At 55.9% G+C, this 56425-nt stretch carries 50 protein-coding genes and 5 pseudogenes (2 of these 55 running past the window's edge); 39 read left to right on the top strand and 16 right to left on the bottom strand.

Annotation, left to right across the window (positions count from 1 at the left end; genetic code table 11):
* Both oadA and OZ656_RS12420 read left to right on the top strand, forming a co-directional pair.
* Window positions 1-1255: the 3' portion of a sodium-extruding oxaloacetate decarboxylase subunit alpha gene (gene oadA / locus OZ656_RS12425; RefSeq protein ID WP_183581307.1), read on the top strand. 533 nt of this gene lie to the left of the window's left edge; the window shows 1255 of its 1788 coding nt (coding positions 534-1788); its start codon lies beyond the left edge, outside the window; its stop codon occupies window positions 1253-1255.
* Between the two features lie 13 nt (window positions 1256-1268).
* On the top strand, window positions 1269-2603 hold the full coding sequence (locus OZ656_RS12420) for a sodium ion-translocating decarboxylase subunit beta (RefSeq protein WP_031209652.1): 1335 nt from the start codon (window positions 1269-1271) through the stop codon (window positions 2601-2603).
* A gap of 56 nt (window positions 2604-2659) precedes the next feature.
* On the opposite strand, the gene OZ656_RS12415 is transcribed toward OZ656_RS12420, so the two are convergent.
* Genes OZ656_RS12415 through imuA form a run of 3 tightly spaced genes read right to left on the bottom strand, consistent with a single transcriptional unit; the run spans window position 2660 to window position 7896 of the window.
* Entirely contained in the window at window positions 2660-5779 is a 3120-nt protein-coding gene (locus OZ656_RS12415; protein ID WP_379944540.1) for an error-prone DNA polymerase, read from the bottom strand.
* Entirely contained in the window at window positions 5779-7200 is a 1422-nt protein-coding gene (locus OZ656_RS12410) for a DNA polymerase Y family protein (protein ID WP_023007869.1), read from the bottom strand. The genes OZ656_RS12415 and OZ656_RS12410 overlap by 1 nt, the downstream gene beginning before the upstream one ends.
* A gap of 3 nt (window positions 7201-7203) precedes the next feature.
* Window positions 7204-7896 (bottom strand): translesion DNA synthesis-associated protein ImuA, encoded by a 693-nt coding sequence (imuA, locus tag OZ656_RS12405; protein ID WP_011784491.1) that lies wholly within the window; start codon window positions 7894-7896, stop codon window positions 7204-7206.
* Window positions 7897-8023: 127 nt separating this feature from the next.
* On the opposite strand from imuA, the gene OZ656_RS12400 reads away from it, so the two are divergent.
* Together OZ656_RS12400 and OZ656_RS12395 are read left to right on the top strand one after the other, a co-directional pair.
* Window positions 8024-8362: a 4a-hydroxytetrahydrobiopterin dehydratase gene (locus OZ656_RS12400; protein WP_219194519.1), complete on the top strand. Its 339-nt coding sequence runs from the start codon at window positions 8024-8026 to the stop codon at window positions 8360-8362.
* 32 nt (window positions 8363-8394) lie between these two features.
* Window positions 8395-8670 (top strand): YrhK family protein, encoded by a 276-nt coding sequence (locus OZ656_RS12395; protein WP_022991732.1) that lies wholly within the window; start codon window positions 8395-8397, stop codon window positions 8668-8670.
* On the opposite strand, the gene OZ656_RS12390 is transcribed toward OZ656_RS12395, so the two are convergent.
* Window positions 8621-8785 (bottom strand): tyrosine-type recombinase/integrase, encoded by a 165-nt coding sequence (locus OZ656_RS12390; RefSeq protein ID WP_341456418.1) that lies wholly within the window; start codon window positions 8783-8785, stop codon window positions 8621-8623. The genes OZ656_RS12395 and OZ656_RS12390 overlap by 50 nt on opposite strands.
* 31 nt (window positions 8786-8816) lie before the next feature.
* Window positions 8817-9002, bottom strand: a complete 186-nt coding sequence (locus tag OZ656_RS12385; RefSeq protein WP_228285454.1) for a phage integrase N-terminal SAM-like domain-containing protein — start codon at window positions 9000-9002, stop codon at window positions 8817-8819.
* A gap of 463 nt (window positions 9003-9465) precedes the next feature.
* Between OZ656_RS12385 and OZ656_RS12380 the strand changes: the two genes are divergently transcribed.
* The 5 genes from OZ656_RS12380 to OZ656_RS12360 all read left to right on the top strand — a co-directional run bounded on the left by OZ656_RS12380 (window position 9466) and on the right by OZ656_RS12360 (window position 16097).
* Complete coding sequence (locus OZ656_RS12380) at window positions 9466-10317, top strand: site-specific integrase (RefSeq protein ID WP_153739832.1); 852 nt, start codon at window positions 9466-9468, stop codon at window positions 10315-10317.
* Window positions 10317-11441, top strand: a complete 1125-nt coding sequence (locus tag OZ656_RS12375; RefSeq protein WP_153739831.1) for an IS91 family transposase — start codon at window positions 10317-10319, stop codon at window positions 11439-11441. The genes OZ656_RS12380 and OZ656_RS12375 overlap by 1 nt, the downstream gene beginning before the upstream one ends.
* Before the next feature lie 330 nt (window positions 11442-11771).
* The gene (locus OZ656_RS12370) at window positions 11772-12785 is read left to right on the top strand and encodes a DUF3800 domain-containing protein (protein WP_199451773.1); all 1014 of its coding nucleotides are present in this window, start codon (window positions 11772-11774) and stop codon (window positions 12783-12785) included.
* A 283-nt stretch (window positions 12786-13068) separates the two neighbouring features.
* On the top strand, window positions 13069-15705 hold the full coding sequence (locus OZ656_RS12365; protein ID WP_199451774.1) for an AAA family ATPase: 2637 nt from the start codon (window positions 13069-13071) through the stop codon (window positions 15703-15705).
* Between the two features lie 107 nt (window positions 15706-15812).
* Entirely contained in the window at window positions 15813-16097 is a 285-nt protein-coding gene (locus OZ656_RS12360) for a hypothetical protein (protein ID WP_199451775.1), read from the top strand.
* A gap of 362 nt (window positions 16098-16459) precedes the next feature.
* Here OZ656_RS12360 and OZ656_RS12355 read toward each other — a convergent pair whose 3' ends face one another.
* Complete coding sequence (locus OZ656_RS12355) at window positions 16460-17485, bottom strand: IS110 family transposase (RefSeq protein WP_199451776.1); 1026 nt, start codon at window positions 17483-17485, stop codon at window positions 16460-16462.
* Between the two features lie 108 nt (window positions 17486-17593).
* On the opposite strand from OZ656_RS12355, the gene OZ656_RS12350 reads away from it, so the two are divergent.
* The 14 genes and pseudogenes from OZ656_RS12350 to OZ656_RS12285 all read left to right on the top strand — a co-directional run bounded on the left by OZ656_RS12350 (window position 17594) and on the right by OZ656_RS12285 (window position 29564).
* Window positions 17594-17917, top strand: a complete 324-nt coding sequence (locus OZ656_RS12350; RefSeq protein WP_023009701.1) for a low molecular weight protein tyrosine phosphatase family protein — start codon at window positions 17594-17596, stop codon at window positions 17915-17917.
* A 160-nt stretch (window positions 17918-18077) separates the two neighbouring features.
* A pseudogene (locus tag OZ656_RS12345) lies at window positions 18078-18470 on the top strand (transposase); the annotation flags it as partial.
* A gap of 254 nt (window positions 18471-18724) precedes the next feature.
* Window positions 18725-20248 (top strand): IS21 family transposase, encoded by a 1524-nt coding sequence (gene istA, locus OZ656_RS12340; protein WP_375172572.1) that lies wholly within the window; start codon window positions 18725-18727, stop codon window positions 20246-20248.
* Window positions 20249-20262: 14 nt separating this feature from the next.
* The gene (gene istB / locus OZ656_RS12335; RefSeq protein WP_375172571.1) at window positions 20263-21018 is read left to right on the top strand and encodes an IS21-like element helper ATPase IstB; all 756 of its coding nucleotides are present in this window, start codon (window positions 20263-20265) and stop codon (window positions 21016-21018) included.
* A 64-nt stretch (window positions 21019-21082) separates the two neighbouring features.
* Complete coding sequence (locus OZ656_RS12330) at window positions 21083-22294, top strand: transposase (RefSeq protein WP_379944538.1); 1212 nt, start codon at window positions 21083-21085, stop codon at window positions 22292-22294.
* Window positions 22295-22497: 203 nt separating this feature from the next.
* Window positions 22498-22899 (top strand): hypothetical protein, encoded by a 402-nt coding sequence (locus OZ656_RS12325; protein ID WP_379944537.1) that lies wholly within the window; start codon window positions 22498-22500, stop codon window positions 22897-22899.
* Window positions 22900-22966: 67 nt separating this feature from the next.
* A complete protein-coding gene (locus OZ656_RS12320; protein ID WP_379944536.1) occupies window positions 22967-23713 on the top strand; it encodes a hypothetical protein in 747 nt (248 codons plus the stop codon).
* The gene (locus OZ656_RS12315; protein WP_379944535.1) at window positions 23604-24857 is read left to right on the top strand and encodes an IS256 family transposase; all 1254 of its coding nucleotides are present in this window, start codon (window positions 23604-23606) and stop codon (window positions 24855-24857) included. Before OZ656_RS12320 ends, OZ656_RS12315 begins: the two co-directional genes overlap by 110 nt.
* A 337-nt stretch (window positions 24858-25194) precedes the next feature.
* Window positions 25195-25506 (top strand): IS66 family insertion sequence element accessory protein TnpA, encoded by a 312-nt coding sequence (gene tnpA, locus OZ656_RS12310; RefSeq protein WP_114435617.1) that lies wholly within the window; start codon window positions 25195-25197, stop codon window positions 25504-25506.
* On the top strand, window positions 25506-25874 hold the full coding sequence (tnpB, locus tag OZ656_RS12305; protein WP_114435616.1) for an IS66 family insertion sequence element accessory protein TnpB: 369 nt from the start codon (window positions 25506-25508) through the stop codon (window positions 25872-25874). Before tnpA ends, tnpB begins: the two co-directional genes overlap by 1 nt.
* Before the next feature lie 57 nt (window positions 25875-25931).
* Window positions 25932-27533, top strand: a complete 1602-nt coding sequence (gene tnpC / locus OZ656_RS12300; protein WP_114435615.1) for an IS66 family transposase — start codon at window positions 25932-25934, stop codon at window positions 27531-27533.
* 387 nt (window positions 27534-27920) lie between these two features.
* Window positions 27921-28316, top strand: a complete 396-nt coding sequence (locus tag OZ656_RS12295) for a hypothetical protein (protein WP_199451779.1) — start codon at window positions 27921-27923, stop codon at window positions 28314-28316.
* 72 nt (window positions 28317-28388) lie between these two features.
* Window positions 28389-28844, top strand: coding sequence for a hypothetical protein (locus tag OZ656_RS12290; RefSeq protein ID WP_199451780.1), 456 nt, complete (start codon window positions 28389-28391; stop codon window positions 28842-28844).
* Window positions 28845-28952: 108 nt separating this feature from the next.
* Window positions 28953-29564 carry an aspartate/glutamate racemase family protein gene (locus OZ656_RS12285; protein ID WP_379944534.1) on the top strand — a complete coding sequence of 204 codons (612 nt, stop codon included), beginning with the start codon at window positions 28953-28955 and terminating at the stop codon, window positions 29562-29564.
* A 12-nt stretch (window positions 29565-29576) separates the two neighbouring features.
* Here OZ656_RS12285 and OZ656_RS12280 read toward each other — a convergent pair.
* Window positions 29577-29990 (bottom strand): annotated as a pseudogene (locus OZ656_RS12280) (transposase); the annotation flags it as partial.
* Between the two features lie 137 nt (window positions 29991-30127).
* Here OZ656_RS12280 and istA (OZ656_RS12275) point away from each other — a divergent pair.
* Both istA (OZ656_RS12275) and istB (OZ656_RS12270) read left to right on the top strand, forming a co-directional pair.
* A pseudogene (istA, locus tag OZ656_RS12275) lies at window positions 30128-31605 on the top strand (IS21 family transposase).
* Window positions 31592-32332: an IS21-like element helper ATPase IstB gene (gene istB / locus OZ656_RS12270; RefSeq protein WP_011783606.1), complete on the top strand. Its 741-nt coding sequence runs from the start codon at window positions 31592-31594 to the stop codon at window positions 32330-32332. Before istA (OZ656_RS12275) ends, istB (OZ656_RS12270) begins: the two are co-directional and overlap by 14 nt.
* A gap of 63 nt (window positions 32333-32395) precedes the next feature.
* Here istB (OZ656_RS12270) and OZ656_RS12265 read toward each other — a convergent pair.
* Window positions 32396-33199: pseudogene (locus OZ656_RS12265) on the bottom strand (IS256 family transposase); the annotation flags it as partial.
* A 284-nt stretch (window positions 33200-33483) separates the two neighbouring features.
* Between OZ656_RS12265 and OZ656_RS12260 the strand changes: the two are divergent.
* The 5 genes and pseudogenes from OZ656_RS12260 to OZ656_RS12240 all read left to right on the top strand — a co-directional run.
* Window positions 33484-33594, top strand: a pseudogene (locus tag OZ656_RS12260) (CPCC family cysteine-rich protein); the annotation flags it as partial.
* A 30-nt stretch (window positions 33595-33624) separates the two neighbouring features.
* Window positions 33625-33795 (top strand): hypothetical protein, encoded by a 171-nt coding sequence (locus OZ656_RS12255; RefSeq protein WP_379945226.1) that lies wholly within the window; start codon window positions 33625-33627, stop codon window positions 33793-33795.
* 98 nt (window positions 33796-33893) lie between these two features.
* Window positions 33894-34436 (top strand): DinB family protein, encoded by a 543-nt coding sequence (locus OZ656_RS12250; RefSeq protein WP_199451783.1) that lies wholly within the window; start codon window positions 33894-33896, stop codon window positions 34434-34436.
* 87 nt (window positions 34437-34523) lie between these two features.
* The gene (locus tag OZ656_RS12245; RefSeq protein WP_199451784.1) at window positions 34524-34910 is read left to right on the top strand and encodes a tautomerase family protein; all 387 of its coding nucleotides are present in this window, start codon (window positions 34524-34526) and stop codon (window positions 34908-34910) included.
* A 167-nt stretch (window positions 34911-35077) separates the two neighbouring features.
* Window positions 35078-35296, top strand: coding sequence for a GNAT family N-acetyltransferase (locus tag OZ656_RS12240; protein WP_379945215.1), 219 nt, complete (start codon window positions 35078-35080; stop codon window positions 35294-35296).
* A 138-nt stretch (window positions 35297-35434) separates the two neighbouring features.
* Here OZ656_RS12240 and OZ656_RS12235 read toward each other — a convergent pair whose 3' ends face one another.
* Window positions 35435-36379 carry an IS5 family transposase gene (locus OZ656_RS12235; protein WP_153741791.1) on the bottom strand — a complete coding sequence of 315 codons (945 nt, stop codon included), beginning with the start codon at window positions 36377-36379 and terminating at the stop codon, window positions 35435-35437.
* 83 nt (window positions 36380-36462) lie between these two features.
* On the opposite strand from OZ656_RS12235, the gene OZ656_RS12230 reads away from it, so the two are divergent.
* Window positions 36463-36708, top strand: coding sequence for a GNAT family N-acetyltransferase (locus OZ656_RS12230; RefSeq protein WP_379945214.1), 246 nt, complete (start codon window positions 36463-36465; stop codon window positions 36706-36708).
* 933 nt (window positions 36709-37641) lie between these two features.
* Here OZ656_RS12230 and OZ656_RS12225 read toward each other — a convergent pair.
* Window positions 37642-38601, bottom strand: a complete 960-nt coding sequence (locus tag OZ656_RS12225) for a cupin domain-containing protein (protein WP_379944533.1) — start codon at window positions 38599-38601, stop codon at window positions 37642-37644.
* A gap of 139 nt (window positions 38602-38740) precedes the next feature.
* On the opposite strand from OZ656_RS12225, the gene OZ656_RS12220 reads away from it, so the two are divergent.
* From OZ656_RS12220 to OZ656_RS12200, 5 genes are all read left to right on the top strand, one after another.
* Entirely contained in the window at window positions 38741-39559 is an 819-nt protein-coding gene (locus OZ656_RS12220) for an NAD(P)H-binding protein (protein ID WP_379944532.1), read from the top strand.
* A 151-nt stretch (window positions 39560-39710) separates the two neighbouring features.
* On the top strand, window positions 39711-40412 hold the full coding sequence (locus tag OZ656_RS12215; protein ID WP_014421837.1) for a response regulator transcription factor: 702 nt from the start codon (window positions 39711-39713) through the stop codon (window positions 40410-40412).
* Window positions 40413-40414: 2 nt separating this feature from the next.
* Window positions 40415-41881: an ATP-binding protein gene (locus OZ656_RS12210; RefSeq protein ID WP_379944531.1), complete on the top strand. Its 1467-nt coding sequence runs from the start codon at window positions 40415-40417 to the stop codon at window positions 41879-41881.
* A gap of 96 nt (window positions 41882-41977) precedes the next feature.
* Window positions 41978-43171 carry a peptide-methionine (R)-S-oxide reductase MsrB gene (gene msrB, locus OZ656_RS12205; protein ID WP_286896954.1) on the top strand — a complete coding sequence of 398 codons (1194 nt, stop codon included), beginning with the start codon at window positions 41978-41980 and terminating at the stop codon, window positions 43169-43171.
* A gap of 151 nt (window positions 43172-43322) precedes the next feature.
* Window positions 43323-44009, top strand: coding sequence for a PEP-CTERM sorting domain-containing protein (locus tag OZ656_RS12200; protein ID WP_011784521.1), 687 nt, complete (start codon window positions 43323-43325; stop codon window positions 44007-44009).
* A 61-nt stretch (window positions 44010-44070) separates the two neighbouring features.
* Here OZ656_RS12200 and OZ656_RS12195 read toward each other — a convergent pair whose 3' ends face one another.
* The 3 genes from OZ656_RS12195 to OZ656_RS12185 are packed head-to-tail and all read right to left on the bottom strand — an operon-like array spanning window position 44071 to window position 48424.
* Entirely contained in the window at window positions 44071-45279 is a 1209-nt protein-coding gene (locus tag OZ656_RS12195) for an efflux RND transporter periplasmic adaptor subunit (RefSeq protein WP_011784522.1), read from the bottom strand.
* 27 nt (window positions 45280-45306) lie between these two features.
* Window positions 45307-47682: an ABC transporter permease gene (locus tag OZ656_RS12190; RefSeq protein WP_011784523.1), complete on the bottom strand. Its 2376-nt coding sequence runs from the start codon at window positions 47680-47682 to the stop codon at window positions 45307-45309.
* Between the two features lie 4 nt (window positions 47683-47686).
* Window positions 47687-48424, bottom strand: coding sequence for an ABC transporter ATP-binding protein (locus OZ656_RS12185; RefSeq protein ID WP_011784524.1), 738 nt, complete (start codon window positions 48422-48424; stop codon window positions 47687-47689).
* 146 nt (window positions 48425-48570) lie between these two features.
* On the opposite strand from OZ656_RS12185, the gene yghU reads away from it, so the two are divergent.
* The 3 genes from yghU to OZ656_RS12170 are packed head-to-tail and all read left to right on the top strand — an operon-like array spanning window position 48571 to window position 52715.
* Entirely contained in the window at window positions 48571-49443 is an 873-nt protein-coding gene (yghU, locus tag OZ656_RS12180) for a glutathione-dependent disulfide-bond oxidoreductase (protein WP_011784525.1), read from the top strand.
* Window positions 49444-49459: 16 nt separating this feature from the next.
* Window positions 49460-51865: a Lon protease family protein gene (locus OZ656_RS12175; RefSeq protein ID WP_041656229.1), complete on the top strand. Its 2406-nt coding sequence runs from the start codon at window positions 49460-49462 to the stop codon at window positions 51863-51865.
* Window positions 51840-52715, top strand: coding sequence for a universal stress protein (locus OZ656_RS12170; protein ID WP_236078964.1), 876 nt, complete (start codon window positions 51840-51842; stop codon window positions 52713-52715). Before OZ656_RS12175 ends, OZ656_RS12170 begins: the two co-directional genes overlap by 26 nt.
* Before the next feature lie 27 nt (window positions 52716-52742).
* Here OZ656_RS12170 and ftsH read toward each other — a convergent pair whose 3' ends face one another.
* The 3 genes in view from ftsH to ggt are tightly spaced (at most 44 nt apart) and all read right to left on the bottom strand, a layout consistent with a single transcriptional unit that may run on beyond the window.
* On the bottom strand, window positions 52743-54644 hold the full coding sequence (gene ftsH, locus OZ656_RS12165) for an ATP-dependent zinc metalloprotease FtsH (protein ID WP_011784527.1): 1902 nt from the start codon (window positions 54642-54644) through the stop codon (window positions 52743-52745).
* Complete coding sequence (locus OZ656_RS12160) at window positions 54641-54889, bottom strand: YkoF family thiamine/hydroxymethylpyrimidine-binding protein (RefSeq protein ID WP_011784528.1); 249 nt, start codon at window positions 54887-54889, stop codon at window positions 54641-54643. The genes ftsH and OZ656_RS12160 overlap by 4 nt, the downstream gene beginning before the upstream one ends.
* A 44-nt stretch (window positions 54890-54933) precedes the next feature.
* A protein-coding gene (gene ggt / locus OZ656_RS12155) for a gamma-glutamyltransferase (RefSeq protein WP_199451789.1) crosses the window boundary here: on the bottom strand, window positions 54934-56425 show its 3' portion. It continues 269 nt past the right edge of the window; 1492 of the gene's 1761 nt are visible here — the last part of the coding sequence; the start codon falls outside the window, past its right edge; the stop codon is at window positions 54934-54936.

Genomic DNA, 56425 nt, shown 5'->3' with positions numbered 1-56425 from the left:
GGACATGGCCGGTATTCTCAAGCCGTATGTGGCCTATGATCTGGTCAGCCGCCTGAAGAAAGAGCTGGATATCCCTATCCACATGCAGTGCCACGCCACCACCGGCATGTCGACCGCTACCGCCATCAAGGCTGCGGAAGCCGGTATCGATAACGTGGATACTGCTATTTCCTCCATGAGCATGACCTATGGTCACTCGCCCACCGAGGCTGTTGTTGCCATCCTGGAAGGTACCGATCGTGACACCGGTCTTGATCTGAACCTCCTGGAAGAAATTGCCGCCTATTTCCGCCAGGTGCGCAAGAAGTATGCGAAGTTTGAGGGCAGCCTGCGCGGCACTGATTCCCGCATCCTGATTGCTCAGGTACCGGGCGGCATGCTGACTAACATGGAAAACCAGCTGCGTGAGCAGAACGCAAGCGACAAGTTTGACCAGGTGCTGGAAGAAATTCCCAAGGTTCGTGAAGACCTGGGCTTCATTCCGCTGGTGACCCCGACCTCGCAGATTGTCGGCACCCAGGCGGTACTGAATGTTCTGACCGGCGAGCGTTACAAGTCCATCTCCAAGGAAACCTCCGCCATTCTGAAGGGTGAGTACGGCGCAGCGCCAGCCCCTATGAATAAAGAGCTTCAGGAGCGTGTGCTGGATGGCAAGGAAGTCATGACCTGTCGTCCTGCAGATGTGCTTGAGCCAGAAATGGACAAGCTGACCGACGAACTGAAGAAGCTGGCGGACGAGAAGGGCATCAAGCTGGCCGACAATCTTGAAGACGACGTGCTGACCTACGCGCTGTTCCCACAGATCGGCCTGAAGTTCCTGGAGAACCGCAACAACCCGGATGCGTTCGAGCCGGTACCGACCGCAGAAGACGCCGCACCGGCCAAGAAAGCCGCAGGCCCGGAGACTTACACCGTTGAAGTTAACGGCAAGAAGTTTGTGGTGGCGGTTTCCGAAGGTGGCGAGATTACCCAGATCCAGGGTGACGGTGGCGCCGCGTCTGCTCCGGCCGCTTCCTCCGCACCCGCTCCGGCGGCAGGCGAAGGCGAGCCTCTGGTGGCACCGCTGGGTGGTAACATCTTCAAGGTTCTGGTTTCTCCGGGTGACACCGTTGAGGAAGGTGACGTGCTGATTATCCTCGAAGCCATGAAGATGGAAACCGAGGTTCGCGCACCGAAAGCCGGTACTATCGGCGAAGTCTTCATCAAGGTCGGTGATGCCGTCTCCCCTGATGATGAAATGCTGACAATCGCATAAGGGCCAGCATTCCATGGATAAATTAATGACACTGTGGACAGGCAGTGGCCTGTTCAACATCGAGCTGGGCCAGGTGATCATGATCGCTATTGGCCTGTTGCTTCTCTATCTTGCGATCAACAAGAAGTTTGAGCCGTTGCTGCTGGTGCCCATCGGGTTTGGTGGCATTCTGGCGAATATTCCGGAGGCAGGGCTTGCCCTGACTGCGGCTGAAAACGCTATTCACTTTGCTTTGCAGGGTGGCAACTCCAAGGTTCTGGCTGCACTGGCGGCGCCGCTGGATGTGGCCTATCAGGTCGGACAGGCGATTACGCCTGAGCTGAAAGAAGCCTTCAAAGTAGCGGTGAAAGAAGCCAGTTATTCCGAAATGGCGATGGCCAACTCCATTGCGCAGGATTACGGCTACGGCAATGGCATGCTGTATAACTTCTACTCTGTGATTATCGGCAGTACCGTTGGTCCTCTGCTGATTTTCATGGGTGTAGGGGCGATGACCGATTTCGGCCCTTTGCTTGCTAACCCCAAAACCCTGCTTCTGGGTGCGGCTGCGCAGTTCGGTATTTTCGGTACCGTTATTGGCGCGGCGTTGCTGGACTGGACGGGAATACTGGAGTTCAATATCCTCGAGGCCGCTGCAATCGGCATCATTGGTGGCGCCGACGGCCCCACCTCCATCTACGTATCCAGCGTACTGGCCCCGCATCTTCTGGGTGCGATTGCCGTCTCTGCTTATGCGTACATGGCGCTGGTGCCGATGATCCAGCCGCCGATCATGAAGGCGCTGACCAGCGAGAAAGAGCGTGCCATCAAGATGTCGCAGCTGCGCCCGGTGAGCAAGAAAGAGAAGATTGTCTTCCCTCTGGTTGTTCTGATTGCCGTGGTTCTGTTCCTGCCCGATGCGGCTCCGCTGCTGGGTATGTTCTGCTTCGGTAACCTGATGCGTGAGTGTGGCGTGGTAGAGCGTCTGAGCGATACCGCACAGAACGCGCTGATCAACATCGTAACCATCTTCCTGGGTCTGTCTGTTGGCTCCAAGCTGATGGCCGACAAGTTCCTGGATGGCCAGACGCTGGGTATCCTGGGCCTGGGTATTGTGGCTTTCGGTGTAGGCACGGCTTCCGGTGTACTGATGGCGAAACTGATGAACAAGTTCACCAAGGAAGCGATCAACCCGTTGATTGGCTCCGCAGGTGTATCCGCGGTGCCGATGGCGGCGCGGGTCTCCAACAAGGTGGGCCTGGAAGCCAACCCGCAGAACTTCCTGCTGATGCACGCAATGGGTCCGAACGTGGCCGGTGTTATTGGCTCTGCGGTTGCAGCGGGGGTAATGATCAAGCTGCTCGGCTGATCCTTACCGACACTGCCCTGAAAACCCCGCCTTTGGCGGGGTTTTTGCGTTTGTGGTCAGTGGAAATCCCGGGAGCTGACCGGTAGCGAGTTGATCAGATGGCTCAAGTCAGACAGCTTGCCGGCCATGACATGAACGATATCCCCCTCTTTCTCGATGACTCCTTTGACGTGTAACAACCGGGCGGTGAGCAACGGTTTGCGCTGGCGGCGGGCGGTGTCTAGCCAGACGACGACGTTGACGATGCCGGTTTCGTCTTCAAGGGTGACGAAGGTGACGCCGGAAGCGGTGCCGGGCCGTTGGCGACCGGTGACCAGGCCGGCTACTTGTACGGGGATGCCGGGACGGGTGGCTTTGAGTTGGTCGGCGGTGAGGCAATGGCGCAGGTGGCCTTGTTCGCGGAGCAGGGCAAGGGGATGCCTTTGTAGTGTTAAACCCTGGCTGCTGTAGTCGGCCAGTACGTTTTGCCCTTCGGTGGGCTCCGGGAGCAGGTGGCAGGGTTCCGGTGTGTATTTGGTCATGGCTTCGTTAGCGAAGAGTTCGGCGGGCTCTTCGTGTTCGAGCAGTTGCCAGTAAGCCTGGTGGCGGTTGCGGGTGAAGCCGGGCATGGCGTTGGCGCCGGCGAGAAGTTCCATGTCGCTCTGGTTGAGGCCAGCTCGGGTGCGCAGTTCGGCGGCGCTTTGGTAACCGTTTGCCGGGCGGTTCTGGTGGACGCGCTCGGCGCCACTGCGAGACAGGCCTTGAATGATTCTAAGGCCAAGGCGCAGGTGCTGCTCCTGACCTTGCAGGGTGTGCTGCCACTGGCTGTGGTTGACGTCTGGTGGCAGCACGGAAACGTTGTGGCGCCGGGCATCCTGAACCAGTTGGCTGGGCGAGTAAAAGCCCATTGGCTGGCTGTTGAGCAGAGCGCAATAGAACGCTGCCGGGTGGTGGCGTTTGATCCAGGCGGAGACGTACACCAGCAAGGCAAAGCTGGCGGCATGGGATTCCGGAAATCCATAGCCACCAAAGCCGCAGATCTGTTTGTACAGGCGCTCGGCGAAGTCGGCATCGTGGCCCCGCTCCAGCATGCCCTGAATCAGTTTGTCGCGGAAAGGTGTCAGATCGCCATGGGATTTCCAGGCCGCCATGGCGCGGCGAAGTTTATCGGCCTCGCCCGCACTGAAACCGGCGGCAACCATGGCCAGTTTGATGACCTGTTCCTGGAAGATCGGCACCCCGAGGGTGCGCTCCAGCACCTGGCGTACGGCATCGTTGGGGTATTCCACCGCTTCCATGCCGTGTTTTCGGCGCAGGTAGGGGTGCACCATGTCGCCTTGTATGGGGCCCGGGCGAACGATGGCGACTTCGATCACAAGGTCGTACCAGGTTTCCGGTTTCAGCCGCGGGAGCATGTTGATCTGGGCGCGGGACTCCACCTGAAAGACACCGATACTGTCGCCTTTTTGCAGCATGGCGTAGGTGTCAGGGTCTTCCTGAGGGACATCCTGAATGGTAAACGGCGTGTCTTTCTCTTCACTGATCAGCGCCAGTGCTTTGCGAATGGCGGTGAGCATGCCCAGGGCCAGGACATCCACCTTCATCAGCCCCAGACTTTCCAGGTCGTCTTTGTCCCACTGGATAACCGTGCGCCCTTCCATGGCGGCATTCTCGACAGGCACCAGTTCTGAAAGCGGGCCGGCGCTGATCACGAAACCGCCCACGTGCTGGGACAGGTGGCGTGGAAAGCCCAGCAAGGTGTTCACCAGCGTGAAGAACTGATCCGCGACTTTGGGGCTGCGGGTCAGGCCCTTGTCCAGAATCTGCTGGCGCCAGCCGGTGGTCTTGTCACGCCAGTCGATGCCATCCAGCAGCTTCTCCACCAGTGTGGCATCAAAGCCCAGCGCCTTGCCCACATCCCGGATGGCGCTGCGGGGGCGATAACGAATCACGGTGGCGGCCAGGGCGGCCCGCTCACGGCCGTAGCGCTGGTAAATGTACTGAATAACCTCTTCACGCCGTTCGTGCTCGAAATCCACATCGATGTCGGGGGGCTCATCCCGGTCTTTGGAGATGAACCGTTCAAACAGCAGTTCCACATTGGCCGGGTTCACCTCGGTGATGCCCAGGCAGTAACAGACTGCGGAATTGGCTGCGGATCCCCGGCCCTGGCAAAGAATGCCCTGACGCCGGGCAAAGTCGACGATGTCGTGGATGGTGAGAAAATAGTGTTCGTAGCGCAGTTCGGCAATCAGCTCCAGCTCTTTGCGAATCAGTGCCTGCACCTTCATGGGTGTGCCCGATGGGTAACGCCGCCGTTCACCCTCCCGGGTGAGTCGCGCCAGAAACGATGTGGGTGTTTCGTGTTCCGGCACTAAATCGGGAGGGTATTCATAACGCAGGCTGCCAGGCTCAAAGCTGCAGGCTTCGGCGATTGCCACGGTCTCCCGAACCCAGGGCTCGGGGAATAGTCGCCGGATAACCGGTATCGGGCGCAAATAACGCTCGGCATTCTGAAACAGGCAGTGTCCGGCCTGTTCCAGCGTGGTGTGGTGGCGCAGAGCTGTCAGCACGTCCTGTAATGGCTGGCGTTCGCGGCGATGCATATGCACCTGGCCGGTTGCCACCACTGCGCAGCGCATTTGCTCAGCTAACCACCGTACGCGGACCAGTTGCTGTTCCTCGCCGGCTTCCAGTGTACGGGTCGCTGCAAGGCGTAGCCTGTGCTCGAAAATCCGTTGCAGCCATTCGCCGGTGATCAATGCCTGGTGCGCGTTGGTTTGTGATACCAGCGGTGGCAGCCACAGGCAGAGGCAGTGGTCCAGCGAATGGGTTTCGATGTCCCGGGTAAATAACCGGTATTGCCCTTTCTCAGCGCGTCGCCGCCCGGTGGTGATCAATTGGCAAAGCTGACCGTAGCCCTCGCGGGTTCGAGCCAGCAGTATGAACCGGGGTGGGGCAGTGGCGCCCTCGGGAGTATCGCTCAGTTCGAACCAGCTCCCGGTAATCAGCTTTACCGGGCTGTCTTTAAGGGCTGCCCAGGCTCTGGGGATGCCTGCCACCGAACAGGCATCGGTGATGGCAATTGCCCGATAGCCAAGCTCCGCGGCTTGCTCAGCCAGTTCATGGGGATGGGAGGCGCCGGTCAGGAAGGTGAAGTTGCTGAAGCAGAACAGCTCGGCGTAATCAGAATCCATCAGCCAAACCACCCGTGTATGTACCAGCCATCGCGAATATCCCGGAACACCCACGCCAACTGACCGCTGGACAACTGGGCAATATAGTAGTCACGGTGCACCCGCTGGCCGTCCCACCAGCCAGCACTGATGCGTTCCGGCCCCGAGAACCATCTGGCCGGAGGTTCTGCCAGTGGGTGCGGCGTGGATAACAGCCATAAAGGGCGCGCAGGCAGGCCAGAGACCTCTGGTGTTTCGCTGTGCCTGCTGGCCGGTTTTATGGCGGAGGCTGTCCAGGCAAACTCCGGGCGGTGGTCTGCCCGCGGTGCAAGCTGTTGCAATGCCTCAGTACCAAGGCGGGCCTGTAAACGACTGGCCAGCGTATGCCAGGCTTCATTCAGGTCCTGACCATCGCCCAGGAGGTCCTGGCCAACCGGGGCTTCCCGGCCCAGAAACCGCTTTACCGACAGGGACAGACTGATCACCGGTGCCCGCAGCGGGTGCTGATCCAGTTTCAGGCGCAGCAGTTTCAGAAAGCTCTCTGCCCGATGCTCCGGGCCAGTCGTTCGCAACGTTAACCGGGTGGCTTCTTCGTGCCGGTGTTGGAGTAAAAGATGCAGGGTGTCGGTGTCCTGTTGGCGCCAGCACAGGTCTTCTTCCAGCTCGGTCAGAATCCGCTGCAGCGCGAACAAAAGCCCCTGGGCATGCTCCACTTCCTGAATAAAATCGGCCCGCTGGCGGAATCGGTGCGGGGGGTGCCAGGGCGATTTGGGGTCTGGCCTGGTGCCCTGGGCTTTTTGTATACGTGCCAGCAGCTCCGGGGATAGCCTCCGTGCCAGTTCCCGGGCTGGCAGATTGAAGACTTCAGCCAGCGTATTCAGTCCCAGGCGATGCAGGCGGGTACAGGATTTTTCATCAAAACCCGCAGCCACCAGAGGCAGTTTGCCCAGGGCCGTCAGAATGTGGCCTTTGTCTGCGGTGCACTCGCCTTTGCCTGCTTGCGCAAGGAGCTGAGCCGCCAGTGGCGTATGCCCAAGAGCCAGCCAGGCAGTGAGTTGCCGCTCTGCCAGAGCCTGCTCGACCGTTTGCCAAACGGCGGGAAGCCCGCCATATAGCCGCTGGAGGCTGCTGACTTCAGCCCACAGACCGTGCGGCGGCGACAGGGTAATGTGGGCCGCGTAACGGTATAGCCAGCGGGCCTGCTCTTCCAGCAGATTGGCTTCCTGTTGAGAATCGAGATGCAGAATCACCAGGTCTGGTGCCAGGCCCAGTGCGGTCTTGAGGCGCATGCCCGGCCGAATACCCAGGTGATCGGCTTCTGGGCAAACCTGCAGAATAGCCTGCCCGGCAAGATCGACCACCGCAAGTGCGCCCTGAGTTTGCTGGCTGCGGCGAACATGATCCAGCAGCAGGTGAGGGAAGTGCAGATACAGCCACAACATGAATCAGGTGGCTCCATCCTGTGACCATGGTCCCTGAATAACACCAGTGGGGTCGCTGGCCTGAATGCCCGCGCGATGCCCAAGGGCAAGAGTGCAGCGCTGTCCTGGCCAGCTACCACGGCGTTTCAGAATGTTGATCTTGAGATCCTGGTGTTCTCCGGGAATCAGCTCCAGCCGAAGTGCGGCCGGTGAATGCTGCTCTGCCTGCCGACGTTCCCGAAACAGAATGCAGACATTGTTACCCGCTTCGGAAGCCAGTTGCAGCCGGCGGATATCCCGGGTGGCCAACTTCCCCGGCCAGGCCATCACCAGGCCTGTGACAGGGGAGCGCAGGCAGTTTTCCAGTGTCCACAGAAAGTCAGCGGAATCGTGAGTTTGAACCAGCACCAGTTGATCGGTATTTACGCCAGCCCTGGCCAGCGCCGGGGCATAAGGTGTGTGGGGCGGGTTCAGCCAGAAAATGGTTTTTCCCTGCCTGGCGACCTTCTGCATAAGCGGAAGTACCAGGTGCAGCTCGCCAATGCCACAGCTGTCCAGCAGGCATTCACTCAAGGCACCCTTGGGCCAGCCGAGCCCACCAAGTTGGTTATCCAGAACCTGATACCCCGTGTGCTCCGCCGGAGAGGCGTGTTTCTGGGGCTTATGACCCTGCCAGATACGGGCGTCCTGAAGCAGGTGGTTGAGTGATTTGCTCATGCTTATTTCTCGAGTACTGTTTATATATACAGTATTCGGAAAGAGGGTCGATTTCAACTGCCGGGTTGATAAACGACGGGCGGGCACCCACGATGTGGTTGAAGCCACAAATATAGTGGAGGACGCTATGTCGAATCTTGGCCAGCAAGGCTGCAGCGCCTGCAGTGCCGATGCACCCCAGGTCACGGATGCTGAAAAGCAGACCCTGTTGAAAGACGTGCCTGAATGGCAGTTGATCGTTCAGGATGGGGAAGAGCAGTTACAGCGGGTGTTTACCTTCAAAAACTTTGTCCAGGCCCAGGCCTTTACCAACAAAGTGGCGGACCTGGCGGAAGAAGAAGGCCACCACCCCGCGATACTGTTGGAATGGGGGAAAGCCACCGTACGCTGGTGGACCCATAAAATCGGAGGCCTGCACAAAAACGATTTCATCATGGCCGCCAGAACCGACGAACTTTACCCATAATCGCTTCAAACAGACCGGAAACAGGAAGTGCCATGGACGAACAATCAATGGACAACCCGCTTACCCTGAAACTTGGCCACGAAGAGCTGATCATCCGGCGCCGCTACGAGATGATCAGCATCATCAATGATTTCTTCATCGCCATCTGGTTTCTGGTGGGGAGCATACTCTTCCTGTTTCCGAAGCATGAGACCGCCGCAATCTGGCTGTTTATTATCGGCAGCTTCCAGTTCCTGGTAAGGCCCACCATCCGCCTGATCAGCCACATTCATATCCGCCGAATACCACAGAGTAACTGGGAATCCTAAACGGCCTGGTCAATTTCCCTTCGCGAACGATCAACTGCTGCATGCCGAAATCGACGTCTTTGACACGTAATCGAAGAGCTTCGTTAATCCTCAGGCCGGCACCGTAGATCAGCATGGCCACCAGTTTGAATTCGCCCTTCAGATTGTCAATTACCCGCCTGGCCTCGTCCGGGCTGAACACAACCGGAAGCCTCGAAACTCCCGACAAAGCACTTGATCCAGAACACATAGGTTTTCTCGGTTTGGTAAGCGAGACCGCGAAGTCGGATAAAATTTCTGAGCCGATCCAGAAAGCGTGTGGATTGCGGAGAAATCGGGCAGCGGATGTCCATATCCTGGCTCCTTAATGATTATGTATAAATATACAGTATTTAATTTTCCGGAATTGTCAATCAAGTATCCAGAAGCGGAGTTATACGAACGCGTTCGCAAAACTCCGGGAAACCAGGGCGAAATGTTGCTAACCTTCTGATAAGTTTGAAAAGGAGTATCGGGGCGTGCGGAGTTATACGCCCCTAATCTGGAGCAGGGGTGGCTCGAACACGGGCGTATAACTCCGGCGGTAGCCGTGGTGGATTCAGGTAATTTTCTGATTTTATTGGTGAAGCTGGGGTTTCTGAGAGTCGCGTTTTTTGGAGTTATACGAATGCGTGTTATACGAACGCGTTCGTATAATTAGCTGTTGAACTAAACCGCTCCGCGGTAGCGGTGATACTGAGAATCTCCCCGGAATGGAGGTGATTGGAGGATACTTTTGAATGGCCCAAGTGGGCTTTTCAAAGAGGAGATGCCGCCATGACCCCCTTACGTCAGGCTATGATCCAGACCATGCGTCAGCATGGTTTTTCCCCGCAGACCCAAAAAAGTTATCTCTATGTAGTCGCGGATCTGGCTCGATATTATCGTCGATCCCCGGACCAGTTGGAGGTCGGGGATCTGCAGACCTACTTTAATTACCTCGTCCAGGAACGTTCCCTGGCGCCGGCCAGTTGTCGGCTTTACCTGCATGGCATTCGGTTTTTGTATCTGCAGGTGCTGCATTGGGCAGACTTCGACGTGAACCTGGTGCTGCCCAAGCGACCACAGCGCATTCCTGAGTTACTGACTCGTCAGGACGTTGCAAGGATAGTGGGAGCCACCAAGAACCCCAAGCATCGGGCCTTGCTGTTGATCACGTATGGCTGCGGCTTGCGAGTGAGTGAAGCCGTGGCATTGCAAGTGAAGAACATCGACGGGGAGCGCCACCTGCTTCACATCCATCAGGGCAAGGGCGGTAAGGATCGCATGGTGCCCCTGACTGACGTGCTACTCGATGTATTACGAGCGTATTGGTGCCTTGGCCGCCCCGTACTCTGGCTGTTTCCGAGTGAAGTACTGGTTGGTCAGCACCTGACCGCCACCACGGCCCAGAAGGTTTATCGTCACTCCAAGCGACTCAGCGGCGTGCAAAGACGCGGAGGGATACACGCACTGCGCCACGCCTATGCGACCCATCAGCTGGAACATGGTGTACCGCTCAACGAGTTACAGAAATATCTTGGGCACAGTGATCTGCGCACCACGGAGCGCTACCTGCACTGGTTGCCGGGAATATCCTCACAAAACCGTTCGCCTGCGGACTTGATCGCGGATCTGGGAGGTGCGTGATGGCCGGTTCAGTTACGGTCCAGTCGGCACTGACCCAGTTCCTCTCGACCGACTCATTGGACCGCCACCGTCGCAAGGTGTGCAGCCGACTGATGGATTGCCGCACAGCCCGGATGGGCGGTATGGAAATGCGTTGTGATCACTGCAAAGCACGAACCGTGCATTACTACGGTTGCCGGGACCGGCATTGTCCGCAATGCCAGAGTCGGGCTAGCCAACAGTGGTGTGAGCGCCAGCGTCGATCGCTACTGCCGGTACCCTACTTCCACCTGGTGTTCACCGTGCCCCACGCCCTGAATGGCTGGGTTCAGGTGCACCCGGAAGTGGTTTACCGTCGCCTGTTTGAGTCAGTTTGGAATACGCTCAGTCAGTTTGGCCATAAAACCAAACACTTGCAGGGTGAGTTGGGCATGACAGCCGTGCTCCATACCTGGGGGCAGAATCTGAGTCGCCACGTTCACGTGCATTGCCTGATTCCGGGCGGGGTGCTCACAGAGGCCGGAGAATGGCATGAGGCTAAACATCAATATCTGTTCCCCGTCAGGGCCTTGTCCCGCCGCTTTCGCGGCCGCATGGTATCGTCCCTCAGACGATCGGTCAGAACCGGCGAATTGCACAGACTCACGGAGCCTCAAGCCATCGACGACGTACTCAAAAAAGTGATGCAGCAGGATTGGGTGGTTTACGCCCGCCCTTGTCTGAATCAGGCGGAGACGGTGGTGGATTACCTGGCTCGCTACACCCACCGCATTGCTATCAGTAACGGTCGTTTGTTGTCGCAGGACGGCGGCAGAATCATGATCCGCTATGTGGACTACCGGGAAGGAGGGCGCCAGAAGAGCCTGCAACTGGAAGGGGCGGAATTTGTTCGACGGTTCCTCATGCATATCCTGCCCAAGGGCTTTATGCGGATTCGTCACTTTGGTTATCTGAGTAACCGAACCCGACGTCGCAAGCTGACGGCCATTCGTCAGGCCCTTCAAAAGCCACCCGAGGTCGATGTTGAAGTCAAGAATGGCTCGGAGTCCCAACGCAGCTGGCCGTGCCCTCGATGCGAGGACGGTGTGGTTCATATGGTTCGGCAGATTCCCCGGTTTAAAACCGTGGGTAGAGTGACGGGTTAGCCGCTTTCCCTGGCGGCTTCCCGTGGGCGCTACAGTTCCTGAGGAGCTGGGTTGTGACTCGGGCTGAGGCTGGCAATGAAAGAAACAGAGGGGTAGGCTGATCCAAATCACCCAGGGATGAGGCATTTTATGGGGACCATCAGGACGATACGCACTTCCGCAGAGTACCTTTGCGGGCCTGAACCGCCATCCCGGTATCCGTTCAAAATTTACTTTACCCTTATACATTGTGTGCTGGCATTAGTGGCAGCGGCTTAGTCCAACCCACATTTAAAGGCCATGCTGCGCACGACCATTAAATGCTTCAGTGTTAGCTCAGGGGAGTAGTGTGTGGAAATCTTTATCGATGAGTCGGGCAGTTTCGTTTGCTCGAAGAATCCAGATTCTTGGTGCGTAGTTGCTGCGTATGTAATATCTGGAAATCAGAAAAATGCCATGCAAAAATTGCTCACTCAATTGAAAATTAAGAGCGGTAAGAAATACAACGACGAAATAAAACTAAAAAATGTCAAAGAAAAAGATCTAAAGTGGTTCATTTCAGAGTTAAGCAAGCTAGACGGAAGCTTGTACTTTGTGGCTGTTAACGCTTCTGAATTATCTGAAGAGATAGTTGGCCTCCATAAGGAAGAGCAAGCTGATAAGATTGTTGAGCACAAGGATAAGATGCAGCACCAGGAAATGCGGACTGCTTTAGAAGAGCTTTCGGAAGACATTAAGGGTCTTTCGTCACAGTTGTATTTGCAGCTTATATGTCAAACGGTCCTGATTAACGATATTTTAAAGAGGGCTATTTTGTATTACGTTCAATTTAAGCCGTCAATGTTAAGTAAGTTTAGGTGGCGAATTGACCAAAAAAACACCACAAAAATAATATATGAAGAGTCTTTTGAAAAAGTTTGCCCGCCAATCCTTCAATCTATGTCTATATCAGACCCCCATATAGCAATAAAAGGGGCAAACTATAATTTCATGGAAAAGTACATATATAAGGATGGTGAGGAGCCCGGATACCTTAAAGAGACTTACGGTATTGATGTTCAGGAGGAAGGCTCCCTGAAAGCCGGAAAAATATTACGGGATGATCTGCATTTTGAAGATTCAAAAGGTTGTCCTGGGGTTCAAGTAGCTGATTTATTGGCATCTAGTTGTCGACGAGCATTGCGGAATGGTTTTGATGATAACACTGGGATATCGCGCCTCATTGGCTCTCTCATGGTCTCAAACAGAAAGGGCCAAGAATCAATGAATCTGATTTCCCTGGTAGATGGGCATGTGTCTAATAAAGCTACCGGACTTGCGATTCAGTCAATGACCAAAAGTGCAAAGCCACTAATTCTAAGCTAACAATCGTCTGCACGGCGACCGATTTTCCGCCGCTTCGCGGCTTCAAACCGGCGCGTGAGCCGGGCGTTATATGCCAAAGCCTGAAAAATTGAGCACCCAGAAAGTGATCAAAGAACCTTTCCCGTAGGGCAAAATATGACCCATTTCCGATCCAAGATACTCAAATAAGATCAACACGAAATACATATTTAGCTAGTATCTAAAAGCCCCTAGAGAGCACCATCGGCCTTTGCTAACAGGTGCCAAAAGTGAAGGAATTTAATCTAAAATCTAAGGAAGTATTATGATTGAGTCTGAGTATCTACGATTTTTGCGAACTCTGGATTCAGACGAAGTTCTTCCGGGAGTGCGCAAGCTAGCGAACCTTGTCCTGGCAAACCTTGATGAGCTTGCTTCTCTCGGAACCTATCAAGGCCAGCGGGTTAAGAAAATGGTTGCCTTGGCCCAGGGTAACTGGGATGCCTTAAGCATAGATATTCAGTCTTTACCCGAGATGACCGCCGAGAAAACTTCCCCTATTACTCAGATAAAAAGTATGGCAGTGGGGCCGTTTCGTGGTTTCTCCAGGCAAGAGATTTTTGATTTAGAAAGCCGTTTAGTCCTCATATACGGACCGAACGGCACTGGCAAATCTAGCTTCTGCGAAGCTCTTGAATACAGCCTTCTGGGTAACGTAGCTGAAGCGGAAAGCAAGCGTTTTCGAGATCAGGGTGATTACCTGAAAAACGCACATGTTAATCGTTTTGCGACGCCAGTTGTTATAGGCTTAAACGAGCAAGGCGATGAGGTTGAAGTTGAAGCAAATGAGGAACTATTTAGATTTTGTTTCGTTGAAAAAAATCGTATCGATAACTTTTCTAGAATTGCCGCTCAGTCGCCCGCCAAGCAAACTGAGCTTATATCAACGTTATTTGGCTTAGACTCTTTCAACGAGTTTGTACGTAATTTTACTTCTGAGTTTGACCAAAGATATATTGATCTTACTGGTGTTAAAGCAGCTCAGTTAGCGCAAAAAAGGCAGGCACTTTCTGGTTATCAGCAGCAGATAGAGACTAGCAATGCAGAGTTACAAAGGCTAAATGTTGAGGAGCAAACACTAGCCAACCAGTACCGTGACGGAGCAACCTTTAGCCAATTGGTCTTTGAGCTAAACGGTGATGATGAAAATGCAGGAGCAATCCAGCGACTAGAAACCGATTTGCGACAGCCCCAAGCAAGTAAAACCAACTTAACAATTAGCGCATTGCAGACACTTGGTAGCTCCATTAGCAGCGGCCTCAGCGAGCTGAAGTTGAAGCAAAAAGACCTGGAAAATGCAAGTCAGGAGGTATCATTCAAGAATCTATACGACGCAGTTGTTCAGCTACAATCGAGTAGTCCAGAGCATTGTCCAGCGTGTAAAACGCCGCTCACCCAAGTATCCGTAAACCCTTACGGTAACGCTAATGAAGAACTTCAAAAGCTGCAATACTTGGCAGAGCTTCAGAAAACGGCACAACAGCTTCAACAAAATGTTAGTAGATGGTTGCTGGACCTCTCGCAAATATTGAATATTTGTTTGACGTTTCTGCCACAAAACAATGCTATCCGAGATTTTCATATTTCACCTGGCTCACAAATCGATATCGGGTGGTGGTACTCCTTGCAGCAACAGTTAGCGGATGGTTTTACGCCATGGCAGCACCTGGAAGCTCAGGTAAAGTATCTCGAGGAAGCCGACAAAAAGACTGATCAGGACGCTCAAATACGTTCAACCAAGCAAGCTGAGCTAAATCGTTTGCGCTGGTTTAAAGAGCAAATCACTGTCTTAGAAACACGCAGACAAACAGCTAAACAAGCAATTATTGCTGCGCAACAGGCAATCACTAGTTTTGATGCGGAGAATGCTCAACTTATAGCTGATGTGAATGCTGAGCATGCCAAAGTGCAAAGAAATCAAGAGATTGCAGCTTCTTATAAGAGCTTTGTTGAAAGATTGAATGCATATAAGAATCGATTGCCGAGCCAGTTGGTTGCTGACCTCGGCGACCTAGTTGTGAGACTTTACAATGCTTTTAATCGTTACGATTCAGAAGCAGCTAAATTAGCTTCTGTTCAACTTCCGTTATCTCAAAATCAACGATTGGGCATTACATTTTTGAAAGACCCTTCTGCCTTATTTGATGCTCTGCATATTCTGAGTGAGGGTCATATCCGTTGCCTCGGTCTAGCAATCTTGCTTGCTAAGAACGTAAAAGAGCGTTGTCCGGTGCTTATTTTTGATGATCCAGTGAACGCAATTGATGATGAGCATCGTCGTGCGATCAGGGAAACGCTATTTGTTGATGATTTTTTCAAGGGTTGTCAGATCATTTTGGCAGTGCATGGTGAGGAGTTCTTTAATAACACACATCAACTGCTAGGTAAGAGTCAGTCACTTGCGTCTCAGTCATATATTTTCCTATCAAGCGCTGGTGAAGACCATATTCAAGTTGACTCATTAAGGCGACCCAAAAATTATGTATTAGCTGCACGCGAACTATATGCACAAGGGGAGTATCGCGACGCGTTGATGTCGGCAAGAAGAGCGCTAGAGAACCTATGTGAAAAAACTTGGTTTCATTACGGAAAGCATAGTGATAAGAAGGACAGCCTAATTAGTGTCTCTCGTCGTTCTCCTTCGGCACCATGGGATCTAAGGGCATTAGCTGAAAATCTAAGATCTAAGCTGAATCGTTCCCAGTCAAGTATACCTAATAAAGAGCTGATAGTGTCTGCACTCACTGCTGTGCTAGGTCAAGATGGAAGAAACGCATATTGGTCGTACTTAAACAAAGGTACACATGACGAGACTGACTTGCCTGAGTTCGATCAGCATACTGTCAACGAGGTGATTTCTGCTTTAGAAAGCTTGGACGCTGCCCTAAGTGAGACGAACTAAATTGGCGGTTCCGGCATATAACAAGTTGCTGCACGCGGATAAATTACTCGCTGCACTCGCAATTTACCGGTGAGCAAAGCGTTATACGCAAATAGATCCGAGACGAAGTGCATAAAGATCGAAAGGCAATTGCAGCATTCATCCTGGCCAGTTCAGCTGGTCTGGCTCTGTTTGGTTTGTTTAGCGAACAGGCCGAGATGTTTTATCTTGCCGGCTTTGCGGGGCTTATTTTGTTTTCGGGCATTTGGCCGTGGGCAAGCAGCCAGGGCGGGAAACAAAATCTGGATTCTGGAAGCTCGGTTGTAGATCTTCCGACAGGGGATTGCCGGTCACGCATTAATAGAGGTCCATCCGGTTTGTCCAACGATGGCACAGGTATCGAGATTGAGTAACGTATAACCAGTGCGTCAAATACGTTCCGGGCCTGACGGCCCTCCACCGGACAGCTTTTTCTCCGCTTCGCTGCGCAAAAGCCGCCGTTTACGCAGGCTACATGGACTCCCCCTGCGGTCAAGCAACGCCATTTAAATCCGAAGCGGTTTGAGACTGCAGCTCTACATTCGGCCTCTGTGTGGGCGTTACTGCCCGGGCCAGGATGATGATGCGTGTGAGTAAGGGTCTCATTCGTTAGTCGGCCTTTAAGGGCCGTCAGCATAAACAGACTCTCTCACTCTCGGTCTGACCGTTCCGTCATCGCTTGCCGTTGCAAGACTCGGCTGGCAGGCGTGTTCTGCCTGTCGTTGGTACTCGGTTATCAGCCTTCCACGGGCTGCGTTTTAAATTCTGTCTGGTTCATGAGTAGTGCCCATACGATTCGGGCGTTCTTGGCTGCCATTGCCACGGCGGCCCGTTTGTATCCCCGGCGCTCTTTGAGCTCTTTCGCCCAGGCGCTGAGTCGATCTTCTTTCGTATCGATCGTTGCAATCACCGCCCGGGTGCCGTGGATTAACAACGTTCGCAGGTATTTGTCGCCATGCTTGGTGATTCTGCCCAGTCGGGGCTTCCCTCCGGTCGAGTATTGTCTGGGCACCAATCCGAGCCAGGCAGCAAAGTGCCGACCGCTTTTGAATTGCCTGGGATCAGGTGCACTGGCTAACAAGGCGGTGGCAGTTTGAGGCCCAATGCCGGGTATGGCCATCAGACGCTTTGCCTGTTCGTCACGCCGTGCCATGGCTTCGATTTCCCGATCATAAGCGAGGATTTCCTCATCCAGCTGAAGGATGCGCTGGTTAATGTTGTTGAGTAGGCGACGGGCCAGCATGGGCAGGCCGTTTTCGGCGTCCTCAAGGATCTCCGGAACCCGGCGGCGTGCGGCGTAACGTCCCTGGGGAATGATCAATCCGAACTCGGCCAGCAAGCCTCGAATCTGATTGATTTGGGCGGTGCGCTCTTTGGTGAGCCCTCGACGAATCCGATGCAGGCTGAGTGTCGCTTGCTGATCCTCGGTCTTAATTGGAACGAAGCGCATATTGGGTCGGCTGACCGCTTCACAGATAGCTTCGGCATCGTTGTCGTCGTTCTTGCTGCTCTTGCGATAAGGTGCCACGAACCGGGGAGCGATGATTCGGGCATCGTGGCCGAGCTTGGTCATTTCACGCGCCCAGTAGTGCGCGCCGGAGCAAGCTTCCATGCCAATCAGACAAGGTGGCAGTTGGGCAAAGAATGCCAACAATTTGGGGCGATTCAGCCGTTTGCGAACCACGACCTTGCCGTGTTGATCGGTGCCATGAATACTGAACACAGTTTTCGCCAGATCGATGCCGATGGTTGTAACATTCATGATGACTCCTCCTGCTTTCGCTTGAAGACTTCGACACCTTCAATGTGGCACATCGATGCCGAGGGAGCAGGGGGAGTCCATATCATTCGTTAAGTGTCATCAGGAACAATGACTAGAATCCTTTTTGTTTGCAGTCAGAACAAGCTTCGCTCCCCGACAGCTGAGGCTGTTTTCAGCGAAGAACCAAATGTCGAAGTCAGGTCAGCAGGCTTGAATAATGATGCAGAGGTGCCTCTAGGAGCTGAAGACATAGAATGGGCTGAGGTTATTTTCGTTATGGAAAACGCCCATAAACGTAAATTGCGAACGAGATTCAGAGAACATCTAAAAAATCAAAAATTGATCTGTTTGGGCATCCCAGATAATTATGAGTACATGGCCCCAGAGTTGGTTGATATTTTTAGGTCAAGAATCCCGCAATTTCTGCGGTAAACACTTAACAAGGCAGTCAACCGGACGCCAAAAGCGTGCCGCTTTTGGTTCCCTACGCTGGCGCTCCGGCGCCGGTTACCATCAGCGTTGAGGCTGTAGAAAAACCCCGAAATCCCCCTCGGTTTTGGTAGCATCAGGCAAACGGACAAGGAGTGGTCAGATGCCCCGCTTCAAGCATTACAACTACGACCAGGATGCCATGGTCGTCATCAATTACCAGGAACAGCTCCAACCCGGCACCTTTGAACACGCGGTGCACTACCTGATCGAGCACAAGCTGGACCTGTCGGTGTTTCATCCCAAGTACCGCAATGAAGACACCGGTCGGCTGGCCTACGATCCGGCCATTCTCCTGAAGATCATCCTGTTCGCTTATTCCAAGGGCATCACCTCCAGCCGCGAGATGCAGTGGTGCTGCGAGACCAACATCATCTTCAAGGCCCTGTCCTGCGATACGGTTCCACATTTCACCACCCTGGCCAAGTTCGTCAGCAGTCACTCGGATGAAATCGAAGAGCTGTTCGAGCAGGTGCTGCTGGTGTGCCACGACCAGGTGCGTATTCCGGCCCATCGTGACCACCCATTCCGTTTGAACGTGACCGCCTGTTCCGGGCGATCGTGACCACTGATTCCGTTTTATCGTGACCGATTTCGGGTGCTTTTCCGGAATCGCCGGTCACGATGCCGGAATCACCGGTCACGTTCCTCCGGAATCACTGCCAACACGCTGGAATTCTTCAACTTTATCCGGCATACCTGTTTCTTTTTCATCACGAGGAAGGGCGGATGCCGGCAGCGAGGATTTCCATGCGACAGATCATCGAGGTCTTGCGCCTCAAGTACGAAGCGGGCCTAAGCCATGAGCGCATTGCCCGTGCCTGCGGGCTCTCCAAGGGCGTGGTCGGCAAGTATGTCAGCCTGGCCACTGCGCAGGGCATCACCTGGCCGTTGCCGGAAGGCACGGATGAAGTACGGTTAGAGGCCCTGCTGTTCCCGGCCAAGACACCCCCATCTCGATTTGCTGAACCCGACTACTTCCAGGTCCATCAGGAGCTGAAGACCAAGGGCGTCACCCTGCAACTGCTCTGGGCCGAATATGTGGAGCGCCACGGCGACAAGGCCCGCCGGTACAGCCAGTTCTGCCATCACTACCGGCTCTGGCGCGGCCGGCAGAGGCGCAGCATGCGCCAGGTCCACCGGGCCGGTGAGAAGATCTTTATCGACTACTGCGGTCCCACCGTGCCAGTGGTGGACCGCAGCACCGGTGAGATGCGCAAGGCCCAGGTCTTTGTGGCCGTGCTGGGCGCGTCCAGCTACACCTTCGCCGAGGCCACCTGGAGCCAGAGCCTGCCGGACTGGATCGCCTCCCACCAGCGGATGCTGGCGTTCTACGGCGGGGTAGCTGAGCTGTTGGTGCCCGACAATCTCAAGGCAGCGGTTACCAAGGCAGACCGATACACGCCTCAGATCAACGAGACCTACGCCGAACTGGCCGCCCACTACCAGACCGCCGTATTGCCAGCACGCCCTTACAAACCCAAGGATAAAGCGAAGGCCGAAGCCGCCGTGTTGCTGGTCGAGCGCTGGATACTGGCCCGGTTACGGCACCGGATGTTCTTCTCCCTGGCCGAACTGAATACGGCCATTGCGGATCTGTTACCGGCCCTGAATCAGCGCCCGTTCCAGGGACGCTCCGAGAGCCGCCAGAGCCTGTTCGAGGCACTGGATCGTCCAGCACTGAGGCCTCTGCCTGCAACACCTTACGTCTATGCCGAGTGGCGCAAGGCGCGACCCGGCATCGACTACCACATCGAGATCGACAAACGCCTGTACAGCGTGCCTCACGCCCTAGTGGGGGTGAAGCTAGATGTTCGGGTTACCGATACGTCCGTTGAGGTCATGCACAAAGGCCAGCGGGTGGCCCTGCACCCTCGGCATGGCAAGGGCCGCTTCGTCACCCTGACCGAGCACATGCCTAAGTCCCATCAGGCCCATCAGAACTGGTCGCCCGGGCGGTTCCTGAACTGGGCCACTGACATCGGTCCCGCCACGCTCGACGTGGTACAGCGACAGCTCAAGGATCGTCCGCATCCCGAGCATGGCTACCGGGCCTGCCTGGGGCTGTTGAACCTGAGTCGACGCTACAGCCGTGACCGCTTGGAGCAGGCCTGTAGCCGAGCACTGGCCATCAACTCGGCAAGCTACCAGAGCATCAGCTCGATCCTGAAGCAGGGTCTGGATCAGCTGCCTCTGCCACTGAACGAGGAAGAACCGGAACTGGCCGATCTGCCCGTTCACACCAACGTTCGCGGGTCCCGCTACTACCACTGATACCGGAGAAACTGATGTTGACTCAAAACACCCTCGACACCCTGCGCCAGCTCAAGTTGACAGGCATGTGCGATGCCTTGGAACAACAACGGGCACAGCCCGACACCCACGACCTGGCGTTCGAGGAACGCCTGGCCTTACTGATCGACCGGGAGGTGCTGCACCGGGAAAACCGCCGATTAGAGCGGCTGCTGAAGGCAGCCCGGTTGCGAGTGCCTGCCTGCGTGGAAGACATCGATTACCGCCATCCACGGGGGCTGGAACGCTCCCGCATGGCGGGCCTGGCCAGCTGTGACTGGATCCGCCAATCCCTGAACCTGTGCATCACCGGCCCGACCGGTTGTGGCAAGACCTGGCTGGCGTGCGCCCTGGGCAACCAGGCCTGCCGGCAGGGGCTCTCGGTTCGCTACTTGCGAGTGCCGCGCCTGTTCGATCAGGTGCGCATCGCCCACGGCGATGGCAGCTACGCGCGGCTGATGAACCAGTTGCTGAAGACCGACCTGCTGATCCTGGACGACTGGGGCATGCAGAAGGTAACCGCGCAACAACGACAGGATCTGATGGAAGTGATTGAAGACCGGCACGGGCGAGGCTCAACGCTCATCGCCAGCCAGTTACCAACCGAACACTGGCACGACTACATCGGCTCCGCCACGCTCGCCGACGCCATTCTGGACAGGCTCCTGCACGGCGCTCACCGACTCAATCTGAAGGGGGAATCACTGCGAAAAGCGAAAGCACAAAACACGGAATCGGTTGACCCATCGTGACCGCTCAGAGTACAAAACTAGCTCCAGCGTGATGGCCGTGTGCGAATCGGTCACGATCCCCGGAATGACCGGTCACGTTCGCCGGAATACGCACCAGGGCCTGCTGGGTAACGAACTCTTCGCCATCGACGGCTGCAAGATGCCGTCGAACGCGGCCAAGGAATGGTCTGGCACCTTCGAAGAGCTGGAAGAGAAACGCACCAAGCTGCGACGCCTGGTTCGCCATCACCTCAAGGCCCATTACGAGCGGGATGAGGCAGAGACTGAAGCTGAACTGGACCGGGATATCCGACGAGCGAAAACCATCCTGTCCCTGGATGAGGCCGCGAAGAAAGTCGACCGCTTCCTAAAGACGAACCGCCCAAGGATGGGCCGGGGGAAACGGAACAAGGAAGTGAAGAGCAACCTCACCGATAACGAAAGCGCCAAAATGACCACCAGCAAGGGCACGATCCAGGGCTATAACGGCGTGGCCACGGTGGACAAGAAACACCAGGTCATCATCGACGCCCAGGCCTTTGGCGAAGGCCAGGAACACCACACCCTGCAACCGGTGCTGGAGAGTGTCGAAGCTCGGTTCAGGAAGCTGGGTATCGCCGACAACATTTACCAGCAAGGCACCGTCGTTACGGCCGACACCGGCTTCGCCAATGAAGCCAACATGAAGTACCTGCACGAACGGCAGATCAACGGCTACGTGCCCGATAACAAATTCCGCAGTCGCGACCCGAAGTTCCAGAACCAGAAAGACAAATACGGCAAACGCCATCAGAACCAGCCAACCACGGGCCGGAAAGACATCATCCCAGCCCGTGAATTCCAGTTCGATCCGGTGAATCTGACGTGCATCTGCCCGGCAGGCAATGCCATTAGCTACCAAGGCAAACGCAAAGCCGAGAATGGCAAAATCCGGGTGCATTTCGAAGGTCGTTTGCTGCAATGCCGGCACTGCACGAAGAAGCGCCAGTGCATGCAGAATCCGGCGTCCGCCAATCATCGCAAAGGTTCAGGAAGGCAGGTCTCGTTCACCATAGAGAACAAGCGCCTGCCCAACTACACCGACTGGATGAAGCACCGGGTAGACAGTCCGCAAGGCAAAGAGATCTACAGTCACCGGATGTCGGTGGTGGAACCAGTGTTCGGCAACATCGGCACGAACAAGGGCCTGAATCGCTTCAGTTTGCGGGGCAAAAAGAAGGTGCAGGGCCAGTGGCAGCTATACTGCCTGGTGCACAATATTGAGAAGCTGGCGAATTACGGGCGGATGGTGGCGTAATGCCGAGAGTGGAAGTCCCGGACGAGCATCTGCTGGACACCAGCAATACCGGATCCAGGAGCCCCAAAAGGCCGAAGCGGATGGCCGAACATCGAAATCACGGGAATCGGCCAGTTGATGGCCGCGATAAAAATTACAGGAACCAGGCCTTTGGAATGACTCGGAATCGGGTTTTTCTACAGCCTCGTTAAGTTGCAATAATTATGAATCAGTTCGATGGACCAAACTGGCGAATCAATTTGCTGCCCGGGTGGCTAGGAGAGCATGAAGAAGGTTGCTCAATCGTTTTTCATCCGGAAGGCGTCGGAGCACTCGAGATCAGTAGCTATTCCAAAGAAGGAATGGTCACGGAAGAAGACTTAAGAGGGCTGGCGCAAGAGCACATAGAGGCCGGTGCCAAACTGACGGAAACCTCCGCTGGCGACTTCAAAGGGTTCACTTTAGCATTTGGTTCGGACAATGAATTTTGGCAGCTATGGTATGTGGCCAGTGGGCCAAAGGCTCTGTTCATCACATACAACTGCCAGGCAGTCGACCGTGACGCTGAGATCGAATCGATCAAAAGCATGGTCTCAAGCTTGGCTGCAATTTATACCAGTAGGTGAGGCCGACCGGTACTCCGCTACGCTCTGTCCTGTCAGCTTACCCAAGGCGTTAAGAGGCGAGCAGTAAATGCAACAATTGCAGACAATCGAAGACCAGGTTATTTCGGCAGTACAAGACTTTGCAAACTCAATTCGTTCAGGAAGCAAAGTCGTTGCTGATATGTCTGCACTGATTGATGTAACCGATAATTTGCCTCTTTCCAGCTTTGACTACTGGGAGCGTTTGATTCGCTCTGAGTTTTCTTCGGCGTTAAGAGAGTCCAGCACTCCGAAATGGAAGGTTTGGTCAAAGCCCAAGGAATTTATAACCTGGCTTGACCTGATTAGCTGGGATGGTTACAGGCGAGAAAAAGCTCTACGAGCCCTGTCAGGGGCCGCGCCGAATGCATTCTTTTTTTCTCTAGCAGTTCGCAGGCTTAATGATTGGGTGCCTCAAGTTCGCAAGGCTGCAAGAGAAAAACTACCAGAGATAGCAGGATCTACAGATCCTGATTATGTCGTTGAGGCGCTAAGCATTGCGCTTTCCAATTGGAACTCTTGGGGCAGGATCGAAGAAGGAGATAAAGAAGTTCTTCTTCAAATTATCTGTGAAGAGAAAATTGCAAAGGAGTTATGGTCATTTCTGGTGTACGGGGAGATAGAAGGATGGCGTATCCTGTTGATTGATTCCGGCAAGAATCACAACCAACAGAGAATGATACGCCATGACCCAGTCTACCCTGAGAGCGCTTTCACAACCAGAAGAACAGGTAACAGATCCGCTGACCGAGTTGTTACGCAGCGGTGCACGCGAGTTGATCGCACAAGCCGTTGAGGCCGAGCTCCAAGTGCTACTGGAGCAGCATGCTGAGCATCGGCTGCCGGATGGTCGCAAGGCCGTGGTGCGCAATGGCTATTTGCCCGAGCGTACCGTCCAGACCGGCATCGGCAATGTCGAGATCAAGGTCCCCAAGGTCAGGGATCGCAGCGGCTCCGGCGTCCGCTTCAACAGTGCTTTGTTGCCGCCATACCTGAAGCGGGCTCGAAGTGTCGAGGAGCTGCTGCCCTGGCTGTATCTGAAGGGTGTGAGTACCGGCGATTACCAGGATGCACTGGCTGCATTGCTGGGCGATCAGGCCAAGGGGCTGTCCGCCAACACCATCAGCCGGTTGAAGCAGCATTGGATTGACGATCACCGGCGCTGGTGTCAGCGTGATCTGAGCCAGAAGCGCTACGTGTACTGGTGGGCTGACGGCGTATACAGCAACGTGCGCATGGATGACCGCCTCTGCCTGCTGGTGATCATCGGCGTGACGGAGCATGGGCGCAAGGAGCTGGTTGCGGTTGAGGACGGCTACCGAGAGTCGGAGGCCAGCTGGTCAGAACTGCTGTCGGGACTGCGGGCCCGGGGCCTGACGACCAGCCCGAAGCTGGCGATCGGTGACGGTGCCCTGGGCTTCTGGAAAGCACTGGCCAAGTGCTATCCGGACACCCGCCATCAGCGCTGCTGGGTGCACAAGACGGCGAACATCCTGTCCGCGCTGCCAAAGTCGGTGCAACCGAAAGTCAAGGCGGCGCTGCATGAGATCTGGATGGCCGAGACGCGGGCTGACGCACACAAGGCCTTTGACCGGACTCTGGTTCGCTTCGAGTCGAAGTATCCCGGCGCCATGGAACGGCTGCGCAAGGATCGTGAGGAGCTGCTGGCCTTCTACGACTTCCCGGCAGAACACTGGATCCATATCCGGACGACCAATCCGATCGAATCGACGTTTTCGACGGTGCGCCTGAGAAGCAAGAGAGCGCGGAACTGCGGCTCCCGAGAGACCACGCTGGCGATGGTCTACAAGCTACTGGAAACCGCGCAGAAGCGCTGGAAACGGATCAAGGGATTTGATCTGCTGGCCCTCGTGGTCAACAACGTGAAGTTCAAGGACGGCGAGCAAGTACAGGATCAATCAGACAGGAACGCGGCTTGATGCCCATACACCAGATTTGACAATAACTCATTGCAAAGTCTCTTCGTTCTAAGTTGATTTCATCGGCTTCTGGGCCTATGCCATCGCTCTTTTCTCAACTTGGCCGGACACCGATTCTTGACGAAAAAATGGAAGAAATAGCTAGTTTTGCGATTCAGCCGTCGGTTCGAGCTAAAGCATACCGCAGCCTATTTGAAGGGCGGATTGTATGGATGGAAGGCCGGAAATGGGAGTGGACCGATATACGTTATTGTGTAAGCGCCAATAAATCCGCACCTGTAGCTGACGCCCGAGTTTCGCCACACTGATTCCTGCTTTCACATTAAGGAGGAATCTGATGACTACCCCTGATTTACACCAGTTCTGGCAACAGACGCTGTCGGACTGGCAGGCTTCGGGCTTGTCCGGTGCAGCCTACTGCAAACAAGAGTCGCTTGTTTATCATCGGTTTGTCTACTGGCGGCAGAAGCTGACCGGCCGTGCCGAATCCAGTGATGAACCGGTTCAAGCTCGATCCGGATTCACTCGCGTGACTCCGACTCCGGATGCCGGAGTCGGTTTGACCGTGTCACTGCCCGGCGGCGTATCGATCACCGGTCTGCATGCCGGTAATATCGATTTGCTGGGTGCCGTCTTGAGACAGCTGTGATGCGTCACCGCTATCTGCGCCCTTCCTGGGATCTGCCGGAGATCTACCTGTACCGAAAGCCCATCGACTTCCGCAAGCAGGCCAACGGCCTGGCCCTGCTGGTGGAACAGGAACTGGGGCACAGCCCATTCTCCGGTGCACTTTACGCCTTCACCAACCGGCAGCGGAACAAGATCAAATGCCTGATGTGGGAAGACAACGGCTTTGTGCTCTATTACAAAGCCCTGGCTGAGGAGAAATTCAAGTGGCCAGGGCCTGCGGATGAACTGATGCCGCTGACCGGTGAACAGATCAACTGGTTGTTGGACGGCTACGACATCAGTCTGTTGCGGGGCCATAAAACCCTGCACTATGAGAGTGTCGGATAGCCCTTTTTGCATTACGTTTTAGGTGTGCCAGGGCATTGTTTTTGCTATAATTCCGCCATGAAATCAACGCCTGATAACGCCCTCAAAACCCCGGATCTCAACGGTTTATCGACCGCTGAGATGGTGGCGCTTATCAGCGGCCTTCAGCAGCAACTCGCCTCCAAAGAAGACGCCATCCAGCGACGAGACGCTCGCATCGAGATCCTCGAAGAACTGCTGCGCCATAAGAAGATCCAGCAGTTCGCCGCCAGCAGTGAAAAGCTGCCCAATCAGATCCTGCTGTTCGATGAGGTCGAGCTGGAAGTCGAGATTGATGTACTGCGCGATGAGCTGCCCGACGATGTCGAAGAGGAAGAGACACCCCGCCGTTCCCGCAAGCGCCGCCAACGTGGTTTCTCCGATACGCTGCTGCGTGAGCGTATTGAATTAACCCTCAGCGACGAAGAAAAAGCCGGTGCCAGCAAGACCTTCTTCACCAAGGTGAAGGAAGAACTGGAGTTCATCCCCGCTCAACTGAAAGTGCTGGAGTACTGGCAGGAAAAGGCCGTGTTCGAGCAGGACGGCGAAGAGCGCATTGTTGCGGCCGCCCGTCCGGCGCGCCCGCTGGGCAAGTGCATCGCCACCCCGTCACTGCTGGCTTACCTCATTACCTCCAAGTACGCCGACGGCCTGCCGCTGTACCGTCAGGAGCAGATGTTCAAGCGTCTGGGTCACGAGGTCAGCCGCACCAGCATGGCTCACTGGATCATCCGGCTGAATGACGTCTTCCAGCCGCTGATCAACCTGATGCGGGAAACCCAGAATAGCGGTGACTACCTGCAAGCCGATGAAACCCGGATCCAGGTGCTCAAGGAAGACGGTAAGACCGCCCAATCCGACAAATGGATGTGGGTCACCCGGGGTGGTCCACCGGGAAAACCTTCGGTTCTGTTCGAGTATGATCCATCACGAGGTGGCAAGGTACCGGTGCGTCTGCTGGATGACTTCCAGGGCATTCTGCAAGCCGATGGCTATTCCGGCTATGGGCAGGTCTGTGCCACGAACAAGCTGACGCGGATCGGATGTTGGGATCACGCGAGACGTAAGTACGTGGAGGCGTCCCGGGCGGCACCGGCCAAAGGCAAAAAAGGCCAACCCTCAAAGGCGGATGTAGCCCTGAGCCACATCCGCAAACTGTACGCCATTGAAAAGGCCGCCCGGGATCTGAGCGACGCGGAGCGATATCGGGTTCGCCAGGAAAAGAGTCTGCCGTTGTTGAACGCCTTTAAAGCCTGGCTGGAGAAAAATGCCCCCAAGGTGATGAAAGGCCTGCTTACCCGTCAGGCCATGGATTACACCCTGAACCAATGGGACTACCTGGTCGGCTACTGTGAGCGCGGTGACCTGAAGATCAGCAATGCCGGAGCCGAGAACGCCATCCGCCCGTTTGCCCTCGGCAGAAAAGCCTGGCTCTTCGCCGATACCTCACAAGGGGCGAAAGCCAGCGCCACCTGCTATTCGCTCATCGAAACCGCCAAGGCCAATGGCCTGGAGCCTTCAGCTTATATCCACCATGTGTTGGAACGCATTGCTGAGTCCGACACGCTGGAGAAGCTCGAAGCGTTGCTGCCCTGGAATGCCGAGTTGCCGGCTTCGAAAAAAGTGGCTCAATACGATTAGGGCAAGCGGGTCGATTTAACGGCGCTTACGTTATTGTGAAGGCCGGCTAAAGCCTGTCGTTGCTGAGCGCAAGCTGAATGTTAAAGCTCCAATGCTCGAACTATTGAAAAAATCATCTGAAGATCGATCATCTATCGTAAGGCGAGTTTCAGCTGAGATTCTGATACGAGAGCTAGACAGTTTAGGTTCTGTTGCCAGGACGTTTACTGAGCGTTTTATCTCGGATAAATCTCGGCCCGTATCTGAAAGGGGTGAGTTCGCATTAAAGAAACTTGATGAGGCGGAGCGTGCCACTATCTCTTAACAAGAGCATGTTGTCGGACTGGTTTTCCGCTGTGCTCCAAACTAGCCGCAAATGCGAGCGTTAAACGTCACAAGGAAGTTTTCGTGGAATTTCTGTTAATACTGCTCATCCCACTTGGATTTATTGGAGTTTTCCTTGCGGCTCCCTTTTGGATCTCTCGGGTTACGAAAGCCGAGCATGAAGAGGTACTTACTGAAGCCCAAAACTATGAGGGAAAGGAGAGAGACGAGTTCATAGAAGCACAGCGAAAAGACAAACGCCTTGGCGAATACAGCAAGAGCCTCTCTGGAGGAGCGGTACTTATCTTCATAGCCGGATTTGCTCTGCTGTCAGGGGAGCTTTCGATTCGCGGAGGCGACCCAATAGTAAGCCAAGCTAATGGCGATGATCGATTCTTTGCTTTTGTAGGGACTATTTTGGTTTTGGGTGTTTTGCTTGCTGGATACGGGTTGATAGGGAAGTGGAAAAATGGAACGTAAAACAAGTCATGGAAGACGGACGCCTAGGACGCCCCGCGTCGTTCAGCGTTACAGGGAATCACAAAGCAGATCATGAGAAGGGAAGCGTTAGTCGAGCATATTGAACTCAACCCTCTCGGAGAATTCCTGATGGGGTGTGATGCCTACGGCATGACGATCAAAACGAATTTTGGTGAAATTGAGACGTTTAGGGATGTCCCGGTCATGATTGGACAAACCGATTACTCGAAGTTTGTTGAGCAGTCGTCATGCAAAGGTTATCTCTTGATCAAAGGTGCGTTTGCCACCTACATCGTGGATATCAAAGATCAAACCATTAGCGTTTACAGAGCTACTGTGCGTGGCGTTAACAATGAGTGGTGTGACGAAAACCCGATCTACGGCAAAGAAACTCGTCACGTTCAGGGCTTTAGCCGTCACTACCATCTCCAGTTTCCCTTCGTAAGAAAGGATCGTTTTCATCAGGTTTTCCGAGACTATGAAGCCCTGCGTAGGCGTCAAATTCAGGAACTGACCGATGCCCTGTAACAAGTTAATTAAGTTGGTTCCGGCCTTCGGTCTCCACCGGACGCCCCTGTCGAGCCGCCGTTTATTTCAGCGTTATCTTTAAGAAGAACTCACCACATGGAGGTATCTATGCACATTGGACTAATCGGTGGTATCGGACCAGCCGCAACAGAGTTCTATTATCGTAACTTGGTGAAAGCCGATCAGGCATCAGATGGTGATAGCCGTATGGAGCTGACCATTTGCCATGCCCAAGCGAGCGATTTGATACGCAACATTCAGGCTGGCGATGTCGATGCGCAGGTCAGGATTTTTGAAGTATTGGCTAATCGTTTGAGCGCGGCTGGTGCCGAAGCATTGGCGGTGACGTCAATAGCTGGACATTTTTGCATTTCCAAACTGGAAAAAGTATCACCCATTCCCATTATCAATGCGTTGTCTGGACTCGAAAGCGCATTAATTCAAAACGGCTACACAAGGGTGGGCGTATTGGGCAACAAGGTGGTCATGGAGACACGGCTGTTCGATAGCTTTCGAGAGACCGAAATCATTGTCCCGCCTGGCGATAGCCTAAACAAAGTCCATGAAGCCTACATGAGCATTGCTGTTTCTGGTGCTGCAAACGAAGACCAAAGAGAGACCATATTTCAGGCTGGCAAGAAGATGTGTGACGAGCAAGGTGCTCAAGCTGTTGTTCTTGCTGGCACAGATCTTTTCGAGCCTGTAAATAAATCTGTGTAACTGCCCACCCCATTACAGGTGGCCGTCCAGGCGGTCACCGAACTCGATAATAAAGCGATTCAATGCCGGCTTCCAATCACGGATCGGCATGGTCCATTTCTTTGAGGCCTGCTGGATCGCCAGGAAGGCCACTTTCAGGGCCGAGTCATCACTTGGGAACAGCTTCCGGCGCTTGGTGGCTTTGCGGATGACACTGTTCAGTGACTCAATAGCATTGGTGGTGTAGATCACTTTCCGGATCGCCGGCGGGTACTCGAAGATGGTGATCAGGTTCTCCCAGTGGCTTTGCCAGGAACGAGAGATCTGTGGGTATTGGCTGTCCCAGCGCTCTCCAAAGGCCGCCAGTGCCTGCCGGGCTTCATGTTCCGTGGCGGACTGATAGATCTGCTTCAGATCGGCCGTCACAGCCTTGTAGTCCTTCCAGGACTGTTAATGGCCAATTAAAATGACCCACTACTGGCCATTAATTTTGACCCACCTCCGAGTGGCCGTCAGGCCACAGAACCAGCTACTGTCCCCAGCTTTTATCGATGGCCGGGGGCATGTCAGTGAAGGAGTGGGTTGTGATACACAAGATCAAGGCACTGCACGATAACGGCAAAGGGTTGTCGATCCGCGCCATCAGTCAGGAACGGTATTGCGGATGGATGAGAACGCGATTTCGGAACAGATAGAAGATCCCTCACGCACCAAGCGCCTCGATGATCACCGGGATTATCTGATTCATCTTCTCAAAGAATTCCCCAAGCTCAGCGCCGTCAAAATTGCCCGCAAGCTGCAAGCGAAGGTTGGTGAATTGCCAGCTTCGGATCGTTCCATTCGCCGCTATGTGCGAACGCTCAAGGGGGAAGTGGCCTCAGCCCAGATGCGCTATTACGAACCCATTCTGGACGATGTGCCGGGTGTTCAGTGTCAGGTGGACCCGGGTGAGTTGCGCGGCGTGCTGATTGGTGGCGAAGAGCGCACGCTGCACTTCGTGGTGTTCGTGCTGTCCTACTCGCGGTTGATGTACGTGGGTCTGGCCTTCCGCCCACTGGATACCCAGACCTTTATCCAACTCCATAACGAAGCCCTGCGTTACTTCGGTGGCCTGCCGGAGGAATGCGTCTACGATCAGACCAAGCTGGTGGTCATCAACGAACAGTACCGGGAGCTGACCCTCAACCAACGGTTCCACGAGTATGCCACCACGGCCGGGTTCCGGATCCATGCCTGCGAAGGTTATGACCCGGAGAGCAAGGGCAAGGTGGAAGCTGGCGTGAAGTACGTCAAGCAGGATTGCCTTTACGGTGAGGTCTTCCGGGACCAGGAGCACGTGCGCCAGCACGTGCAGGACTGGCTTGAGAGCGTAGCCAATGTCCGCATCCACGGCACCACCGGAGAGCCACCCCGGGAACGCTTCGAACGGGATGAGCGAGAACACCTGGAGGCTTACCTGTCACCAGCTTGCGTGCAATCTGTGGCCCACGAGACACGTCGAGCCGACAAGACCGGCCTGATCGCCTGGAAGGCCAACAAGTACTCTGTGCCCATGGCCTGGCAACAGGCCCGGGTGGGCGTTCTGGAGTCCGGCGGCCAACTCCACATCAGCGACCTGAACACAGGGGAAGTCATTGCCAGCCATGCTCTGTGTGCCGATAAAGGCAAGGTGATCAAGAACACCCACCACTACCGGGATCATGCCCAGCGGGTGGCCGCCCTTGAGGGTAAGATCAACGACCTGATCGGCAGTGACATCGGGCCACGGTTGTGCCAACAGCTCAAGCGTTCCGAGCCCAAGATCTACAAGGACCAGCTGGTGGCTGCCCGTGACCTGCTCAAGCGCCATGCGCCCGTGGATCCGGCATTAATTACGACGCTGGCAGAGCGTCCCGGCATGACCGCGACACGGCTGCAAAGTTATCTGGAAGCAGCCCAGGCCGCCGTTCTCCGGGAGCGACAGCCGGAACCGCTATCGGAACCAAAAGAAACACTGGATCTGAGCGCTTACCGCCATATTGGCCGCTCCAGTGGCCAGGGGGTGACCCATGAGCCAGCTTGAACAGACCGAGGCCCGTTACCGCAGCCTGCGCCTGAGCGCGGCCGCCGACGAACTGACCAACCTGCTGGCCGAGGCTGAAGCCAACGAGATGTCCTATCTCAGCTTCGCGGACCGGCTTGCCGAGCACGAACTGACCCAGCGCCAGGACAAACGCATCCGCCGGAACCGGAAAATGGCTGCGTTCCCAGCGGAGAAGCGCCTGGAGGGCTTCGACTACCGGCACCAGACCACCATTACCAAACGCCAGGTCAATGCCTTGCTGGACTTCCAGTTCATCGACGAGCGAAACAACCTGGTGTTCATCGGCCCGCCCGGTGTAGGCAAGACCCACCTGGCCATCGGCATTGGCCACAAAGCTGTGGAGGCCGGCTACCGGGTACTGTTCCGCAACGCTCTCGATCTGGTGGAAGAACTAGAGCTGGCCGAGATGAAGGGTGAGTTGAAAAAGCGGGTCAGCCAACTGGCCAAGTACGACCTGCTGATCATTGATGAACTGGGCTATCTACCGATGACCCGGCAGGCCCGATACAACCTGTTCCAGTTGATCAACAGCCTATACGAATACCGTTCAATCATCCTGACCACCAATAAGGACTTCACCAGCTGGGGCGAGTTCTTCCACGACGACAACGTGGCGGTGCCGATCATTGACCGGGTTATCCACCATTCACACATCTTTATGTTGGGAGGAGAAAGCTATCGGCTAAAGCAGAAGACAACAAGCTAGACTATGAAAGGTGGGTCAATTTTATTGGCCAAAGGTGGGTCAAAATAAATGGCCATTGACACAGGACACGTAGCGCAGCGAATTGCGAACCATGTGCACGATGCACAGTTGCACCTTGGTTTGGGGGTACTCAGCGGCAATGGCATCCGGGAACCCTTTGAGGCCATCCACACAGGCGATCAAGATGTCCTCCAAACCACGGTTCTTCAGTTCCGTCAGTACCGATAGCCAGAACTTCGCACCCTCGGTTTCGGCCAGCCAGAGGCCCAGTAACTCTTTCTGGCCCTCCATGTTGATACCCAGGGCCAGGTATAGGGACTTGTTGATGACCCTCTTGTCCTGACGAATTTTCAGAACGATACAGTCCAGATAGACGATGGGGTAGATCGGATCAACAGGGCGATTCTGCCACTCGTGAACCTGATCGATCACACGCTCCGTCACCTTGGACACCAGAGTCGCCGAGATGTCGGCGTCGTACATTTCCTTGAAGGCGTCTACGATGTCTCGGGTGCTCAGGCCCTTGGCGTAAAGCGCTAGGATCTGGTCATCCATCTGAGTCAGGCGGGACTGGCCTTTACGGACGAACTGAGGCTCGAAGGAACCGTCCCGGTCCCGAGGAGCCTGTATCGGTACTTCGCCGTGTTGGCCCTTCAGGCGCTTGGCAGAATAGCCGTTACGGCTGTTGCCGGTGCCACGGCCTTCAAGAGCGTGCTTCTCGTATCCAAGATGCTCATCCAGTTCGGCGTTGAGTGCGGTCTCGACGGTGAGCTTGACCAGCTGCTGTGTGAGGGCTCCGAGATCTTTTTCAGACTTGATGTCTTTGGCCAGCTCGGCGGCCATGGCTTTAAGTTTTTCTTGGTCCAATTGCGTACCCACGATGGTATCCTTTTGAAAAGATTACTCAGTCGTGGGCAGTTACACAATTTGGTTTACAGCCTCATCTTTTCGTGGCCTTCAATGGGTATGAATGCGGGTTCAAATACGTTGACAGTGCTTTGGTCCACATTGATGCCATTCACCGAGCTTCAATGGAAAACTTAGATAACAAATCGCTCTAGTTCGCGGTCTACGGCCGCCAAATGCCCTTTTCATTGCGGCTTTGCCTCCCTTACAAGGACTCCGCAAAGCTTCGCGCTATGGATGCTTAATTGAGATACACGTGCAGATGCTGTGGTTACAAAACTCTGGACGAGCCGTCTGGCGGCACTTACGAAATTTGTGAGTTATGCGGATGGGAAGATGATGGTGTTCAGAGCTCAGATCCAGACTACGTGGGCGGTGCAAATGGCATGAGTTTGCGAGAGGCGCAGCATGCATTTTTAGCCGAAACACCTGAAAGTAAAGATTACCAAAAAGACGAAAGTTGGCAGTTGCTTGAAGCCCCAACCAATAGCGGCCAACTGAAGCGTGACAAAGTAGATTTCGTCGTTGATCCTCGGGGAAATGTGAAAGACGCATAATCAATGCAGGCACGGCGACGCTCATTGCATTGCGCCTTCGGCTCCGTTCCATGGCTGCGCATGCTGTAAGCGTCATACAGTAGAAGGATCTGAGTCAGATGAGCTTGAAACAACATTTTGAACTGATGGCCGAATACAATCGGTGGATGAATGGGAAGGTATATGGAGCCGCAGGCAACCTGAGCAAAGCGGCTCTTTTGGAAGATCGAAGCGCCTTCTTTGGGTCAATATTGGGTACGCTAAATCATATCGTTGTTGGGGATACGATTTGGCTCAAGAGGTTTGCTGCGCATCCAGCAAGCGCTGAAGCGCTACGTGGAATCACTGAGCTAGCGGCTCCCAAAAACCTCAACCAAATAATTTTCGAAGATCTTGATGAGTTGTATAGCCACCGAAAGTGGCTAGATGAGAAAATCATCAAATGGATTTCAGGGCTTACTGATAGTAATTTGGATTTTATTCTCAGCTATCAAAATACCAAGGGTGTGCCCGCCACCAAACGATTTTCCTCCTTGATCTATCATTTCTTCAACCATCAAACTCATCACCGAGGGCAGGTAACTACGCTACTTTCGCAATCTGGCGAAGACGTTGGGGTAACGGATTTGCTAGCACTAATCCCGAATCGGAACAATGTATAACCAGGGGCTCCAGCGAACCGGTTTTCCGGCGCGGTGCGCCTCCAAATCGACCACTGAGCCCAGGTGTTACACATTGCAGGAGGCATCGTGATAGTCATCTATGGAATCAAAGAACACCTTAACCCGATCAAGGCTCAGCTCTCTGAGGTCATTCACGGATGTATGCAATCCGTACTTGGGATGCCGGAAGACAAACGGGTTCATCGTTTTATCCCTATGGAAACCGAGGATTTTTATTATCCTGGTGGCAGGACACCCGCTTACACGGCCATCGAGATCAATATGATGCAGGGTCGAAATCCCGAGACCCAAAAGGCCCTGATCAAGGAACTCTTCAAGAAGATTGAGTCCGTGGTTGGCATATCACCCGTAGATGTTGAAGTCACGATCAAGGAGCAACCGCCACACTGTTGGGGCTTTCGTGGCATGACTGGAGATGAGGCGTGTGACCTCAAGTATTCAGTCAATGTGTAACAAGGCAATCAAATTCGTTCCGGCCCAAAGGCCCCCCACCGGAGGCCCTTTTCAGGGCGCCTTTTATTGCTGGCGTGAAGCACAGGGAGAGAGCGGTGTCATTGTTTGAAACAGAGAGGTTGGTTGCAAGGAAGCTATCCCATCAGGATGTCCCGGTGCTCACCGCAATGCTCAGTGATCCGGAAGTCATGAAATTCTCCGTTCGCGGAGTTTGCGACGAGGAAGCTACTCGAAAGTTCGTTGATTGGTGCCTTGAGTGTTACGCCTCTCAGGGAATAGGGCCATGGGCATTTTGTGAGAAGGAGTCTGGGCATTTTATCGGCTTCTGTGGCATTGGGCCTGAGTTGGTTGGCGATGTCGAAGAATTCAATCTAGGGAGGGTCTGATTAACGCCTGATTTATCGCTGAATCGCTTTTCAACTCGAAAAAAAGCCATTCAAGCGCGATTTTGGCGTTATCACCCTCTGTTTTGTTCGATTTTTGCCTATTTCCCGCCGTTTTGGCGGAAAACAGGCGAACTGACCCTACGACAGCAGGTATTTTTCACCCATCAGCAGGTTGCTGAACGCAGCCAGCAAGTGCAATCGGTTACTGTTTTTGGCCAAGCCGCGATAGCGAACTTTGCTATAGCCAAAGACCTGCTTGATGTACCGGAATGGGTGTTCCACTTTGGCCCGGGCGCTGGCTTTGAGCTTCTCGGCCTTTAGCTTTCGGTCGTCCAGTTTTTTACGAGAACCGGGGCGCTTGGCAATGAACCAGGATACATTTTGGCGATCTTTATGCTCATCCCGCTTTTGAATGCCAAGATAACCGGCATCACCGAACACGCGCAGCTCGTCACCGTGAAGAAGGTTGCCGGCGGACACGATGTCGTGGACATTGGCAGCGGTGGTATCGATGCTGTGGATCAAGCCGAGCGTATCGTCCACGCCGATATGCATCTTCATGCCAAAGTACCACTGGTTGCCTTTTCTGGTTTGTCGCATCTCAGGGTCGCGCTGGCCGCTTTCATTCTTCGTGGAGCTTGGTGCAGAAATGATGGAAGCATCCACAATGCTGCCTTCACGCAGCATCAAACCATTTTTCTCCAGGTGCTTGTTCACCTCTTTGAACAACACCTTGCCAAGGCCATGGCGCTCCAGGAAATGACGAAACTTGAGAATGGTGGTTTCGTCCGGCAATCGGTCCAGCTTCAGGCCGGCGAACTGGCGCATGGATTCGATCTCATACAATGCGTCTTCCATGGCAGGATCACTGAGGTTATAGAACAATTGCATGCAGTGGACTCGCAGCATGGTCGGCAGCGGATACGGTGGCCGGCCAGTCTGGCCCTTGGGGTAATATAGGGCTACCTTCTTCTCCAACTGCTTCCACGGAATCAGCTTGTCCATCCGTTCCAGAAAAATCTCGCGGCGGGTTTTACGCTTCTTGGTCTGGTACTCGGCTTCGGAGAAGGTGATCTGATCCATGGTGGCAACGAATCCTGTGCAGTTGACGATGACCGTATTATCGCTGATTTTGAGACTTATTCAGAGCCTCCCTAGGTTATCGGCTGGCGCGCAGGTTCTGGCACCAGGGGTATGCCACAGAAGCTGTAAAAGGTGTTCTCCAGTATGCTTTCGATCAAACACACCGCGAGTCGGTAATTGTTATTATCGAGCCGGAGCACACAGCCTCTGTTAGGGTGACGGAGAAGGTTGGGTTCAGAGATTATACGATTCGAGAATTCCATGCCCGAGCTGTGCGGGTATATCGAATGACGTGCGACGACTGGGCATTGCATAACAAGTTGTCGTAGATCGTTTCAAGCCTGGCGGCCCTGCACCGGATACACTGCGCTCCGTAGTCGCCACTGAACCAAGGCGTTAAATATCAGCTGAATATGGGTCGCATACGGAAGTTTCTTCATGACGCTGGAAGGCTAAAGCCCTACTATCGATTCTGTTCAAATGTAGCTTCGGGTTCGGGAATAGTGATCGGTATTGGCCTATGGTACTTCACTTTGGTTCCGCTCTTGGCGACCTCGTTTGAGATTGATGTCGCTGAAGCAGCACAACCCGGCGATCCGACCGCATTCTTTGCGGTCACAATGGTTTTGCTATTGGTCGTGGCAATGATCATTTGCGTCCAGGGAGTCTTTTTGGCTCTGGTGTTACTTGGTCGCTTGAGGTTTGCTGATGTGATGTCGGTAATCTGGCGTTTGCGTTACCCTCGGAGTTGGGTCAATTATTAACAAGCCGCGTCACTCGAACGGCAGTGGTGGGCGATAGCTTCGTTAAAGATATTAAGCCCGCAATGTGGTTAGGTCTTAAGGCTATCTGGTTGACCCAGGAAAATGCACCTCGGGGAACTGAGGTTCGGGTCTTCAGGAGCTTGCGAGACTTGTGCATGTAACCAGGTTGATGGCTACGATGCCGGCATCACGTTGATCTGGAATGCGGCCCTTTGGTTCCTATGCCACAAACTCTACGCACTAACTGGATGATGAACGTGACTAAAACTCTGTATTTACTGCTGGTGTGTGTCTTGGTTGCTGGCTGTAGCAGCAAAGCCGTGTATGACAATGTGCAGCGAAACAACCGACAGGAATGTGTCAGTGTGCCACCCCCTCAGTATGATGAGTGCATCCAACGTTCCAGTAAGTCATACGAAGAGTACGAGAGGGATCGGTCTGAGGTACTCAAGTCTGAACCATAGAGCCGTGGGCGGGAAAGTCGGGCTCATTATGTGATTACCTTTCGCAGCCTTTCCGCCGCAGTGGTGGCGCCCCGAAAACCCGCTTGTAAGCCCTCGAAAACGCCGCTTCGGATTGGTACCCCAGCTCTTCAGCCAGCTCGGTCAGTGTCACGGGTGATTGACCAATTCTAAGACGCGCCAGGTTCATCCTCCATTCGGTCAGGTACTGTTTTACTGAAGTGCCTATCACCTCGGTAAACCGGGCGGAAAACCCGGAGCGGGACATGCCCGCGTGCCTGGCCAGCCGGCTGACTGTCCAGTCAGCCTCAGGATGTGCGTGTATGGCCGCCAGAGCCTTGCCCAGTTTCGGATCTTTCAGCGCGCCCAGCCAGCCTTTGCTGGCTTCCGCGCTGGAGTTGATCCAGTGTCGTATGGCCTGAATCACGATGATATCTGCCAGGTGGGCCATCACCGTGACCCCGCCGGGTGATAGTGCGCGGGCTTCCTGCTCCATCAGTTGTATCAGCGTTGTAAGCTGGGCGGGCAGGGCGCCATCGTCGCCTTTTATGTGAATGCACTGTGGCAGTTCACGAATGAGCTTCTGAGCCGCAATCTGGTCGAAGCCAAGCACGCCGCAGGTCAGTCGGGTTTCTTCTTCGCCCGTGCGCTGTTCTTCCGTGCCGGCCCCGCCATAGCGCATGAACTCAAAGCGGTCTGTCAGCCGGGTGACGGGAATATCAAAAAAGGGCTCGCACGGCTGATTGTTACTATGGGAGATACAGTGGCCTTTCCCTTTGGGTACCAGCGCCATGTCGCCCGTTTTAAGGAGCAGGCTATCTTGGTCTTTGAAACGCAACCAGCAGCTTCCCTGGGTGACGATGTGAAACATCATTTTGCCCCCGAGCGGCGGCATCTCCATGCCCCACGGGCTAATCAGTTCGGCAGTCGCGTAGACGGTACCATCCATGCGAAGTGAACACAGCGTCTCGCCGAGTGGATCGGAGGTTGTCGGCATGCGCCGCTCAAGTTCAGGGATCATTGTTTCTCACGGGTTTTGGACGATCTGCAAAATATAGTAGATAGAAAAGCATTAAGCATCAGTTTTTGTCCTCGTAAACTGGAACCTTCAGTGATCGTTTAACGAGGACCAAACCATGACATCAGAAGTCATCGCTGTTGTTGGCGCCACCGGTAAGACCGGTTCCAGGGTATTGGCAAAACTGGGTGAGATGGGGCTGGAGGCGCGCGGCCTGTCACGCTCTTCTCCCATCCCCTTTGATTGGGCAGACCGCAGTACCTGGGCCGCGGCACTTCAGGGAGTGCGTGCTGCCTACGTTACGTATTTCCCGGATCTCGCGGTGCCGGCGGCGGAAACGGATGTGCGTGCCTTTGTGGCGGAAGCTAAACAGCAGGGTGTGGCGCACCTGGTATTGATGTCGGGGCGTGGAGAGGCGGGTGCACGGCGGGCAGAACAGGTACTGGAAAGCAGCGGGTTGGACTGGAACGTGGTTCGCGCCAGCTGGTTTATGCAGAACTTCAGTGAAAGCTTTATGCTGCAGGGCCTGCAGGCGGGTGAGCTGGTGCTCCCCAGGCCCAACGCCAGGGAACCATTCATCGATGTGGATGACCTGTCCAGTGTGGCGGTAGCGGCGCTGACCAATCCCGCATTGAAAAACCAGGTATTGGAAGTTACCGGTCCGGAGCTGCTCTCGTTCGAGGAGTGTGTGCATGCGATTGCTGCGGCCACTGGCCGTGAGATCCGGTTTACGCCGTTACCGGTGGAGGCCTATCTGGATGGCGCCAGGGCGCTGGGTATGGCAGACGACATGGCGTGGCTGATCAACGAACTGTTTGTGAACATTCTTGATGGCCGCAATGAAAGCACCACTCAAACGGTTGAAGAAGTGCTGGGGCGGCCTGCGCGCCGGTTCAGAGACTATGTCACTGACGTTGTGCCTACGGGGGTGTGGTGATTGGGTGATCGCTTGCTTGAGGTTCGATATTGTCTGTGTCCGGAGTTTATGAAGAAGTTTATGGTTTTGTGAACTTTCCACGATAGACTCAGAGGACTGACGATAATACTGGATTGACAGCCAGTGTTGACCGAAAGGAGCCCTCAGCTGCATGCCGCGCACGGTATTGATAATCGAAGACAATCCCGGTATCGGCGAACTGGTCCGCATGCAGGTATCCGACCTGGGCATGACTGCGGTTCTTCGGGACCGGGGCGACAGCGGCCTGGCGCGTTTCCGGGACGGTGGTATTGACCTGGTGATTCTGGACCTCATGCTTCCGGGCCTGGATGGCCTGGCGGTGTGCCGGGAAATACGCTCCAGTGCGGGTTATGTGCCGGTGCTCATGCTGACCGCCAAGAGCACCGAGCTGGACAGGGTGCTGGGGCTGGAAATGGGGGCGGATGACTACCTCACCAAGCCTTTCAGCGTGGCGGAACTGTCCGCTCGCATCAAAGCTCTGTTCCGGCGCGTGGACGCGCTCTCCCGGAAGAGCTCAGCCGAAGACGATGTGGCGGAGATTGAGGCGGACGGGCTGCGGATTGATCCGGTTCGGCGCCGGGTGTTCCTGGAGTGCCGCGAGCTCGATCTGACCGCCCGTGAGTTCGATCTTCTGTGGCACTTTGCTTCCCATCGTGGCCGGGTTTTCAGCCGGGCCCAATTGCTGGATGCCGTCTGGGGGTACAATCACGACGGCTACGAGCACACCGTAAACACCCATATCAACCGCCTGCGTAACAAGATTGAGCCCGATCCGGCCGAACCGCGTTACGTTCAGACGGTCTGGGGCGTGGGCTATCGGTTTATGGATTAACCATGGGCCTTTCCGTGCTTCGAACCCTGTATGCGAGGCTGGCCATTGGTCTGTTCCTGCTGCTGTTGGTGGTGGGCGGGCTATTCACTTTGCTGAGTCTGGCCTCGGTCAGGGAGTATTCGGCTGCCGTTAACCAGCAACTGAACCGGAATCTGGCGCAGAATCTGGTCTCTGACCGAAACCTGGTCACCGATGGCCAGTTGAATCGGGATGCCCTGAAGCAGCTGTTCGAGCTGTATATGACGATCAATCCCAGCCTTGAGATTTACCTGTTGGATACCGACGGGGCCATTCTTGCCTATTCCGCCGATCCGGACCGAATCAAGCGCAATCGGGTATCCCTCGAACCAATCCAGACACTGCTCGAAAACCCGGACGCCTATCCTCTGCCGGGGGACGACCCTCGTAGTCACGATCGGCGAAAAGTGTTCTCTGTAACCCCTGTTCCCTCGGCAATCGACCCTGCCGGCTACCTTTATGTGGTTCTGAGGGGTGAAGAATTCGACCTCGCGGAGAGCATGGTTCACAGCAACCGGTTGTTGCAGATGGGCGCAGGCGCCCTGGCGGTGAGCCTGCTCGTGGGGCTCCTGGCCGGGTTGGTGTTCTTCCGAATGTTAACGCGGCGGCTGTCCCGGCTGACTGAACGGGTGGAGTCGTTTGAACGGGAATTGTCCTCGGAACAAAGCCCTCCACTGGCCGAGAAGGGCGACGACATTGATTACCTGGCCTCTCGGTTTGATCTCATGGCGCGCCGCATTGTGGCGCAGCTGGACCTCCTGAAGCACAAAGACGCCCAGCGTCGACAGCTGGTTGCTCAGGTGTCTCACGATCTTCGAACACCGCTGGCGTCAATTCAGGGCTACCTGGAAGCGCTGCGGATGAAGCATGAGACCCTGGAAGCTGAGGAGCGAGGCCGGTTCCTGGCGGTGGCCCTGTCAGAAACACACCGGTTGGGCAGGCAGGTTGAGGAGTTGTTCGAACTGGCCGCCCTGGATGCCCGTGAAAAACAGCCGGATATCGAGCCGTTTGTCATGGCTGAGTTGCTCTACGACGTCGTTCAGAAGCATAGGCCTGCGGCAGAACGAGCTGGTGTTGAACTCACCATTTCGGCGACAGAGACCGAGAGCGTGCTGGCGGATATCGCGATGACAGAGCGGGTTCTGGACAATCTCATCAGCAATGCCATCGCCCATTCTCCGCGGAATACAAGAGTCATACTCACGATGTCAGTACGGGATGGTGGAGCAGAGATCACTGTTGCTGATGCTGGGCCTGGCATCCGCCAAGAAGACCTTGGCCAGGTGTTTGACCCCTTCTACCAGGCCGCCGGAGCCGAACGCACCGGGCATGCCGGCCTGGGACTTGCGATCGCCCAGCGCTTGGTCGTCCTGCAGCATGGCAGGCTCTCAGCGCACAATGCGAACGGTGCTGTCTTTACCCTCTGGCTACCGTTAGCTTCCTCCAGCTAGCTTTCCGCTGCGTTATAGATTTGTGATAGTTGCTGAACGTTTTTGTGAATTCAGATCGCTAGGCTGCGATTATGGATTCAAGCGAGGAGAAGTGTCATGAAACGCAAAGTTATAGGCCTGTTTTCCGCCCTGGCGCTGGTCTCCGCCGCCGGTCTTTTTGCGGCACAGGTGGCAGCAGAGCGAGTGGATAGTGCAGGTAATGCCTACGCACCGGATGATCCGGATCTGGCCGTGGCGACCTTTGCTGGCGGCTGTTTCTGGTGCGTGGAAGCCGGCTACGAAAAGATTCCTGGTGTTGTCGAGGCAGTGTCTGGCTACGCTGGTGGAGAAGAAAAAAGTCCGACCTATAAACAGGTCTCTTCCGGGCGTACAGGCCACACTGAAGCCGTCCAGGTATATTACGACCCGGACAAAATGACCTATGAAGGCTTGCTGGCCGGCCTCTGGCGAATGATGAATCCGACCGACCTGGAGGGCCAGTTCGTTGACCGTGGTCGGCAGTACCGGCCCACCATTTTTTACCACAACGAGGAGCAGAAGCGCCTCGCAGAGGCGGCAAAGCAGGCGCTGGAGGCTTCCGGCGTCTATGACAAACCGGTGGTGATCCCCATTGAGCCGCTCAAGAGATTCTATCCGGCGGAGGAATACCACCAGGACTACTACAAGAAGAATCCGGTCCGCTACAAGTTCTATACCTTCAATTCGGGGCGTTATCAGTTTATTGAAGAGGTCTATGGCGAGGATTATGAGCTGGACTTCTCGCGCTATCAGCCCAATACCGGAGTCAATGACTCGATGCCTGCGGAGGCCGATCCGACAGAAGCGGCGGCAAGCGGGGGTTTTAACCCCGAACGTTTTCAAAAACCGGATGACAAGACTCTTCGGCAGCGTTTGACGGAAATGCAGTATGAGGTCACGCAGGAGGATGGTACTGAACCCGCCTTCAACAATACCTACTGGGACAACACCAGGGCGGGGCTTTATGTGGATGTCGTTTCCGGTGAGCCGCTGTTCTCCTCACGGGATAAGTACAAGTCCGGTACCGGCTGGCCTAGCTTCACTCGCCCGATTACGCCAGAGGCAGTGGTAGAACGTGAGGACAAGTCGTTTTTCATGACCCGGACGGAGATTCGCAGTGCCCATGCTGATTCTCATCTGGGCCATGTCTTTGACGATGGTCCGGCGCCGACGGGATTGCGCTATTGTATGAATTCCGCAGCCATGAAGTTCATCCCGCTGGAGCAAATGGAAGCCGCGGGGTATGGCAAATGGATCGACGCTGTCGAGTAAGATTGCGCGATAATAGCGTCGGAATAATTTACATAACTGGCTTTCTGTTCTAATAAAGGTGTTTTATATCAATAAGATATAAATAGGCACGCTATGTGCTTCCTTGCTGGCAACGTCATTATCTCTGGAAGAACCAAATAAGGAAGTACAGATGAACAAGTTGGGCAAAGCGCTTTCTGTTGTTGTAGTGTCCGGGCTCGCTAGCGTTGCCAACGCGGGTGTTATTGAAACCGTATCTGGCTGGAATGGCTCCAGCGAAATAGCCGCCTTCGGTGAATCTAACAGTGCTACGTACGGACAAACCTTCAAGGTGGGCGGTTCTGAAACCCAGCTGGATAGCTGGACGTTCTTCCTGAACGACAGAGTGAACCCCGATTACGTGGACTTTGCTTTCTATGTAATGGACTGGGATGCTGCCACCACCCGCGCGACCGGCTCCGTGCTTTTCCAGAGTGCCGCTGTGTCCTCAACCAACAACGGTGGTCTTGATGGTATGGAAGAGTTTACCTTCAACACCGGCGGGTTGAATCTTGTCGGGGGTAACGACTACATCGCGTTTATCAGTTCGACCGGCTTGTTCGATGGCCAGACTGGTACCGCCTATGCAGGCTCCCTGCGTGACGAGTCTGCCTATCTGGACGGTGGCTTTTTCTGGCAGAACAACGGCAATAGTGCCGGTACCTGGGATACCCAGAGCTGGAGTTCCGGGTCGAACTACGGCGACCTGGCGTTTTCAGCCTCCTTCTCGTCCGCCGCGAAAGTGCCTGAGCCAGCCAGCCTTCTTTTGCTCGGCCTTGGTCTGGCTGGGCTGGGCTTCTCGCGCAGAACGAAAGCCTGATCCCATTGAAGACGGACGCCGGCACACTATGTGCCGGCTTCGTTCCATTCAGGGGGTTGCGTTAACGCACCCGGACCTGATCGCCGTCTTCCAGGCCACGGCCGGGGTGCCGGACCACCCGAACGCCCTCCTGCAGTCCCTGCGTTACCTGGGTCATTAAACCGTTGGATGGTCCTGTCGTGACTGTCTGGTGTCTAGCCGTTTCGCTCTCAACCATGAAAACCGCAGAAGCGCCGTTGTATTCGAAGATAGCTGAGGTGGGTACCTGCAAGGTGTCTTCGCTTTGCCACAGGATAAAGTCAGCGTCCACCCGGTAGCCGTCTCCCAGCTGTCGCCACTGCTCCCGTGGGCTGACCATATCGGCAATAACCTGAACCCGTTGTTCTTCCACGCCCAGAGCGGATACATCCTCAAACCCGATAGGCTCGATACGACGAACCGTTGCTTCCAGTACCGGCCCGCCCCAGCCACTCAGTCGCACGCCAAGGCCGGGTTCCAGTTTGACGGCATCAAAACTCAAGACCTCGACCACCACTTCCAGAGCGCCAGGGTCTCCGACCTCCAGTATCGGCTCGCCGGCCTGGATGACGCCCTCGCTCTGGCGAACCAGAGCCAGAACCGCGCCGTTAACCGGAGAGCGCACGGCGACCCGCTCGGCAGGTTTCTGACCATTGGAGGACGCGGTTGAAATCTGCAGCCGGGTTTGAGCGGCGGCCAGTTCATGGGCGGCCACCTCTTCATCAAAGCGGGCGGAACGCAGGATTGCCTGTGCCCGGGCTGCCGTGGATTTCGCCTGTTGTAACTGTTCGGTGGAGACAAAGCGGGATTCTTCCAGAGCGAGCAGGCGCTGGTATTCATTCTGAGCGAACTCAGCATCAGCCTCCGCCGCCTGAACCTTTTGCTGGATGGATTGAAGTGCTGCCTGGGCGGCGGCTGCCCGAGCCTCGGCTTCGGCGCGGGTCCGGGCGTCCAGGATGCTGGCGGGCGTCGGGTCCACAAACGTCAGTAGCTCCCCGGGAATCACCGCGTCGCCTACGTCCAGCTGAACCCGGTGAATATAGCCGGCCACAGGGGAGGAAATCAGATAGCGATCTTTGACCCGGGTTTTGCCCTCTTCAAGAATGGTCACTTCCATGGGGCCGCGCTCGACGGGGGCAAGGTCAACCCAAACGGGCTCTGGCCGCAGGATAAGCGCGAAGACGATGGCGGCTACTGAGGCCATCAAAAGCCAGAAGGCCCATTTTCCTTTTGAGATGCGTTGTGTCGCCATGTTGGGTCCCATGTGAGTGTGTGTGCATTATTCCCGGGTTTTCAGAACCGCGACAAGGTCCAGTTTACGAAGTCGCCACCAGGTGATGAAGCCGGAAATCAATGCCGACAAAATGACCACGTTGGCCGCCAATGCCAGGGTTTGGCCGGTCAGGACCAGGGGAACGCGATAGAGTTCGGTCTGCATCGCGGTAACCACAAAACTTGCCAATCCAAAACCAACCGCCCAACCCAGAGGAATTCCCAGTAACAGCAGTATGGCCAGTTCTCCGAGCAGAATGTGGGCGACTTCGTTGTGGCTGTACCCCAGTACTCTCAAGCTCGCCAGGTCTCGCCCTCGTTCGGCCAGGGAAATCCGCGCGGTATTGTAGATCACACCAAAAGCAATAATGCCGCCGAGCAGGCTGATGATGAAGGTGTAGGTCAGGAAGGTGCGCGCGAGAGTCTCGAAGAAGCTGTCGAGCATTGCCTGTCGCAGATTGGTGGCCATCACTCCCGGCGTATCCCGGAGTTCCTGGTAGACGGTGTTGGTTTGCTCCGGCGCCAGATTCATCAGCATCTGGTTCACTCTCGGGCCTTCACGCAGCGCCTTGTTCATGGCGGTCAGATTCATGTAGGCGCCCACACCGAGGAACTCGCTGGTAACGCCAGCCACCGTGAGGTCCAGTTCCGGGCGTCGGCCTTCCAGCACTCGCACCCGAACTGTGTCTCCGGTCTCAACATTCAGGGCCTTGGCCAGAAAGTCGGTTACCAACAGGCCGGCAGAAGGAATGGCCACGTTCTCCAGATCCTGGTTAACCACAAATTGCAGTTTGGCGTCCCGGGGCAAGCCGGTGAGCACCGTGCGCCATCTGCGGTGTTCGTTAACCAGCTCTACGGTAACGGCCCGGCGTCCTTCGACGTAACGCACACCGGATTGGCGCGCCATTCCGTAAAGTGCGGTCGGGTTGACCGGGTCGGTGAGTGTGGCGGTCAGGTCCTGCTTCTGCACCCGGGCGAATTGGGTGTGCACCATCAGCGAAACAGAGCTGAACTGAAAATTGCCCACCACCACGATGGCCGTGGCCATGGCAATGCCAAATACCGAGAGGGCGGTTCGGCCTGGCTTGCGGGCGAGCTGCCTGACGATCATGCGTGAAGGCTGATGAAAGCGCACCCAGCCCAGCAGCCGTTCGGTAATGGTAATCCGGTATCGGGCGGGGCTCTCGGGCTGCATGGCTTCCGCCGGGGGCAGGGCGGCCGCAGCGCGGATGGAGCGCCAGCCGCCGAGCAGTGCAACTGCCATGCTGATCAGGGCCAGTAACGCCAGCCACCAGGGATTGATTCGGAACAGTAGCGAAGGGAAGCGGTAGTAATCCATATACAGCTCTCCCAACCGATGCCCCAGCCAGAGGCCACTGGCGCAGCCGATGGCAAGCCCGGTAAACGCAATGGCCAGCACCAGTTGGCTATAGTGCCAGCCGATCTGGCCATTGCTGTAGCCGAAGGCTTTGAGAATGGCGACGATTTCCCTCTGGGTACTGATCAGGCGTGTCACCACCACATTGAGCAGAAACATGGCGACGCCCATAAAAATGGACGGAAAGATAATCGCCATGGCCTTCAGCTGCTCGAGCTCGTCACTGAGAAAACGGTGTGAGAACTGGTCAGCCCGGGCGAACGCACCGGTACTGCCGTAGCGCGCCAGCAACCGGTCCAGTGGGTCGATCACATCTTCCACAGGATGCCGCGGGTCGATCTGCAGCACCAGACTGTTGAAGGCACCCCGCATGTCCATGGCGGCGGCCAGTGCTTCCTGATTCAGCCAGAGCACGCCAAAGCGCTGATAATCCGGAAGCATGCCCCCCGGAGGTATCACGTAGATGAATTCCGGCGACTCGACAATGCCCACGATTTTCAGGGTTTGTTGTCGGCCATTGATGATGGCGTTGAAACTGTCGTCCAGAGTGAGCTGGTGCGCATCCGCGAAGCTGCCAATGATTGCGACTTCATTGGCGTGGGTGGCGCTTGGCAGTCGACCTTGCCGGACATACAGCTGGTTTACCTCGGGTTGGCCGGCCGGAGGAACAGACACCAAGTGGGCCGACACAGGTTCATCGTAATCGGGGAGATTGAGCTTTGCGGCGCCTTCCACCCGGCCGCTCAGGCGGGTCACACCCGGTAGCTCGGAAACCGTTTGCAGCACATGGCGGGGGGCCCGTTTTACCGAAACGAAAACATCAGCAAACTGGTGCTCCTGATAGTACTGATCCCGGGTGGCTGTCAGGGAGGAGTAATTGACCAGAGACATCAGGCAAACCGCGATCCCGCCCGCAATCACCAGCGCGATCGCCAGCAACTGGCCGCGCATCTGCCAGATTTCCCGTCGCAGTTTGGTGTGCAGTACGCTCGGCCCGAAAATCATGGCATCACCAGCTCAGGGTGTTCGGGTCCTGGCGTTCTGAGTTGCGGTGCTCACCGCTGATCACGCCATCCGAAAGGGTGATCACTCTGTCCGCCATGTTCGCGATTGAAGCATTGTGGGTGATGATCACCGTGGTGGTGCCGGTTTCCCGGTTGGCCCGTTCCAATGCCGCGAGGACCAGAATACCGGTGGCCGAGTCCAGGGCTCCGGTAGGCTCATCGCACAGCAGCACCCGGGGTCGCTTGGATATGGCTCTGGCAATGGCCACTCTTTGTTGCTCGCCACCGGAAAGCTGAGCCGGAAAATGGTCCAGGCGACTGGCCAGGCCCACCATGTCCAGGGCTTCTTCCGGCGCCATGGGGTCACGGGCAATCTCGGTCACGGCGATGACGTTTTCGCGGGCGGTCAGGCTGGGGATGAGGTTGTAAAACTGAAACACGAACCCGACATAATCCCGGCGATAGCGGGTAAGCTCCCGGTCTGAGGCGCCGGCCAGATCGATGTCCTGATAACGAACTTCGCCGGTAGTGGGCACATCCAGTCCGCCCAGAATGTTCAGAAGCGTGGATTTGCCTGAGCCTGAGGCGCCAAGCATTACTACCAGCTCCCCCGGATAAAGGCTGATATCGACCCCCCGCAGGGCATGCACTTCCACATCGCCCTGACGGTAGGTTTTGGTCAGGCCTTTCGTTTGAAAGACAGGAGCGGTCCGGTCGGCGTGACACGCCATGGCAGGTTCCATTGCAGTCCAGTTGATCCAGAGCCGAGTATAGCCCAATACCGATGACCGATTATTGATCCCGCGCAGACGTATTCCACGTGCGTACCCGTGCCGGATTCGGTTACAGTCATGCCACTAACCCTGTAAAGCCAATGGGAGAAAACGGAATGAGTGACCCAACTTACACACCTCCGAAAGTCTGGAAATGGGATCCGAACAACGGCGGCAAGTTCTCTAACATCAACCGCCCCATCGCCGGCCCTACCCATGAAAAAGAGCTGCCGGTGGGGGAGCATCCGTTCCAGCTTTATTCCCTGGCAACGCCCAACGGTGTCAAGGCAACGGTCATGTTTGAGGAGCTGCTGGAAAAAGGCATCAAGGAGGCGGAATACGATGCCTGGCTGATTCGCATCACCGAAGGGGATCAGTTCAGCAGCGGGTTCGTGAAGGTGAATCCCAACTCCAAGATCCCTGCCATGATGGATCGCAGTGTGGACCCGGCCATCCGGGTTTTTGAGTCTGGTTCCATTCTGTTCTACCTGGCGGAGAAGTTTGATGCATTTCTGCCCAGGGACCCGGCCAAACGCACCGAAACCATGAACTGGCTGTTCTGGCAGATGGGCAGTGCGCCTTTCCTGGGAGGCGGCTTTGGTCACTTTTATGCCTACGCGCCAGAAAAGTACGAGTACCCCATCAACCGCTACACTATGGAAGTGAAGCGCCAGTTGGACGTGCTCGATCGTCAGCTGGCGGATAACCAGTATATAGCTGGTGATGAATACACCATCGCCGATATGGCCATCTGGCCCTGGTACGGAGCCCTGGTGAAGAACATGGTGTACGAGGCGGCCGAGTTCCTGGAAGCCCACACCTACACCAACGTGGTTCGCTGGACCGACGAGGTGGCCAAACGCCCGGCAGTAAAGCGTGGCCGTATGGTGAACAAGGCCTGGGGCGATTTGGCCTCCCAGCTGCACGAGCGGCACGATGCCAGCGATTTTGACCTGCGCACCCAGGACAAACTGGAAGGCAAGGCTTAAGCCATAAGGAGGACGGATGGCTCTGCCCGACGCACTGACCGAAGCACAGATCTACCATCGGTGCCCGCTGGAGAAACTGGATTTCGAAACCACGGAAAGCCTGGAAGATCTGGCTTTGCCCTTCGGTCAGGACCGGGCACTGCGTGCCCTGGAATTCGGGGCCAGCATGAAGGCCCAGGGGTTTAACCTGTTCGTGTTGGGGCCCTCAGGGGCGGGCAAGCATGAACTGGTACGGCGAGTATTGGCCAGCCATGCCGCGGAAAAGCCGGTGCCTTCGGACTGGTGTCATGTGTTCAATTTTCAGCAGTCAGACAAACCCGGGGCCATCGAGCTGCCGCCGGGGGAAGGTCGCATATTCAGGGCCGATATGAGCGAACTGGCCAACGAGCTGAAGACCACCATACCGGCCACCTTTGAAAGCGAGGAGTACCAGGCCCGAATTCAGGAATTGCAGGAAGAGGTTACCCGGCGCCAGCAGCAAGGCCTGTCTGAGATTCAGGAAGAGGCAAACGCCAACAATATAGCCATGCTCACCACCCCGGCAGGTTTTACCTTTGCGCCCATGCGCAACGGCGAGGTGATCGAGCCTGAGGAATACAAGACCTTCTCCGATGAGGAAAAGGAGTTGGTGGAATCCAAGGTGGAAGATCTGCAGAAAAAGCTGCAGCAGGCCATCCAGCAGGTGCCCCGGTTGCGCAAGGAGGTTCGGGAGCGGGTCCATGCCCTGAATGAGGAAATGGTTCAGCTTACCCTGGGCGGGCCCATGGGTGAGCTGCGCGAGAAGTGGGCCCACGTGCCGGCCGTGGTGGCCCATCTGGACGCCGTGCGTGAGGATGTGGTGGAGCATGCAGAGGCGTTTCAGGATACGGAAAACGGCGCACCGGCAGGGTTGTTGAACCGCTACCGGGTGAACCTGCTGGTAGATAATGCCGAGACCCGTGGGGCCCCCGTCATCTATGAAGATCTTCCCAACCACCAACACCTGGCAGGTCAGATCGAACACCGGGCCCACCAGGGTAACCTGTACACGGATTTCACCCTGATTCGGGCCGGGGCTCTGCATCGGGCCAACGGGGGCTACCTGATCCTCGACGCCCGGCGGGTACTGTCGCAGCCCAAGGCCTGGGAAAGCCTCAAACGCATACTCTTTTCCGGCGAGATCCGCATCGAATCCCTGGAGCGCCTGTATGGCCTCGCCACCACGGTAAGCCAACAACCGGAGCCGATTCCGCTTTCGGTAAAGGTGGTGCTGCTTGGCGACCGGATGCTGTATTACCTGCTGTCCCACTACGATCCGGACTTTCTGGACCTGTTCAAGGTGGAAGCGGATTTTGAAGACGACATGGAGCGGGATGAGGCCAGCTACTTACTCTACGCCCGGATGATTGCCACCATGGCCCGGTCGGCTGGCGTAAGAATCCTGGACAGGGAGGCGGTTGCCAGGTTGATTGAACACGCGAGCCGTCTGGCCAGCGATCAGAACAAGCTGACGGCCCATGATCGTGTACTGAAAGATCTGCTCACCGAGGCGGATCATTGGGCTGGTGTGGCCGACAGCCCACACGTGTGCGCCAGCCATGTGCAGCAGGCCATTGACGAGCGGGACTACCGGGCGAGCCGGGTCCGCGAGCGTAGTCTGGAGCAGATTCGCCGGGGCGTGGTGATGATTGCCACTCAGGGCGAGCAGGTGGGACAGGTGAATGGTCTGTCGGTACTGCAGCTAGGTGCCACCCGCTTTGGACAGCCCACCCGAATTACAGCTACGGCGCGCCCTGGCAAGGGCCAGGTGGTGGATATCGAGCGGGAAGCCAAGCTTGGTGGGCCGATCCACAGCAAGGCGGTGATGATTCTGTCCCGGTTCCTGGCCAATCGTTATGCGCCAATGAATGAGCTGTCACTGTCGGCCAGTCTGGCCTTTGAGCAGTCCTACGGTGGCGTGGAAGGGGATTCTGCCTCGGTGGCGGAAACCTGTGTGTTGTTGTCTGCCATCGCTGGCATTCCGCTCAAGCAATCACTGGCGGTAACCGGTTCCATGAACCAGCATGGTGAGGTGCAGGCAGTGGGCGGCGTCAACGAAAAAATTGAAGGCTTCTTTAATGTCTGCGGGCAGGACGGAGGCGTGAATAGCCAGGGTGCCTTGTTGCCGGCCAGCAATGTGGAGCATCTGATGTTGAATGAATCGGTGCGGGAAGCGGTGCAGGACGGAAGGTTCTCCATTTATCCCGTTACCCATATCGACCAGGCCATTGAGTTGTTGACGGGCCTGGAACCGGGGCAACCGGATGCTGATGGCGTGTTCCCTGAGGGCAGCTTTAACCGTCGCGTGGCAGACAGGCTGGCCGCGTTTGCCGAGGTTGGCAAAAGCAAGGACAAAGACACGGGTCAGGATAATGGCAATGGCGGACACAACGGTCAGTCATAAAACTCCGGAACCAGACCCCGCCGTGGTCCGGCGGATACTGGTGTTGCTGGATGGTTCCAGGCGGAGTCTGGCAGCCCTGGAGGCTGCGGCAGACATTGCACGTGCGCAGCAAGCCGAAGTTCTGGGTATCTTTGTGGAAGAAGTAAACCTGCTGCGTAGTGCCGGTTACGGTTTTGCCCGGGAAGTGGGCCGGAGTTCCGGCGTGGCGAGGCCCATGGATGTCGACGCTCTGGAAGTCCGTATGCAGGCAACTGCAGAGAAGCTTCGCCGTACTCTCGAGCGAACCCTGGCGCCCTGGGGTGTGGCCCAGGCACTGAGATTATGCCGGGGTGAAGTGGTAGAGCAGGTATTGGGGCTGGTACAGCCTGATGATTTGTTGGTGCTCGGCGGGGCTGGCTGGTCCGGTATTTCATCTTTCAAGCTGGGCTCAACCGCGCGGGGCCTGTTGCGGCAGGCGCCGGGAGATGTGCTGTTGTGGCCGGAATCGCGCTCATTACCACCGGGCAGGGTGGTGGTGTTGCTGAACCACGATCAGGGCGCGAATCATCGGGCTGTGCGGGTAGGCGTGGAGCTGGCCAGGCGTGGGCAGCGGGCGCTGACGGTTCTGGTGCGCTCAGAAGCCGCTGATGATCCCGAATTGCTTGGGGAGCTTGCAGCAATGCTTGAAGCCGGGGGCATTGCTGCCCGGGTCAGGTGTTTGCCCAAAGCCGGTGCTGCTGCCATGGCGAGGGCCGTGCGGGAGGAGGGAGCAGCACAGCTGGTGATCAGCCGTCAGTGCAGCCTGTTTGAGCAGCAGGGCGCGGAGTCCCTGCTTTGCCAGCTGAATCTACCGGTCACCATCACGCCCTGAGCAAACCGCTGTTGTGCCGGCAGTTGTTCAGGCGGTCTCCCGGCTGCGAGCTTCCTCCAGCACCTCGGTTATTTCCCCGGCTGACAGGGTTTCCCTTTTCATGACGGCTCTGGCAAGGGCATCCAGTTCCTGCCGGTGTTCGGTCAGGAAGCTCACGGTAAAGGCTTCAAAGGCCAGTAATTGCGACTGGATTTCCGAGTCGATCATTTCCGCGAGTTTTTCGCTGTACTCCCGGGGCGCGCCCATTTCCCGGCCAAGGAACACATGTTCTTCGCCGATGCCCAGGCCCAGCGGGCCGATCTTTTCGCTCATGCCCCACTGGCCGACCATTCGTCTCAATAGTTTGGTGGCTTCTTTCAGGTCATTCTGGGCGCCGGTGCTGACCTCTCCGTAGATGATCTTTTCGGCAGAACGCCCGCCCAGCATCACCTTGATGCGGTCCTCCAGGTAACTTTCGGTGTAATTGTATTTGTCTTCTTTCGGGGTCTGTTCGGTCACTCCCATGGCCATGCCGTGGGGAATAATGGTGATCTTGGTGAGAGGATCTGCCTTGGGCATGTAATAGGCCATAATGGCATGCCCGCATTCGTGGTAGGCCACGGCTTCACGCTCTTCCGGTGTTAACTGGGCGTCCCTTTCCTCACCCAGAATCAGGCGATCGTGGGCCACTTCAAAACAGTGGTTGTTTACCTCAACGAGGTTGTCTCGGGCGGCTGTAAGGGCCGCTTCGTTCACCAGGTTTTTCAGGTCGGCGCCGGAGAAGCCGGTCGTGCGCGCGGCCACCTGCGTCAGGTCCACATCCGCAGCCAGCGGCACCTTGCGCACATGTACCTTCAGAATAGCTTCCCGGGCCTCCCGGTGAGGGCGGTCCAGGGTGATTTTCCGGTCAAACCTGCCCGGGCGCAGCAGAGCGGTGTCCAATACATCCGGGCGGTTGGTGGCGGCCAGCACAAGAACGTTCTCATGGGCCTCGAAACCGTCCATTTCCGTGAGGATCTGGTTCAGGGTCTGTTCGCGCTCGTCGTGGCCGCCCCCCAGGCCAGCTCCCCGTGAGCGTCCGACGGCGTCCAGCTCATCGATAAAGATCAGTGCCGGGGCTTCCTTGCGAGCCGTCTGGAACATGTCCCGAACCCGTGCCGCGCCAACGCCCACGAACATTTCGATAAACTCCGAGGCGCTGATGCTGAAGAAGGGGACTTCCGCCTCGCCGGCAATGGCCCGCGCCAACAGAGTCTTGCCGGTGCCCGGCGGGCCAACCAGGAGAACCCCTTTAGGCATCACGGCTCCCAGACGACGATACTTATCCGGCGACTTCAGGAAGTCGATAATTTCCGAAATGTCCCGTTTTGCGGACTCAATGCCCGCTACATCGTCCAGTGTCGTGGTGGAGGTTTCCCTGCGGGCGCGGCGGGCCCTGGACTTGCCATAGTCAAAGGGGCCGCCGCCCTGAGTCATGCGTTTCTGGGCGGCACCCCAGAACCAGAACATCAGCGCCAATAACAGGATCCAGGGCAGGAAGCCCAGGATCAGCTCCTGCCACCAGGGGCGGCCGGAGCGGGAGCCCCGAACCAGTACTTCCTGTCTTTCCAGTAGTGGTAGTAGCTCCGGGTCTTCCACCTGTGGCCTGAGCGTTATGAAACTGCTCGACGGTGGCCGGCTGTCGTTGGCAAACCGGCTGGCACCGGAATCCGTAAAGCTTCCGCTGATCTCTTCGGTGCGCAGGGTAACTTCGGCAACCTGGCCGCTTATGACGGCCTGTTTGAACTCGGAATAGGCCAGTTCCTGTTGTTGCTGCTGGTTGTTCCCCTGTAGCCACAGGAACATCAGGAAAATGGCCGCGCTCAACCACAGAAACGAGTACTGGTTGGGTATCGTCGGTCCCGGCTGCGGTATCTGGTCCTGCTTTCCGGGTTCGTTGCTGGGTGTCATTTCGGCCTCCGGTCACCCTCCATGATTTTTGCTACAAACACCGATTTGCCGTAGGTCTCGAAAGACCATTTCATGGTGTCTGAGAGCACTTTCATCACTTCGTCATACTCGCCGAAGATCTCGGTACTCATGCGACCAGGGTGGACCTCAAGGCTGGTCTGCTCCAGGCGTGCAATCAGATCCCAGATCGGTTGTTTGTAGTCGTCCTTGAGCGGATAGCAGCTCAGTTGTACGGAAAGATACATCAGTTACCTCCTGTCCGGGATGCGCCCGGTCAATATTGAATGGCTCAGAATCCCATGGCAGACGAGGTGCTGCGCCGGGGATCGGCTCCGCCGTAAAGCGTGCCGTCTTCGCCAATCAGGATGCTCTGGATGGCGCCCATGGCCGAGCCGGTGTTGATGGTGTGCCCTCGCGCCCGGAGCAGATCCAGAGTGTCCGGGCTGATACCCTGTTCCACCCGAATCTCGTCCGGTAACCACTGGTGGTGGATGCGCGGCGCACTGACGGCTGTCTGTATGTTCATATTATGGTCGATCACATTCATGATCACCTGCAAGGTGGTGGTGATGATTCGGGAGCCGCCGGGGCTGCCGGTTACGAGGAAATTGCGGTCGTCCTTTCGTACGATGGTCGGCGACATGGAGCTGAGCATGCGTTTACCTGGCTCCACCTTGTTGGCTTCGCCGCCGATCAGGCCATAAGCATTGGGAACCCCCGGCTTGGCGCTGAAATCGTCCATCTCGTTATTGAGCAGAAAGCCGGCACCGGCCACGGTAATGCCCGAGCCATAGCTGAAATTGATGGTGTAGGTGTTTGATACCGCGTTGCCCCAGCGGTCCACCACCGAGAAGTGTGTGGTCTCCGGGCTTTCCCAGGGCCCAGGTTTTCCAGGCGCGATCTCGCTGGCGGGCCGGGCCTTGTCTGCCTTGATGGATGTGCGAAGTTGGTCGGCGTAGCCCTTGCTGGTCAGCCCTTCCAGCGGCACAGCTACGAAGTCTGTATCACCCAGGTATTCCGAGCGAGCTGCGTATGCCAGTTTCATGGCCTCGGCCATGTGGTGAATGGTGTTTGCGGAGTTGTGCCCCCATTCGCCGATGGGGTAGTCCTCCAGAATGTTGAGGATCTGCACGATGTGAGTGCCGCCAGATGAGGGCGGCGACATGGAGTAGATATCAAATCCCCGATAGGTGCCGTGGACCGGCTGGCGAACGGCCGGTTCGTAGTTGCGCAGGTCTTCCAGAGTAATCAGACCCTCGCCCCGTTGCATTTCCGCCACAATCAACTGTGCGGTTTCACCTTCATAGAAGCCTTTTACGCCCTGCTCGGCAATGCGCTGGAGGGTGTCGGCCAGTTCCGGCTGGCGAAACACTTCGCCAGGTTGTGGGGCCGATCCATCTTTTATATAGAAGGTAGCGCGGGTGGCTGGCCAGCGTTCAAGGCGGTCCCGGGCCTGCTCCAGGCCTTCGGTGAATCGGTGGGGCACCACAAAGCCCTCCCGGGCCAGTCGAATCGCCGGGGCCAGGGCTTGGCTCAGGCTCAGGGTGCCGTGCCGCTCCAGCGCCAGTGCCAGCCCGGCTACGGTGCCGGGTACCCCGGCGGCCTTATGGCTGAACCGGCTGCGTTCGCTCACGACATTGCCGTCCTGGTCCTGAAACATGGTTTCGGTGGCTGCAGCCGGTGCGGTTTCGCGATAATCAATGGCTTCCGGGGCATCGCCGTTACCGGGCGAGTAGACCAGAAAGCCGCCACCGCCAATATTGCCGGAACGGGGTTGGGTG

This window comes from Marinobacter sp. LM1, from assembly GCF_042763285.1.
Classification (GTDB): domain Bacteria; phylum Pseudomonadota; class Gammaproteobacteria; order Pseudomonadales; family Oleiphilaceae; genus Marinobacter; species Marinobacter nauticus.
The sequence above is the reverse complement of the archived record's forward strand: the minus strand, read 5'-3'. Positions and strand labels throughout refer to the sequence as shown.

What these genes read in the sequence shown, in the direction of transcription:
- OZ656_RS12420 (WP_031209652.1), top strand. Translation starts at nt 1,269, where the DNA reads ATGGATAAATTAATGACACTGTGGACAGGCAGTGGCCTGTTCAACATC.
- OZ656_RS12415 (WP_379944540.1), bottom strand. Translation starts at nt 5,779, where the DNA reads ATGGATTCTGATTACGCCGAGCTGTTCTGCTTCAGCAACTTCACCTTC.
- OZ656_RS12410 (WP_023007869.1), bottom strand. Translation starts at nt 7,200, where the DNA reads ATGTTGTGGCTGTATCTGCACTTCCCTCACCTGCTGCTGGATCATGTT.
- imuA (WP_011784491.1), bottom strand. Translation starts at nt 7,896, where the DNA reads ATGAGCAAATCACTCAACCACCTGCTTCAGGACGCCCGTATCTGGCAG.
- OZ656_RS12400 (WP_219194519.1), top strand. Translation starts at nt 8,024, where the DNA reads ATGTCGAATCTTGGCCAGCAAGGCTGCAGCGCCTGCAGTGCCGATGCA.
- OZ656_RS12395 (WP_022991732.1), top strand. Translation starts at nt 8,395, where the DNA reads ATGGACGAACAATCAATGGACAACCCGCTTACCCTGAAACTTGGCCAC.
- OZ656_RS12390 (WP_341456418.1), bottom strand. Translation starts at nt 8,785, where the DNA reads ATGCTGATCTACGGTGCCGGCCTGAGGATTAACGAAGCTCTTCGATTA.
- OZ656_RS12385 (WP_228285454.1), bottom strand. Translation starts at nt 9,002, where the DNA reads ATGGACATCCGCTGCCCGATTTCTCCGCAATCCACACGCTTTCTGGAT.
- OZ656_RS12380 (WP_153739832.1), top strand. Translation starts at nt 9,466, where the DNA reads ATGACCCCCTTACGTCAGGCTATGATCCAGACCATGCGTCAGCATGGT.
- OZ656_RS12375 (WP_153739831.1), top strand. Translation starts at nt 10,317, where the DNA reads ATGGCCGGTTCAGTTACGGTCCAGTCGGCACTGACCCAGTTCCTCTCG.
- OZ656_RS12365 (WP_199451774.1), top strand. Translation starts at nt 13,069, where the DNA reads ATGATTGAGTCTGAGTATCTACGATTTTTGCGAACTCTGGATTCAGAC.
- OZ656_RS12355 (WP_199451776.1), bottom strand. Translation starts at nt 17,485, where the DNA reads ATGAATGTTACAACCATCGGCATCGATCTGGCGAAAACTGTGTTCAGT.
- OZ656_RS12350 (WP_023009701.1), top strand. Translation starts at nt 17,594, where the DNA reads ATGACTAGAATCCTTTTTGTTTGCAGTCAGAACAAGCTTCGCTCCCCG.
- istA (WP_375172572.1), top strand. Translation starts at nt 18,725, where the DNA reads ATGCGACAGATCATCGAGGTCTTGCGCCTCAAGTACGAAGCGGGCCTA.
- istB (WP_375172571.1), top strand. Translation starts at nt 20,263, where the DNA reads ATGTTGACTCAAAACACCCTCGACACCCTGCGCCAGCTCAAGTTGACA.
- OZ656_RS12330 (WP_379944538.1), top strand. Translation starts at nt 21,083, where the DNA reads ATGACCGGTCACGTTCGCCGGAATACGCACCAGGGCCTGCTGGGTAAC.
- OZ656_RS12325 (WP_379944537.1), top strand. Translation starts at nt 22,498, where the DNA reads ATGAATCAGTTCGATGGACCAAACTGGCGAATCAATTTGCTGCCCGGG.
- OZ656_RS12320 (WP_379944536.1), top strand. Translation starts at nt 22,967, where the DNA reads ATGCAACAATTGCAGACAATCGAAGACCAGGTTATTTCGGCAGTACAA.
- OZ656_RS12315 (WP_379944535.1), top strand. Translation starts at nt 23,604, where the DNA reads ATGACCCAGTCTACCCTGAGAGCGCTTTCACAACCAGAAGAACAGGTA.
- tnpA (WP_114435617.1), top strand. Translation starts at nt 25,195, where the DNA reads ATGACTACCCCTGATTTACACCAGTTCTGGCAACAGACGCTGTCGGAC.
- tnpB (WP_114435616.1), top strand. Translation starts at nt 25,506, where the DNA reads ATGCGTCACCGCTATCTGCGCCCTTCCTGGGATCTGCCGGAGATCTAC.
- tnpC (WP_114435615.1), top strand. Translation starts at nt 25,932, where the DNA reads ATGAAATCAACGCCTGATAACGCCCTCAAAACCCCGGATCTCAACGGT.
- OZ656_RS12290 (WP_199451780.1), top strand. Translation starts at nt 28,389, where the DNA reads ATGAGAAGGGAAGCGTTAGTCGAGCATATTGAACTCAACCCTCTCGGA.
- OZ656_RS12285 (WP_379944534.1), top strand. Translation starts at nt 28,953, where the DNA reads ATGCACATTGGACTAATCGGTGGTATCGGACCAGCCGCAACAGAGTTC.
- istB (WP_011783606.1), top strand. Translation starts at nt 31,592, where the DNA reads ATGAGCCAGCTTGAACAGACCGAGGCCCGTTACCGCAGCCTGCGCCTG.
- OZ656_RS12255 (WP_379945226.1), top strand. Translation starts at nt 33,625, where the DNA reads ATGAGTTTGCGAGAGGCGCAGCATGCATTTTTAGCCGAAACACCTGAA.
- OZ656_RS12250 (WP_199451783.1), top strand. Translation starts at nt 33,894, where the DNA reads ATGAGCTTGAAACAACATTTTGAACTGATGGCCGAATACAATCGGTGG.
- OZ656_RS12240 (WP_379945215.1), top strand. Translation starts at nt 35,078, where the DNA reads ATGCTCAGTGATCCGGAAGTCATGAAATTCTCCGTTCGCGGAGTTTGC.
- OZ656_RS12235 (WP_153741791.1), bottom strand. Translation starts at nt 36,379, where the DNA reads ATGGATCAGATCACCTTCTCCGAAGCCGAGTACCAGACCAAGAAGCGT.
- OZ656_RS12225 (WP_379944533.1), bottom strand. Translation starts at nt 38,601, where the DNA reads ATGCCGACAACCTCCGATCCACTCGGCGAGACGCTGTGTTCACTTCGC.
- OZ656_RS12220 (WP_379944532.1), top strand. Translation starts at nt 38,741, where the DNA reads ATGACATCAGAAGTCATCGCTGTTGTTGGCGCCACCGGTAAGACCGGT.
- OZ656_RS12215 (WP_014421837.1), top strand. Translation starts at nt 39,711, where the DNA reads ATGCCGCGCACGGTATTGATAATCGAAGACAATCCCGGTATCGGCGAA.
- OZ656_RS12210 (WP_379944531.1), top strand. Translation starts at nt 40,415, where the DNA reads ATGGGCCTTTCCGTGCTTCGAACCCTGTATGCGAGGCTGGCCATTGGT.
- msrB (WP_286896954.1), top strand. Translation starts at nt 41,978, where the DNA reads ATGAAACGCAAAGTTATAGGCCTGTTTTCCGCCCTGGCGCTGGTCTCC.
- OZ656_RS12200 (WP_011784521.1), top strand. Translation starts at nt 43,323, where the DNA reads ATGAACAAGTTGGGCAAAGCGCTTTCTGTTGTTGTAGTGTCCGGGCTC.
- OZ656_RS12195 (WP_011784522.1), bottom strand. Translation starts at nt 45,279, where the DNA reads ATGGCGACACAACGCATCTCAAAAGGAAAATGGGCCTTCTGGCTTTTG.
- OZ656_RS12190 (WP_011784523.1), bottom strand. Translation starts at nt 47,682, where the DNA reads ATGATTTTCGGGCCGAGCGTACTGCACACCAAACTGCGACGGGAAATC.
- OZ656_RS12185 (WP_011784524.1), bottom strand. Translation starts at nt 48,424, where the DNA reads ATGGAACCTGCCATGGCGTGTCACGCCGACCGGACCGCTCCTGTCTTT.
- yghU (WP_011784525.1), top strand. Translation starts at nt 48,571, where the DNA reads ATGAGTGACCCAACTTACACACCTCCGAAAGTCTGGAAATGGGATCCG.
- OZ656_RS12175 (WP_041656229.1), top strand. Translation starts at nt 49,460, where the DNA reads ATGGCTCTGCCCGACGCACTGACCGAAGCACAGATCTACCATCGGTGC.
- OZ656_RS12170 (WP_236078964.1), top strand. Translation starts at nt 51,840, where the DNA reads ATGGCGGACACAACGGTCAGTCATAAAACTCCGGAACCAGACCCCGCC.
- ftsH (WP_011784527.1), bottom strand. Translation starts at nt 54,644, where the DNA reads ATGACACCCAGCAACGAACCCGGAAAGCAGGACCAGATACCGCAGCCG.
- OZ656_RS12160 (WP_011784528.1), bottom strand. Translation starts at nt 54,889, where the DNA reads ATGTATCTTTCCGTACAACTGAGCTGCTATCCGCTCAAGGACGACTAC.